The 57671-nt window shown below is 71.8% G+C and carries 52 protein-coding genes (1 of these 52 running past the window's edge); 37 read left to right on the forward strand and 15 right to left on the reverse strand.

Going from position 1 to position 57671, the window contains the following annotated elements; translation table 11 throughout:
* Positions 1–1242 precede the first annotated feature (1242 nt).
* The 12 genes from IE95_RS19065 to IE95_RS0113835 all read left to right on the forward strand — a co-directional run bounded on the left by IE95_RS19065 (position 1243) and on the right by IE95_RS0113835 (position 14489).
* A complete protein-coding gene (locus IE95_RS19065) occupies positions 1243–1992 on the forward strand; it encodes a tetratricopeptide repeat protein (protein WP_206053369.1) in 750 nt (249 codons plus the stop codon).
* Positions 1989–3005 carry an HAD-IIA family hydrolase gene (locus IE95_RS0113780; RefSeq protein ID WP_030152200.1) on the forward strand — a complete coding sequence of 339 codons (1017 nt, stop codon included), beginning with the start codon at positions 1989–1991 and terminating at the stop codon, positions 3003–3005. The genes IE95_RS19065 and IE95_RS0113780 overlap by 4 nt, the downstream gene beginning before the upstream one ends.
* 111 nt (positions 3006–3116) lie before the next feature.
* Positions 3117–3347, forward strand: coding sequence for a hypothetical protein (locus tag IE95_RS20475; RefSeq protein ID WP_030152201.1), 231 nt, complete (start codon positions 3117–3119; stop codon positions 3345–3347).
* Positions 3348–3349: 2 nt separating this feature from the next.
* Positions 3350–4375 (forward strand): TlyA family RNA methyltransferase, encoded by a 1026-nt coding sequence (locus IE95_RS0113790; protein ID WP_129429586.1) that lies wholly within the window; start codon positions 3350–3352, stop codon positions 4373–4375.
* Positions 4372–5367: an NAD kinase gene (locus IE95_RS0113795; protein WP_051703127.1), complete on the forward strand. Its 996-nt coding sequence runs from the start codon at positions 4372–4374 to the stop codon at positions 5365–5367. Before IE95_RS0113790 ends, IE95_RS0113795 begins: the two co-directional genes overlap by 4 nt.
* 2 nt (positions 5368–5369) lie before the next feature.
* Positions 5370–7118, forward strand: a complete 1749-nt coding sequence (recN, locus tag IE95_RS0113800; protein ID WP_030152204.1) for a DNA repair protein RecN — start codon at positions 5370–5372, stop codon at positions 7116–7118.
* Positions 7119–7123: 5 nt separating this feature from the next.
* Positions 7124–8308: a putative cytokinetic ring protein SteA gene (gene steA / locus IE95_RS0113805; protein ID WP_030152205.1), complete on the forward strand. Its 1185-nt coding sequence runs from the start codon at positions 7124–7126 to the stop codon at positions 8306–8308.
* A gap of 85 nt (positions 8309–8393) precedes the next feature.
* Positions 8394–9452: a copper transporter gene (locus IE95_RS0113815; protein ID WP_030152206.1), complete on the forward strand. Its 1059-nt coding sequence runs from the start codon at positions 8394–8396 to the stop codon at positions 9450–9452.
* Positions 9453–9457: 5 nt separating this feature from the next.
* Positions 9458–10354, forward strand: a complete 897-nt coding sequence (locus IE95_RS0113820; protein WP_030152207.1) for a hypothetical protein — start codon at positions 9458–9460, stop codon at positions 10352–10354.
* The gene (gene murJ / locus IE95_RS0113825) at positions 10351–12039 is read left to right on the forward strand and encodes a murein biosynthesis integral membrane protein MurJ (RefSeq protein WP_240666348.1); all 1689 of its coding nucleotides are present in this window, start codon (positions 10351–10353) and stop codon (positions 12037–12039) included. The genes IE95_RS0113820 and murJ overlap by 4 nt, the downstream gene beginning before the upstream one ends.
* A gap of 127 nt (positions 12040–12166) precedes the next feature.
* Positions 12167–13843: a CTP synthase gene (pyrG, locus tag IE95_RS0113830; RefSeq protein ID WP_030152209.1), complete on the forward strand. Its 1677-nt coding sequence runs from the start codon at positions 12167–12169 to the stop codon at positions 13841–13843.
* A 7-nt stretch (positions 13844–13850) separates the two neighbouring features.
* Positions 13851–14489, forward strand: coding sequence for an NUDIX domain-containing protein (locus IE95_RS0113835; RefSeq protein ID WP_129429594.1), 639 nt, complete (start codon positions 13851–13853; stop codon positions 14487–14489).
* Positions 14490–14584: 95 nt separating this feature from the next.
* Here IE95_RS0113835 and IE95_RS0113840 read toward each other — a convergent pair whose 3' ends face one another.
* From IE95_RS0113840 to IE95_RS0113855, 3 genes are all read right to left on the reverse strand, one after another.
* Positions 14585–16879 carry an exo-beta-d-1,3/1,6-glucosidase gene (locus tag IE95_RS0113840; RefSeq protein WP_030152211.1) on the reverse strand — a complete coding sequence of 765 codons (2295 nt, stop codon included), beginning with the start codon at positions 16877–16879 and terminating at the stop codon, positions 14585–14587.
* A gap of 168 nt (positions 16880–17047) precedes the next feature.
* Positions 17048–17620 carry a TetR/AcrR family transcriptional regulator gene (locus IE95_RS0113845; protein WP_030152212.1) on the reverse strand — a complete coding sequence of 191 codons (573 nt, stop codon included), beginning with the start codon at positions 17618–17620 and terminating at the stop codon, positions 17048–17050.
* Positions 17621–17756: 136 nt separating this feature from the next.
* Positions 17757–18695, reverse strand: a complete 939-nt coding sequence (locus tag IE95_RS0113855; protein WP_051703128.1) for a COX15/CtaA family protein — start codon at positions 18693–18695, stop codon at positions 17757–17759.
* 420 nt (positions 18696–19115) lie between these two features.
* On the opposite strand from IE95_RS0113855, the gene IE95_RS0113860 reads away from it, so the two are divergent.
* A complete protein-coding gene (locus IE95_RS0113860) occupies positions 19116–19715 on the forward strand; it encodes a hypothetical protein (RefSeq protein ID WP_129429587.1) in 600 nt (199 codons plus the stop codon).
* A 40-nt stretch (positions 19716–19755) separates the two neighbouring features.
* Here the strand turns inward: IE95_RS0113860 and IE95_RS0113865 are convergent, their stop codons facing one another.
* Both IE95_RS0113865 and IE95_RS0113870 read right to left on the reverse strand, forming a co-directional pair.
* A complete protein-coding gene (locus IE95_RS0113865; protein ID WP_030152215.1) occupies positions 19756–20571 on the reverse strand; it encodes an ABC transporter permease in 816 nt (271 codons plus the stop codon).
* Positions 20568–21527 carry an ABC transporter ATP-binding protein gene (locus tag IE95_RS0113870; RefSeq protein WP_030152216.1) on the reverse strand — a complete coding sequence of 320 codons (960 nt, stop codon included), beginning with the start codon at positions 21525–21527 and terminating at the stop codon, positions 20568–20570. The genes IE95_RS0113865 and IE95_RS0113870 overlap by 4 nt, the downstream gene beginning before the upstream one ends.
* Positions 21528–21696: 169 nt before the next feature.
* On the opposite strand from IE95_RS0113870, the gene IE95_RS0113875 reads away from it, so the two are divergent.
* The 9 genes from IE95_RS0113875 (at position 21697) to IE95_RS0113915 (ending at position 29458) form a co-directional block, all read left to right on the forward strand.
* Positions 21697–22596 (forward strand): helix-turn-helix transcriptional regulator, encoded by a 900-nt coding sequence (locus IE95_RS0113875; protein ID WP_084690283.1) that lies wholly within the window; start codon positions 21697–21699, stop codon positions 22594–22596.
* A 1-nt stretch (position 22597) separates the two neighbouring features.
* On the forward strand, positions 22598–24052 hold the full coding sequence (gene sufB, locus IE95_RS0113880; protein ID WP_030152218.1) for a Fe-S cluster assembly protein SufB: 1455 nt from the start codon (positions 22598–22600) through the stop codon (positions 24050–24052).
* Positions 24053–25285: a Fe-S cluster assembly protein SufD gene (gene sufD, locus IE95_RS0113885; protein WP_030152219.1), complete on the forward strand. Its 1233-nt coding sequence runs from the start codon at positions 24053–24055 to the stop codon at positions 25283–25285.
* A gap of 10 nt (positions 25286–25295) precedes the next feature.
* Positions 25296–25637, forward strand: a complete 342-nt coding sequence (locus tag IE95_RS0113890; protein ID WP_030152220.1) for a non-heme iron oxygenase ferredoxin subunit — start codon at positions 25296–25298, stop codon at positions 25635–25637.
* Between the two features lie 35 nt (positions 25638–25672).
* On the forward strand, positions 25673–26440 hold the full coding sequence (gene sufC / locus IE95_RS0113895; RefSeq protein ID WP_030152221.1) for a Fe-S cluster assembly ATPase SufC: 768 nt from the start codon (positions 25673–25675) through the stop codon (positions 26438–26440).
* Between the two features lie 58 nt (positions 26441–26498).
* Entirely contained in the window at positions 26499–27797 is a 1299-nt protein-coding gene (locus IE95_RS0113900) for a cysteine desulfurase (protein WP_030152222.1), read from the forward strand.
* A 98-nt stretch (positions 27798–27895) separates the two neighbouring features.
* Positions 27896–28459, forward strand: a complete 564-nt coding sequence (gene sufU, locus IE95_RS0113905; protein WP_051703129.1) for a Fe-S cluster assembly sulfur transfer protein SufU — start codon at positions 27896–27898, stop codon at positions 28457–28459.
* Complete coding sequence (locus IE95_RS0113910) at positions 28456–28803, forward strand: metal-sulfur cluster assembly factor (protein WP_030152224.1); 348 nt, start codon at positions 28456–28458, stop codon at positions 28801–28803. The genes sufU and IE95_RS0113910 overlap by 4 nt, the downstream gene beginning before the upstream one ends.
* A 250-nt stretch (positions 28804–29053) precedes the next feature.
* Entirely contained in the window at positions 29054–29458 is a 405-nt protein-coding gene (locus IE95_RS0113915) for a hypothetical protein (RefSeq protein ID WP_030152225.1), read from the forward strand.
* 22 nt (positions 29459–29480) lie between these two features.
* On the opposite strand, the gene IE95_RS0113920 is transcribed toward IE95_RS0113915, so the two are convergent.
* Entirely contained in the window at positions 29481–30110 is a 630-nt protein-coding gene (locus IE95_RS0113920; protein WP_030152226.1) for a dihydrofolate reductase family protein, read from the reverse strand.
* Between the two features lie 106 nt (positions 30111–30216).
* On the reverse strand, positions 30217–31122 hold the full coding sequence (gene ypfJ, locus IE95_RS0113925; RefSeq protein ID WP_030152227.1) for a KPN_02809 family neutral zinc metallopeptidase: 906 nt from the start codon (positions 31120–31122) through the stop codon (positions 30217–30219).
* A 305-nt stretch (positions 31123–31427) separates the two neighbouring features.
* Here ypfJ and IE95_RS0113930 point away from each other — a divergent pair, with 305 nt between their 5' ends.
* A complete protein-coding gene (locus tag IE95_RS0113930; protein ID WP_030152228.1) occupies positions 31428–33026 on the forward strand; it encodes an ABC-F family ATP-binding cassette domain-containing protein in 1599 nt (532 codons plus the stop codon).
* Positions 33027–33119: 93 nt separating this feature from the next.
* Here IE95_RS0113930 and IE95_RS0113935 read toward each other — a convergent pair whose 3' ends face one another.
* The 3 genes from IE95_RS0113935 to IE95_RS20190 are packed head-to-tail and all read right to left on the reverse strand — an operon-like array spanning position 33120 to position 34826.
* On the reverse strand, positions 33120–34142 hold the full coding sequence (locus IE95_RS0113935) for an SURF1 family cytochrome oxidase biogenesis protein (protein WP_338068455.1): 1023 nt from the start codon (positions 34140–34142) through the stop codon (positions 33120–33122).
* Complete coding sequence (locus IE95_RS0113940; RefSeq protein WP_030152230.1) at positions 34139–34387, reverse strand: hypothetical protein; 249 nt, start codon at positions 34385–34387, stop codon at positions 34139–34141. The genes IE95_RS0113935 and IE95_RS0113940 overlap by 4 nt, the downstream gene beginning before the upstream one ends.
* Entirely contained in the window at positions 34380–34826 is a 447-nt protein-coding gene (locus IE95_RS20190; RefSeq protein ID WP_240666343.1) for a DUF3099 domain-containing protein, read from the reverse strand. The genes IE95_RS0113940 and IE95_RS20190 overlap by 8 nt, the downstream gene beginning before the upstream one ends.
* 171 nt (positions 34827–34997) lie before the next feature.
* Between IE95_RS20190 and fabG the strand changes: the two genes are divergently transcribed.
* From fabG to IE95_RS0113960, 3 genes are all read left to right on the forward strand, one after another.
* Complete coding sequence (gene fabG / locus IE95_RS0113950; RefSeq protein WP_030152232.1) at positions 34998–35726, forward strand: beta-ketoacyl-ACP reductase; 729 nt, start codon at positions 34998–35000, stop codon at positions 35724–35726.
* A gap of 163 nt (positions 35727–35889) precedes the next feature.
* Complete coding sequence (fabI, locus tag IE95_RS0113955) at positions 35890–36657, forward strand: enoyl-ACP reductase FabI (RefSeq protein WP_030152233.1); 768 nt, start codon at positions 35890–35892, stop codon at positions 36655–36657.
* An 86-nt stretch (positions 36658–36743) separates the two neighbouring features.
* Positions 36744–37241: a SixA phosphatase family protein gene (locus IE95_RS0113960; RefSeq protein ID WP_240666341.1), complete on the forward strand. Its 498-nt coding sequence runs from the start codon at positions 36744–36746 to the stop codon at positions 37239–37241.
* Positions 37242–37345: 104 nt separating this feature from the next.
* On the opposite strand, the gene serB is transcribed toward IE95_RS0113960, so the two are convergent.
* Positions 37346–38002, reverse strand: coding sequence for a phosphoserine phosphatase SerB (gene serB / locus IE95_RS0113965; protein WP_030152235.1), 657 nt, complete (start codon positions 38000–38002; stop codon positions 37346–37348).
* A 4-nt stretch (positions 38003–38006) separates the two neighbouring features.
* Positions 38007–39245 (reverse strand): glucose-1-phosphate adenylyltransferase, encoded by a 1239-nt coding sequence (locus IE95_RS0113970; protein WP_030152236.1) that lies wholly within the window; start codon positions 39243–39245, stop codon positions 38007–38009.
* Between the two features lie 138 nt (positions 39246–39383).
* Here IE95_RS0113970 and glgA point away from each other — a divergent pair, with 138 nt between their 5' ends.
* Entirely contained in the window at positions 39384–40604 is a 1221-nt protein-coding gene (glgA, locus tag IE95_RS0113975; protein WP_036572113.1) for a glycogen synthase, read from the forward strand.
* Here the strand turns inward: glgA and IE95_RS0113980 are convergent.
* On the reverse strand, positions 40568–41398 hold the full coding sequence (locus IE95_RS0113980) for a hypothetical protein (RefSeq protein ID WP_030152238.1): 831 nt from the start codon (positions 41396–41398) through the stop codon (positions 40568–40570). The two genes, glgA and IE95_RS0113980, sit on opposite strands and share 37 nt — an antisense overlap.
* A 27-nt stretch (positions 41399–41425) precedes the next feature.
* Here IE95_RS0113980 and IE95_RS0113985 point away from each other — a divergent pair, with 27 nt between their 5' ends.
* The 6 genes from IE95_RS0113985 (at position 41426) to IE95_RS0114010 (ending at position 48938) form a co-directional block, all read left to right on the forward strand.
* Complete coding sequence (locus tag IE95_RS0113985; RefSeq protein WP_030152239.1) at positions 41426–42211, forward strand: ABC transporter ATP-binding protein; 786 nt, start codon at positions 41426–41428, stop codon at positions 42209–42211.
* 185 nt (positions 42212–42396) lie between these two features.
* Complete coding sequence (locus IE95_RS0113990; RefSeq protein WP_030152240.1) at positions 42397–42846, forward strand: NfeD family protein; 450 nt, start codon at positions 42397–42399, stop codon at positions 42844–42846.
* A gap of 129 nt (positions 42847–42975) precedes the next feature.
* The gene (locus IE95_RS0113995) at positions 42976–44208 is read left to right on the forward strand and encodes an SPFH domain-containing protein (RefSeq protein ID WP_030152241.1); all 1233 of its coding nucleotides are present in this window, start codon (positions 42976–42978) and stop codon (positions 44206–44208) included.
* A gap of 206 nt (positions 44209–44414) precedes the next feature.
* The gene (locus IE95_RS0114000; RefSeq protein WP_030152242.1) at positions 44415–45059 is read left to right on the forward strand and encodes a TetR/AcrR family transcriptional regulator; all 645 of its coding nucleotides are present in this window, start codon (positions 44415–44417) and stop codon (positions 45057–45059) included.
* A 46-nt stretch (positions 45060–45105) separates the two neighbouring features.
* Positions 45106–46845 (forward strand): ABC transporter ATP-binding protein, encoded by a 1740-nt coding sequence (locus IE95_RS0114005; protein ID WP_030152243.1) that lies wholly within the window; start codon positions 45106–45108, stop codon positions 46843–46845.
* The gene (locus IE95_RS0114010) at positions 46842–48938 is read left to right on the forward strand and encodes an ABC transporter ATP-binding protein (protein ID WP_164984136.1); all 2097 of its coding nucleotides are present in this window, start codon (positions 46842–46844) and stop codon (positions 48936–48938) included. Before IE95_RS0114005 ends, IE95_RS0114010 begins: the two co-directional genes overlap by 4 nt.
* A gap of 98 nt (positions 48939–49036) precedes the next feature.
* On the opposite strand, the gene IE95_RS0114015 is transcribed toward IE95_RS0114010, so the two are convergent.
* Entirely contained in the window at positions 49037–49480 is a 444-nt protein-coding gene (locus tag IE95_RS0114015; protein ID WP_030152245.1) for a hypothetical protein, read from the reverse strand.
* 212 nt (positions 49481–49692) lie between these two features.
* Between IE95_RS0114015 and IE95_RS0114020 the strand changes: the two genes are divergently transcribed.
* The 3 genes from IE95_RS0114020 (at position 49693) to IE95_RS0114030 (ending at position 55085) form a co-directional block, all read left to right on the forward strand.
* Positions 49693–50544: a TrmH family RNA methyltransferase gene (locus IE95_RS0114020; protein ID WP_030152246.1), complete on the forward strand. Its 852-nt coding sequence runs from the start codon at positions 49693–49695 to the stop codon at positions 50542–50544.
* 136 nt (positions 50545–50680) lie between these two features.
* Complete coding sequence (locus IE95_RS0114025) at positions 50681–53257, forward strand: hypothetical protein (RefSeq protein ID WP_030152247.1); 2577 nt, start codon at positions 50681–50683, stop codon at positions 53255–53257.
* Positions 53258–53780: 523 nt separating this feature from the next.
* Positions 53781–55085, forward strand: coding sequence for an MFS transporter (locus IE95_RS0114030; protein WP_030152248.1), 1305 nt, complete (start codon positions 53781–53783; stop codon positions 55083–55085).
* A 47-nt stretch (positions 55086–55132) separates the two neighbouring features.
* Here IE95_RS0114030 and IE95_RS19715 read toward each other — a convergent pair whose 3' ends face one another.
* Entirely contained in the window at positions 55133–56050 is a 918-nt protein-coding gene (locus IE95_RS19715; RefSeq protein ID WP_129429588.1) for a helix-turn-helix transcriptional regulator, read from the reverse strand.
* 41 nt (positions 56051–56091) lie between these two features.
* Between IE95_RS19715 and IE95_RS0114040 the strand changes: the two genes are divergently transcribed.
* On the forward strand, positions 56092–57671 hold the start of the coding sequence (locus IE95_RS0114040; RefSeq protein WP_030152250.1) for a nitrate reductase subunit alpha. 2188 nt of this gene lie beyond the right edge of the window; the window shows 1580 of its 3768 coding nt (coding positions 1–1580); its start codon is at positions 56092–56094; its stop codon lies beyond the right edge, outside the window.

A 57671-nucleotide genomic window follows, 5' to 3' on the forward strand; every position in this document is an offset into this window, starting at 1 on the left:
CAGCGCCGATGGTACTGCCCTGGAGACGGGGTGGGAGAGTAGGTCGCCGCCGGACAACCATTCACCAAAGGCCCACCCCACACGGGGTGGGCCTTTGGCGTGCCTGTGACCTACCGGGCAAGCCCCTGCGACCCTGCTCGTGGGATGATGAACGTCAGTGCATATCGAAGGGACACCGCTGTGAACGACAGCCCAGAACGTCACGCCGACGACCGCGACCGTAGGTCTTCCGGGGCAGGGCGGTCCGGCAACACCGGTCGTTCCTCCGGCTCCCAGGGCCGCAACCAGGGAGCTCCCCGTCGTGATGGCGCCGCGGGTAAGCCGCCGCGCGCCGGCGGCGGCGAGCGCAAGAGCTATGGTGATCGTCCCCAGTCCGGTGGCGGGTCCTACGGTGGCGGTGAGCGCCGTTCCTACGGTGACCGTCCCCAGTCCTCCGGCTCTGGTGAGCGCCGCTCGTACGGCGACCGCCCGCAGTCCGGTGGCGGGTCCTACGGTGGCGGTGAGCGCCGCTCGTACGGTGACCGTCCGCAGTCTTCCGGCTCTGGTGAGCGCCGCTCGTACGGTGACCGTCCGCAGTCCGGTGGCGGGTCCTACGGTGGCGGTGAGCGCCGCTCGTACGGTGACCGTCCGCAGTCTTCCGGCTCTGGTGAGCGCCGTTCCTACGGTGACCGCCCCCAGTCCTCCGGCTCTGGTGAGCGCCGCTCGTACGGCGACCGCCCCCAGTCTTCCGGCTCCGGTGAGCGCCGCTCGTACGGCGACCGCCCCCAGTCTTCCGGCTCCGGTGAGCGCCGTTCCTACGGCGACCGCCCCCAGTCCGGTGGCGGGTCCTACGGTGGCGGTGAGCGCCGCTCGTACGGCGACCGCCCCCAGTCCTCCGGCTCTGGTGAGCGCCGCTCGTACGGCGACCGCCCCCAGTCCTCCGGCTCCGGTGAGCGCCGCTCGTACGGTGACCGTCCGCAGTCCTCCGGCTCTGGCGAGCGCCGCTCGTACGGTGACCGCCCCCAGTCCGGTGGCTCTGGCGAGCGCCGCTCGTACGGTGACCGTCCGCAGTCCTCCGGCTCTGGTGAGCGCCGTCCCCACGGTGACCGTCCCCAGTCCGGCGGCGGTGAGCGCAAGAGCTACGGCGACCGCGCGCAGCGTTCGACGGATCAGGGTGAGCGGCAGTCTCGTCCGCCGCAGGACCAGCGTCACGCAGGCCCTGAGATCGACGAGGCGGTGCAGTTCTCCGACCTGGATCGTGACGTGCGCGGTCGTCTCCGGACGCTGAGCAAGGAGAACGCGACGGTCGTCGGTCGACACCTCGTCATGGCCGGCAAGCTGATCGACACCGACCCCGAGCTGGCTTACGAGCACGCCCAGGCCGCGGTGCGTCGCGCCGGCCGCGTCGACGTCGTCCGTGAGGCCGCGGGGCTGACGGCCTACCAGACCGGCCGGTACGCCGAGGCGCTGCGTGAGCTGCGCACGGTGCGCCGTCTCAACGGGTCCTCGGAGCACCTGCCGATCATGGCGGACTGCGAGCGTGGCCTGGAGCGGCCCGAGCGCGCGATCGCCCTGGCCGCCTCGGAGGAGGCGAGCACTCTCGACGCCACGGGTCGCACCGAGCTCGCGCTCGTCGTGAGCGGTGCGCGCGTCGACCTCGGCGAGTTCGAGGCCGCCCTCGCGGTGCTCGACCAGATCCCCGCGGCTGACGCCACGGGTGACCTGGCGCTCCGTGTGCTGCAGACCAAGGCCAGCGTCCTGGAGGCCGCGGGCCGCACCGAGGAAGCGGCCGCGATCCTCGCGGACGTCGACCCCCGTGCGCTGGCCGCCGCCCTCGGCACGTCCCTCGACGAGGACGTCGTCGTCTACGACCTGACCGAGGACGCCGTCGAGATCGACGACGAGGCGAACGGCGACGACGAGACCGACGACACGACCACGTCGGCGGCCGAGCCCGCAGACGAGACGGATGCTGCGGCGTCGGGCACGGAGAACGACGAGGAGACCAAGTGAGCCTGGGGCTGATCGCGAGCGACACCCCGCTCGCGGAACGCTACGACCTGGCCCTCGTCGACCTCGACGGTGTCGCCTACCGCGGCCACGAGCCCATCCCGAACGCCGCGACCGGGCTCGGGGGAGCCCGTGCCGCGGGCATGCGCCTCGTGTTCGTGACGAACAACGCGTCGCGCGAGCCGCAGTCGGTGGCCTCGCAGCTCACCGAGCTCGACATCCCGACGTCGCCCGAGGAGGTCATGACCGCCGCGCAGGCGGCGGCCGCGCTCCTGCGGACCCGCCTGGAGCCGGGGGCTCGCGTCCTCGTCGTCGGCGGTGCGGGACTGTTCACCGCCGTGCACGACGCTGGCTTCGTGATCGTCGAGAGCGCCGACGAGGACCCGGTCGCGGTCGCGCAGGGCTTCGCGCCCGAGCTCGGCTGGGCCCAGCTCGCGGAGGCTGCCTACGCGATCCAGCGCGGTGCCTGGCACGTCGCGAGCAACCTCGACCTGTCGCTGCCCACCGCCCGGGGCTTCGCGCCGGGCAACGGCTCGCTCGTGCGGGCCGTCCAGGCCGCGACGGGGGTCGAGCCGTCGAGCGCCGGCAAGCCCTCGCCGACGATGTACCGGCTCGCGATCGAGCGGGCCGGGGCGTCCTCGCCGCTCGTTGTCGGTGACCGCCTGGACACCGACCTCGCGGGCGCCCGCTCGGGCGGCTACCCGGGGCTGCACGTCCTGACGGGCGTCAACGGGGGCCGTGACGCGGTCCTCGCCGAGCCCGGGCTGCGTCCGCACTACATCGGTGCGGACCTCCTGAGCCTGCTCGAGCCCCACGCGGCACCCACCCAGGGCCCCGAGGGCTGGTGGACGTGCGGCGAGGCCGCAGCACGCGTCACGGACGGCGCGCTCGAGCTGACCGGCCCCGCAGGGGTCGACCTCATCCGCGCCGCGTGCGGCGCGGCGTGGGCCGCGGTCGACGCGGGCGGTGCGGTGGATGCGGACACCGTCCCCGAGCTGGCTGTCGGTACCCCCTGAGATCGTGACCTGACCGGTAGCGTTGCACCGGTGCGGTGACGTGCGGCCGTGAGCCGCGCTCCACCCACCGGTGCGGCGCACCGCACCCTGGAACGGACTGGAGGTCCACGCATGGCGCAGGACACCGTCGACGACGGCGCCCCCACCCAGACCCCCGTCCCCACCCCCGGGGACGTGCGGACCGGCGCGACGCCGTCGGGCAGCGAGCCTGCCGACGACGCGGTCGCCCAGGCGCTCGGCCGGCTCGACGAGCTCGCCGACGCCCCCCTGACCCACCACGTCGCAGTGTTCGACGCGATCCACGAGGCCCTCCAGGAGCGTCTCGCGGACGCGGAGGACTGAGCGTGGGCGCACGCGTCGACGCCGAGCTCGTCCGCCGCGGCCTCGCCAGGTCGCGGCGCCAGGCCGCCGAGCTCGTGGCCGCCGGACGCGTCACGGTCGACGGCAGGACCGTCGCCAAGCCGTCGCTGCCGGTGACGGACGAGCAGAGCGTCGCCGTCGAGCAGGACCCCACCGACCCCGGCTACGCCTCCCGTGCGGCCTTCAAGCTCGCGGGAGCCCTCGACGCGATCACCACCACGGTGCCGGACCGTGCCCCACGGGTCGCGGACGCCTCGTGCCTCGACCTGGGCGCGTCGACCGGCGGCTTCACCGACGTCCTGCTGCGCCGTGGAGCGCGACGCGTCGTGGCGGTCGACGTCGGGCACGACCAGCTCGTGCCCGCGCTGCGCGAGGACCCGCGCGTCGTGGTCCGCGAAGGCTTCAACGTGCGCGACCTCGCCCCGGGCGACCTCGACGAGGCGCCCGAGCTGGTCGTGGCCGACCTGTCCTTCATCTCGTTGCGCCTGGTCCTGCCCCCCGTCGCAGCGGTCGTCGCTCCCGGTACGGACCTGCTGCTCATGGTCAAGCCGCAGTTCGAGGTGGGGCGCGAACGGCTCGGCACCGGGGGAGTGGTCCGCGACCCGGCGCTGCACGGGCGCGCCGTGCTCGATGTGGCCCTCGACGCGGCCGGCCTCGGCCTGCGCCCGCTCGGCGTGATCCCCAGCCCGCTGCCCGGTCCGAGCGGCAACCGCGAGTTCTTCGTGTGGCTGCGCGCGGTCGAAGCCCCCGCGCCCGTCGACCGCGAGGCTCTCGCCCACGCGGTCGAGCACGCCGTGTCCTCGGCGGTGTCGACCGTCCCGGTCGTGGCCACGGTCGACGAGCCGGCCGACGCCCCGGGCGTCGCTCATGTCACGTCGCCCGCACCCCCTCGCGGCGTCGCGGACCTGACAGACTCGCAACCAGACCCGCAGCCGGCGCCCGACGACGGTGCGCCCACCCAGGACCACGGCGCCGCCGCGGACCGACGACCGACCGGAGGAGCCCAGTGACCAGGAGAGTGCTGATCGTCACGCACGGCGGACGCCCCGAGGCGGTCGTCGCACTGCACGAGGCGGTCAAGGAGCTCCAGGACGCAGGCTTCGAGGTCGGGCTGCACGACGACGACCTCGCCGAGACGTTCGGTGACCACATGGCCCAGCTGCGCACGCGCGAGGGCGTCGCGGAGTCCGAGGTCGTCATGGTCCTCGGCGGCGACGGCACGATCCTGCGTGCCGCCGAGCTCACGCACGGCACGGGCGTCCCTCTGCTCGGCGTCAACCTCGGACACGTGGGCTTCCTGGCAGAGGCCGAGCGCGAGGGGCTGCCCGCAGCCGTCCAGCGCCTCGCCGCCCGCGACTACGTGGTCGAGGAGCGCGGGGTGCTCGAGGTCCGCGTCACGCTGCCCGGTGAGGACGAACCACGGATCGGCTGGGCGCTCAACGAGGCGACGGTCGAGAAGGCGTCGCGCGAACGCATGATCGAGGTCGCGATCGGGGTCGACGGGCGGCCGCTGTCGTCGTTCGGCTGCGACGGGGTGGTCATGTCGACCGCGACGGGGTCGACCGCGCACGCGTTCTCCGCCGGGGGACCTGTCGTGTGGCCCGACGTCGACGCGATGCTGCTCGTGCCGCTCGCGGCGCACGCCCTGTTCGCACGGCCGCTCGTCGTCGGCCCGACGTCGACGTTCGCGCTCGAGCTCCTCCAGCGTTCCGGCCCGGCCGTGCTCACGTGCGACGGGCGCCGACGCATCGACCTGCCCGCAGGTGCGCGCGTCGAGGTCTCGCGCGGTGCCTCGCCGATCCGCCTCGCGCGGCTCTCCACCGCCCCCTTCACGGACCGGCTCGTGTCCAAGTTCTCGCTGCCCGTCGTCGGCTGGCGCGGCCGCGTCGCCGAGGATGCCGCAGACGCCGTCCGTGTCGCGCGCAAGGCCGCGGCCGACGCCGTGGACGCCGCTCGGCTCGGCGGCCCGCGCCCCACCGTTCCCGACCCGAAGGAGGACTGACCGTGCTCGAAGAGATCTCGATCGAGAACCTCGGTGTCATCCGTGCCGCCCGTGTCCCGCTCCACCCCGGCCTGACGGTCATCACGGGGGAGACCGGTGCCGGCAAGACCATGGTCCTGACCGGCCTGGGCCTGCTCATGGGCGGCAAGGCCGACCCGTCGTCGGTGCGCCCCGGCGCGACCGGTGCCGTGGTCGAGGGGCGCCTGCGCGTGAGCGGGCGCGACGCCGTCGGGCAGCGCATCGACGAGGCCGGCGGGAGCGTCGACGACGACGGGACGGTCGTCGTCCTGCGGACCGTCGCGGCCGAGGGACGCTCGCGTGCACACCTGGGTGGGCGCAGCGTGCCCCAGGGCGTGCTCGCGGAGATCGCCGACGACCTCGTGACCGTGCACGGGCAGGCCGACCAGCTGCGCCTGCGCACCCCGAGCCACCAGCGCGTCGCGCTCGACGCGTTCGCCGGGCGCGCGCACGCCGAGCTCCTCGACCAGTACCGGGCGGCGTGGGTCGAGCGCACCGGCCTGCTCGACGAGATCGCCGACCTCACGGCACGCGCACAGGAGCGCGCGCGCGAGGCCGAGCTCCTGCGCATCGGGCTCACCGAGATCGAGCGCGTCGACCCGCAGCCCGGCGAGGACACCGAGCTCACGTCCCTCGTCGCGCGCCTCGGGAACGCCGAAGAGCTGCGCCTGGGGGCGCAGGCCGCGCACGACGCGATCGTGGGCGACGACGCCCTCGACGGGGGCGACGTCCCCGGGGACGCGACGTCGGCCGTCGAACGCGCCCGGCGTGCGCTCGAGACCGCGAGCCACCTCGACCCGGGCCTGACCGGTCTCGTCGAGCGCATCGCGGGCGTCGGGTACGTGCTCGCCGACATCGCGACCGAGGTCTCGGGCTACGTCGAGGACCTCCAGGCCGACCCGGGCGGGCTCGAGCAGGCGCACACGCGTCTGGCCGCCCTGGGCGGGCTCACGCGCACCTACGGCGACACGATCGACGACGTCCTGGCCTGGGCCAGCGACGCCGGGCTGCGCCTGCTCGACCTCGACGACGGCGGCGAGCGGCTGCGCTCGATGACCGAGCGGGCCGACGAGCTCACCGCGACGCTGTCCGCGCTCGGCACCCGCATCACCGCCGCACGCACCGCGACGGGGGAGCGCCTCGCGCGTGCCGTGACGGACGAGCTCGCAGGGCTCGCCATGACCGGGTCGAGCCTTGTGGTCGACGTGACCCCCGCCGACGAGCCCGGCCCGTGGGGCGCGGACGTCGTGACGCTCTCGCTCGTGCCCCACCCCGGCTCCCCGCCGAGGCCGCTCGGCAAGGGGGCCTCGGGCGGTGAGCTCTCGCGCGTGATGCTCGCGATCGAGGTCGCGCTGGCCACGTCGGGCGCGGACGCGGGAACCGACGACGCCGCACCACTGCCCACGTTCGTCTTCGACGAGGTCGACGCGGGCGTCGGCGGACGCGCGGCCGTCGAGGTGGGCAGACGCCTCGCGTCGCTGGCCCGCACGGCCCAGGTGATCGTCGTGACGCACCTCGCGCAGGTCGCCGCGTTCGCCGACTCCCAGCTCGTGGTCACCAAGTCCGCAGGTGGCGTCGGGGGTGTCGACCCGGTCACGGTCACGGGCGTGCACGAGGTCACGGGCGAGGACCGCGTCCGCGAGCTGGCGCGCATGCTCTCCGGGCAGGAGGAGTCCGACGCCGCCCGCCAGCACGCGCTCGAACTGCTCGAGTCCTCGGTCGTGGGACGATAGCCGCGATGAGAATCACTCTGCGCAGAACTACGTCCGACGTGGCGGAGCCGGGAACCAGCGGCCCCGCCCGCGTCGATGCCCGCACCAAGGCCCTCACCAAGCGGCTCAAGCCCGGTGACGTCGCGGTCATCGACCACCTCGACATCGACCGTGTCGCGGCCGACGCCCTCGTCACCGCCAAGCCGCTCGCGGTGCTCAACGCCGCGAAGTCGATCTCGGGCCGCTACCCGAACCTCGGGCCGGAGATCCTGGTAGACGCCGGGATCATCCTGATCGACGACCTCGGCAGCGGCATCATGAGCATCTCCGACGGCCGTGAGCTGAGGCTCGAGGACGGCAAGGTGTACGCGGGCGAGGACCTGCTCGCCGAGGGCGTGCGGCAGACCCCCGAGACGATCGCCGTGAGCCTCGACGAGGCCCGCGCGGGGCTGTCCGAGGAGATCGAGCGCTTCGCGGAGAACACCATGGACTACATGCGGCGCGAGCGAGAGCTCCTGCTCGACGGTGTCGGCGTCCCGGACATCCGCACCGATATCGAGGGCCGTCAGGTCCTGATCGTCGTGCGCGGCTACCACTACCGCGAGGACCTCGCGACGTTGCGCCCGTACATCAAGGAGTACCGACCCCTGCTCATCGGGGTCGACGGCGGCGCCGACGCGATCCTCGACGCGGGCTGGAAGCCCGACATGATCGTGGGCGACATGGACTCGGTCTCCGACCGCGCGCTCTCGTGCGGTGCCGAGATCGTGGTGCACGCCTACCGTGACGGCAAGGCGCCCGGGCTCGAGCGGGTCCAGGCACTCGGCGTCGAGCCCGTGGTCTTCCCCGCGACCGGCACGAGCGAGGACATCGCGATGCTCATGGCCGACGACAAGGGCGCCGAGCTCATCGTCGCGGTCGGTACGCACGCGACGCTCGTCGAGTTCCTCGACAAGGGCCGCTCGGGCATGGCGAGCACGTTCCTCACACGACTGCGCGTGGGCGGCAAGCTCGTCGACGCCAAGGGCGTCTCGCGCCTCTACCAGCACCGGATCTCGAACCTGCAGCTCACGCTGCTCTCGCTCGCCGGGCTCTTCGCCGTGATCATGGCGATGTGGTCCACGGCCGCGGGGCAGACGGTCTTCGGCATCATCGGCGCCCGCTTCGACGACTTCGTCTCGTGGATCGGCGCACTGTTCGGGGGCGCATGAGCTCCCGCACGACCGACCTCCCCACCTCCCTGACGCGCACCGACCGCACGTCGCCCCGCACGGACACGAAGGACGCAACAGCACAGTGATCGACTTCAGGTACCACATCGTCTCGTTGATCTCGGTCTTCCTGGCGCTGGCGGTCGGCATCATCCTGGGCGCCGGTCCGCTGCAGGGTGCGATCGGCGACCAGCTCACGGGGCAGGTCGAGCAGCTGCGGCTCGAGCGCAACGAGCTGCGCGACCAGCTTGACGCGACGAACCTCGAGGCCGCCGACAACAAGGAGTTCATCGTCGCTGCGGGCCCCCAGCTCGTCGACGGCTCCCTCCAGGACCGTCGGGTCGCGGTCGTCGACCTCGGCGAGGTCGACGGCGACCGCTACGAGGCCGTGCGGGAACAGCTGGAGAACGCCGGCGCGAGCGTCGTCGGGCACGTGCGCCTGGGCGCGGACTGGACCGCCGAGACCCAGCAGGACGTCCGCAAGACCGCCGCGACCGAGGTGACCAACCTCGTGCCCGGCGTCGACGAAGCGGGCACCGACGAGAAGCTGGCCGCAGCGCTCGCGACGTCGCTCACCGCGAAGCAGCTCACGGCCCCCGAGGCTCGCACCTCGGAGGCGGTCCTGATCGAGCAGAAGCTGGCCGACGCGAAGCTCATCGAGGTCGTGCAGCCGCAGGACGTGCCCGCGGACGTCGTCCTCCTGCTCGAGCCGCAGCCGAAGGCCGTCCCCGCGGCGGACACGACCGAGGGAGCATCCGTCGACGAGGCGAAGGCGTACGCCGTCTCGATCGAGGTCCTGCTCGCCCAGGCCGCGCAGGCGCGGTCCGAGGGGGCGCTCGTCGCGGGTTCGACGCCGGTCCCCGGCGACCTCATCTCGACGATCACGGCCGACGGTGACCTCGCCGCGGTGCTCTCGACAGTCAGCGGCATCGAGGACGCACCCGGTCAGATCTCCGTGCCGCTCGCCCTCGCCGCACGCCTCGGCGACCAGGTCGGCCAGTACGGCTTCGAGGAGGGAGCGACCGCGGTCATCCCGCCCGCCGTGCAGCTCCCCCCGGTCGACCGCACGCCTCCGGGCGTCCCCGAGTCGACCTCGGGCACCGACGCCACCGCAGGCTCGACCGACACGCCGACGGAGGGCTGACGCTCATGGGCAGGTTCTGGCGCACGGTGGGAGCCGCCGTCACGTCGGCCGCGGCCACGGCGACCGCTCGCGCGTACCTCGACGCGACCCCGCCCGGTGGGGACGAGCGCTGGACCCGGACCAACCACCGGGGCGAGCCCATCAGCCTGCTCGAGGGCCCTGCGGTCGCCGCGGGTCTCGTGGCAGGTGCTCTCGTCGCGGGCCCGGACGCCCGCACCCGGACCGCGTCCGCGCTGGCGACGGCGGGGGGCGGGGCCTTCGGGCTCGTCGACGACCTCGCCGAGGACCCGTCCACGCGCACCAAGGGCATCAAGGGGCACGTCGGCGCGCTGCTCGAGGGCCACGTCACCACGGGCGGCCTCAAGGTCCTCGGGATCGGGACGACGTCGCTCACCGCTGCCTTCGTCGGCACGCGCCGGACGGGCTCGGCCCTGGGGTACCTGACGGACGTCGCGGTCAACGGCTCGATCGTCGCGCTCAGCGCCAACCTGTTCAACCTCCTCGACCTGCGTCCCGGACGTGCGCTCAAGGCGGGCGCGGCCCTGGCGGTCCCGCTCACGGTGACGCCCGTGGGGGCGACGTCCGGCGCCGTGCTGGGCGCCGCGGCCGCAGCCGCTCCTGGCGACCTGGGCGAGCGCGACATGCTCGGCGACGGGGGCGCGAACGCGCTCGGTGCACTCGTCGGCACGCAGATCGCGTTCGGTGCGCCTCGGTTCGTCCGGCTGGTCGCGCTCGCCGGCATCCTGGGCCTCAACGTCGCGAGCGAGAAGGTCAGCTTCTCGAAGATCATCGACGGCAACGACGTGCTGCGTCGCGTGGACCAGTGGGGCCGCCGTCCGACGTCCACGAGCACCGCGACGACCGCCGCCCCGTCGCCGTCCGGTCTGGACGCACCGGCTTGAACGAGGACGTGACGCCGGGCCCGGAGACCGCGCCCGCGCCACGACCCGCACGTGGCTCCCGGCTGCGTGCGGGCACGCAGACGCTCGCGGGTGCGGCGCTCATGATCACGGTCGTCACGATCGCGAGCCGCCTCGTGGGCTTCGCCCGGTCGCTCGTCATGGCGTCGGCGGTCGGCACCGAGGGCATCGGGACGGCGTACACGTCGGCCAACATCCTGCCCAACGTCCTGTTCGAGGTCGCGGCCGGTGGCGCGTTGGCCGGCGCGGTGGTCCCGCTGCTGGCGGGCCCCATCGCGCGGGGGGCCCGTGTCGACGTCTCGAGGATCGCCTCGGCGCTGCTCGGCTGGACCCTGCTGGTCCTGGTCCCGCTGGGCGCTCTTCTCGCCGCGCTGGCGTACCCCATCGCCTACGTGCTGATGGACAAGCACCCCGACCTCGTCGACGTCACGGCCCTGTTCGTGCGCGTCTTCGCGCTGCAGATCCCGATGTACGGGTTCGCGGTGATCCTCGGGGGGATCCTCCAGGCGCACAAGCGCTTCTTCTGGCAGGCCTTCGCGCCGCTCGTCTCGAGCGTCGTGGTCATCGGGGTGTACCTCGTGTTCGCGGGCATGGCGGACGGGGATCAGAACGACGTGGCGGCGCTGTCGTCGAGCGCGATCGCGTGGCTCGGCTGGGGCACGACGCTCGGGGTCGCAGCACTGGCCCTGCCGCTGGTCGTCCCGGTCGCCCGCACGGGGACCCGGCTGCGCCCGACCCTGCGCTTCCCCGGCGGCGAGGGCGTCCGGGCCCGCAACCTGGCGTTCGCGGGGGTGGGGGCGCTCGTCGCGCAGCAGGTGTCGGTGCTCGCGGCCATGTACGCGGCCAACAACTTCGGCCCTGAGGCGACGTTCCCGACATACTTCTACGCCCAGCAGGTCTACCTGCTGCCCTACGCGGTGCTCGCGTTCCCGCTCGCGACGAGCGCGTTCCCGCGACTCGCGGAGCACGTGGCGCAGGGGAGCCACGAGCTCTTCAGCAGGTTGCTGGCGTCGACGACGCGCACCATCCTGCTCGTCTCGGGCGTGGGGGTGGCCGCGCTCGTCGCGGCCTCGGCAGCGGTCGAGTCGGTCTTCGCCGTGGTCGCCGACGGGTCCGTCGAGGGCCTGGGCGTGGCCACCGCCGCCATGGCGCCGGGCATCGTGGGCTTCGCCCTGATCCTGCACCTGTCGCGCGCGCTCTACGTCCTGGACCGGCAGCGCGCGGCGGTCGTCGCGACGGCGACCGGGTGGGGCGTCGTCGCCCTGCTCGCTGTGGCGGGCCCCGCCGTGCTCGGCGCGGGGGACCAGGTGCGCGTGCTGGGCCTGCTCGGCCTCGCGACCGCGGTGGGCATGACGGTCGCGGGCCTCCTGCTCCTGCTCGCGGTGCGTCGTCATGCGGGGCCGACGGCGGTGGCCGGCGTGCTCCGCACGGTCCTCGTCGTGGTCCTGGGCGTGGTGCTCGGCGGCGCCGCAGGGCGTGCCCTCAGCGCGCTCGTGCTGCCCGACGACGCGCACGTCGTGGTGGCCCTCGCCGTGGGCCTCGGGGTCGCCGTCCTGGCGGCGGTCGTCGTGGTCGGGCTGGCGTTCGTCGCGGACCGGTCGTCCGTCGTCGGACTGGTGCGGCGCGGGCGGGGCCCCGCACCCGCCGACGCGAGCCCGGACGCCTGAGGCGCTGGGCGCTACCCGCCGGCCGGGCGCAGACTGGAGGGCGAACGGCCCGACTGAGAGTCATCCCACGGTCGCGGACCCCCGGATCCGGAGCGGCCCCGACGAGTCACTGTTAGGATGGAGTTCCGTGGCAGATCACCTGAACAGACCCCACGCCCTCACCGGCGGCCGCTCGGACCACAGCACCCGGCACATCTTCGTGACCGGCGGCGTGGCCTCCTCTCTCGGTAAGGGGCTGACGGCTTCGAGCCTGGGTCGCTTGCTCCGATCCCGTGGCCTGAGCGTCACGATGCAGAAGCTCGACCCCTACCTCAACGTCGACCCCGGCACCATGAACCCGTTCCAGCACGGCGAGGTCTTCGTGACCGAGGACGGTGCCGAGACGGACCTCGACATCGGGCACTACGAGCGGTTCCTCGACGTCGAGCTCCCGGCCTCGTCCAACGTGACGACGGGCCAGGTCTACTCGCAGGTCATCGCCAAGGAGCGTCGCGGCGAGTACCTCGGCGACACGGTGCAGGTCATCCCGCACATCACCGACGAGATCAAGTCGCGCATGCGCGCCCAGGCGGGCGAGGGCGTCGACGTGATCATCACGGAGATCGGCGGCACGGTCGGCGACATCGAGTCCCAGCCGTTCCTCGAGGCGGCCCGCCAGGTCCGGCACGAGCTCGGTCGCGACGACGTCTTCTTCCTGCACGTCTCCCTCGTGCCGTACATCGGCCCGTCGGGCGAGCTCAAGACCAAGCCGACGCAGCACTCGGTCGCCGCCCTGCGCTCGATCGGCATCCAGCCCGACGCGATCGTCCTGCGCGCGGACCGCGTGGTCCCCGAGCCCGTGAAGCGCAAGATCGCGCTCATGTGCGACGTGGACAACGAGGCCGTGGTCAACGCGATCGACGCACCGAGCATCTACGACATCCCGCGCGTGCTGCACTCGGAGGGCCTCGACGCGTACGTCGTGCGCCGCCTGGGCCTGGCGTTCCGCGACGTGGACTGGGACGGGTGGTCGCAGCTCCTCGAGCGCGTGCACCAGCCCGAGCACCAGGTCGAGGTCGCGCTCGTCGGCAAGTACATCGACCTGCCGGACGCGTACCTGTCCGTCACGGAGGCCTTGCGCGCGGGCGGTTTCGCGAACGACGCGAAGGTCACGATCCGCTGGGTCCCCTCGGACGACTGCCAGACGCCCGAGGGCGCCGAGGACGCGCTCGGCGGGGCCGACGCGATCCTGGTCCCGGGCGGCTTCGGGGTGCGCGGCATCGAGGGCAAGCTCGGTGCCCTGCGCTGGGCCCGTGAGAACAAGGTGCCGACGCTCGGCATCTGCCTGGGCCTGCAGTCGATGGTCATCGAGTACGCGCGCAACGTGCTCGGCATCGAGGACGCGTCGTCGAGCGAGTTCGACCCGGAGAGCAAGAACCCGGTCATCGCCACCATGGAGGAGCAGCTCGCGATCGTCGAGGGCGCGGGCGACCTGGGTGGCACGATGCGCCTGGGCTCGTACGAGGCCGCGCTGCGCCCCGGTTCCGTGGTCGCGAAGACCTACGGCTCCGAGACGGTCACGGAGCGTCACCGCCACCGCTACGAGGTCAACAACGCCTACCGCGCTCGCCTCGAGGAGGCAGGCCTGATCATCTCCGGAACGTCGCCCGACTCGTCGCTCGTCGAGTTCGTCGAGCTGCCGGCCGAGGTGCACCCGTACTACGTGAGCACGCAGGCGCACCCGGAGTTCAAGAGCCGCCCGACGCGCGCCCACCCGTTGTTCGCGGGCCTGGTCGCGGCGGCGCTCGAGGCTCGGACGGCCTGACGTGAGCGTGCGCCCGCTCGCCGACGTCCCGATCTCCCGGGATGTCGGCGAGGCGCGTGTCCTGCACGCGGGCCGCATCTTCGACCTGCGCTCGGAGTCCGTCGACCTGGGTGCGGGGGGTGTCGTGACGCGTGAGTTCGTCGACCACCCTGGCGCGGTGGCGATCATCGTGCTCGACGAGGACGAGCGGGTCCTGCTGCTGCACCAGTACCGGCACCCGGTGCGGCGCGAGCTGTGGGAGCCCCCGGCCGGTCTGCTCGACGTGGACGGGGAGGACGCGCAGGCCGCGGCCGCCCGCGAGCTGCTCGAGGAGGCCGACCTGCGCGCCGCGCGCTGGGACGTCCTCGCGGACTACTTCACGACGCCGGGCGGCAGCAACGAGGCGCTGCGGGTCTTCCTCGCCCGTGACCTGTCGCCGGTCCCCGAGGCCGAGCGCCACGAGCGTGAGGCCGAGGAGCTGGGCATGGTGCTGCGCTGGGTGCCGCTCGACGAGGCCGTGTCCGCGGTCCTGGCGGGCGACCTGCACAACCCGTCGGCCGTCGTCGGGATCCTGGCTGCTGCGGCTGCGCGCGCGACCGGCTGGTCTGCCCTGCGCCCGGCCGACAGCCCGTGGCCCGAGCGGCGCGGGGGAGACCCGCGCGCCTGAGGCGCGCACCGCAGCACTGCCACGAAGGGCCCGACGGCGTCACGCGCCGTCGGGCCCTTCGTCACGTCCCGGCCTGGTCGCCCGAAGCGCTCGCCTCAGCCCGTGACCGTGAAGCCGGCCACGAGCAGCACCTCGTCACGCGAGGACGGGCCGACGCGCAGCTCGAACGCGCCGGGCTCGACGACGCGTCGGCCGTGTGCGTCGACGAGCGTGCAGTCCGCGACCGGCAGGGCGAGGTCGACCACGACCGACTCGCCCGGGGCGACGTCGACCTGCTGGTACGCCTTGAGCTCCTTCTCTGCCCACGTGACGGAGGTGACCGTGTCCCGCACGTACACCTGGACGGTCTCCCGGGCCGGTCGCGCGCCCGTGTTGGTGAGCGTGACCTGCGCGTGCACGGTGTCGTCGAGGCCGAGCACGTCCTCGCGGACCGTCAGCGCCGAGTACTCCACGTTCGTGTAGCTCAGCCCCTCGCCGAACGCGAAGGGCGGGCGCTGCGTGAGGTCGGCGTAGCGGGTCCCGTGCTGGCCCGGGAGCTGGTTGTAGTAGACGGGAAGCTGTCCGACGTGCTCGGCGAAGGACAGGGGCAGGCGGCCCGACGGCTCGACGAGGCCGAGCACGAGCTCCGCGACCGCGCGCCCCCCGCGCATGCCGGGGTTGGCGGCCCACACGATCGCGGCCGCGCCGCGTGCCGAGGGCGGCAGGACGAGCGGCTTGGAGGCGACGACCACGACGACCAGCGGGGTGCCGGTCTCCGCGAGGGCGTCGAGGAGCGCGACCTGGGCGCCCACGAGGTCGAGCGTCGCCGTGGACCGACCTTCGCCCACGAGCTCGATCCGGTCCCCGACGACGGCCACGACGTAGTCGGCGTCGCGCGCGGCCGCGACCGCCTCGGCGATCAGGGCGGCGTCGGGCTCGGCGGGCAGCACGACCTGGGGGCGGGGCTGCCCGTCGGGGAAGAAGGCGCCCTCAGGGTCCGGGACGAGCGTGAGGATGTCGGCGCCGCGCGCGTGCGTGACCTCCCAGCCGGCGGGGACGTGGTCCCGGAAGCCGTCGAGGACCGTCTGGGTCATCTCGCGCGGGTGGCCGTCGGGCAGCCAGTCGACCTGGCCGGACGCCCCGGCCCAGTCGCCCTGCTGGGCGTGCGGGTCGTCGGCGTTGGGGCCGACGACCGCGACCCGCCGGGCCGGGGTCCCGGCGCTCGGGGCGACCGCACGACCGTCCTGTCCCGCGACGAGCGCGCCGCCGAGGGGGAGCGTCCCGTCGTTCGTGAGCAGCACGAGCGAGCGGCGTGCGACCTCGAGGTTCAGGTCGGCGTGGTCGGACGAGCCGACGACCTGGGCCTGACGCTCGGGGTCGGGGCGACGAGGGTTCTCGAACAGTCCGAGCTCGAACTTCAGCGTGAGGATGCGGGCGACCGCCGCGTCGAGCCGTGCCTCGTCGAGCAGGCCCTGGCGGACGGCCTCCTGGGCTCCCTCGAAGAACTGGGGCGTGGTCATGACCATGTCGTTCCCGGCGCGCACCGCGGCGGCTGCCGCGTGCGTGTGGTCGGGTTGGATGTGCTGCTCCCAGACCATGCGGCCCACGTTGTCCCAGTCCGTGACGAGGGTGCCGGTGTAGCCCCACTCGCCGCGCAGCACGTCGCTGAGGAGCCACTCGTTGACCGTGATCGGGACGCCGTCCATCGACTGGTAGCCCAGCATGAAGGTCCGGCAGCCCTCGCGGGCGACGCGCTCGAACGGCGGGAGGAACCAGGAGCGCAGCTTGCGGCGCGAGATGTCGGCTTCGCTCGCGTCGCGCCCGCCCTGGGTCTCGGAGTAGCCGGCGAAGTGCTTCGCGGTCGCGAGGATCGCGGTGGGGTCTGCGAGCCCGTCGCCCTGGTAGCCGCGGACCATCGCGGACGCGAGCTCGCTGATGAGGAACGGGTCCTCGCCGAACGTCTCGCTCACGCGCCCCCAGCGCAGGTCGCGCGTGATGCACAGCACGGGCGAGAAGGTCCAGTGGATGCCCGTCGCGGCGACCTCGACCGCGGTGGCCCGGGCGACGCGCTCGAGGAGCTCGGGGTTCCAGGTCGCCGCCATGCCGAGCTGGGTCGGGTAGATCGTCGCGCCGTACCAGAACGAGTGCCCGTGGATGCAGTCCTCGGCGATGAGCAGCGGGATCTGCAGGCGGCTGCGTGCCGTGAGCTCGTGCGCGAGCAGCGCGTTCTCGGGGGACGTGTGCAGGATCGAGCCGACGTGCACCTCGTTCACGAGCCGCTCGACGCCGTCGGCCGCGCCCAGCTGCATCATCTGGCCGACCTTCTCCGCGAGCGTCATGCGGCCGACGAGGTCGGTCACGCGTTCGGGCACCGGGAGGGTGGGGTCCTGGTAGGGGAGGCAGTCGGACATGGAGGTGTCCCTTCGAGACGACGACGGTGGCGCGGGGCGCGGAGGGCCGGGGGCATCGGGGCCTTCCACAGGCGGTTCCAGAAAACCATACACTGGTAGGTAAGTGGTTCGACGTGAAGGAGCGAGACGTTGAGGGTGCGCCGTGAACCCGCGTGGCCCGGCCGGGGCCTAGGGGCGTGCCAGGCCCAGCACGTCGTACAGCAGCGTGTCGAGAGGCCCGGCGAGGGTGGCCTCGTCGTCGACCATCCACTGGAGCTGCGCACCGTCGGCGGTCGCGAGGATCAGACGCGCGAGCGCGTCCGGGTCGAGGTGCGCGGGCAGCTCGCCTGCGTCCTGCCGGGCGACGACGTCCTCGCGCAGCGTGTCCCGCAGGCCCGCGTAGCGTTGGGCCAGGACCTCGTGGGCGGGGTGCTCACGGTCGCGGGCCGCCGCCGTCAGGGACACGAAGAGCTCGACCAGCCCGGGGCGCTCGGCGTTGCCCCGGAGGTTCTCGGCGAGCGTGCGAGGGGCGTCGTGGTCTATCGGGCGGCCCGTCTGGTCGCGACGGACGATCACCTGGGTGAGCAGGTCCTCGCGCGAGTCGAAGTAGTGCATGACCCCCGCGACCGTCAGGCCGCAGCGTGTCGCGATCGTCCGCAGGCTCGTGCCGCGGTACCCCTCGTCGGCGAAGACCTCGAGCGCGACGTCGAGGATCTCCTCGCGCTTGAGCCGCCCCTTCGCGTACACCCCGTCCCTCGCCACCCGACGATCCTATGCGGGATGCGCCCCGCCGACCGGCGGCGTCGGTCGACCATCGGACGACTGCCGACGCAGCAGGGTCGGCGTCCGCGCAAGGCCGGCGCTCCTTCTCGAACGCTGCGGGTGACGCTCGCAGCGTTCAGTCGCGGACGCGGAACGTGAGCAGCGTCCAGGTGAGCGACGTGACGAGCAGGCCCGCGCCCAGCATGTGCGCCGCGACCAGGATCTCCGGCAGGCCCGTGAAGTACTGGACGTAGCCGATCAGGCCCTGCAGGAGCGTCACGACGACCAGCACCACGACGGCCTTGCGGGCACGGGCGGGTGCGTCCGCCTGCCGGAAGACCTGCACCGCGGCCACGACGAGCACGATCAGGAACAGCCACACCGAGGCCGCGTGGACCTTGCTGATGAGCGCCGGGTCGAGAGCGAAGCGGTACGCGACCTCGTCGTCACCCCCGTGCGGGCCCGAGCCCGTGGCCAGGACCCCCAGGACGAGGAGCGGCACCGAGACGGCCGCGAGCACGCGACCCACGACACGGGTGCCCGCGTCGACGACGGCCACCGGGGCCTTGTCGCCCTCACCCTGGCGGTAGAGAAGATACGCCGAGACCCACACGAGCGCGGCAGAGACGAGGAAGTGGAACCCGACGACCGCGGGGTGCAGGTGCAGCAGCACCGTGATGCCGCCGATCACGGCCTGCGCCGCGACACCAGCGAGCGGCGCCCAGCCGAGGCGCCGGTACGAGGGCGAGCGTGAGGCGTCCGTCCACACGAGCAGCAGGAGGGCGACCGCGATGACCCCCAGCACTCCCGTGAGCGTGCGGTTGCCGAACTCGATGATCGGGTGGATCGACATCGCGGAGTGGAACTCGGGCGTGAAGCTCCCGGGCTCGCACAGCGGCCACGTCGAGCAACCGAGGCCGGACCCGGTCAGGCGCACCGCACCGCCCGTGACGATGATGCCGATCTGGCCGACGAGGTTCGCGACGAGGACCGGTCGGGTCCAGCGGCGGAAGCGGTCGACCTTCGCGTACCAGGCGGGGGAGGTGGGTACGGGGGCGAGTTCTGCGCTGCTCACCGTCCAAAGGTAGCCGCGCGGGGAGCGGCCCCCGCCATCCGGGTGCGGCGTCCGGGTGTGATGTTGGCCCGGATCGGCAGCGGCGCTGCGGGATCGAGCGAGCGGACTCCGAGCGGCGAGCATCGAGCAAGCGAGTTCTTGACAAGACCGATACTCTGACGAGACTTTTTCTCGACCGTCCCGGGGGTTCGCATGGTTGCTCGCCGTCCGTCCGTCGTCGCTCGGTCCGGCCGCCTGCTGGCGGTGACCCTGACCCTGGTCGTCCTCGCAGGCTGCACGTCAGGGGGAGAGCCGCAGCCCGGCCCGAGCGCCGTGCACGAGACAGACGGTGGCGGGACGAGCGCACCGTCGGACCCGACACCGAGCCCGACCTCGATTGCCGCGGACGGAGCGGGGGCCGGCGCCCAGGAAACGCCCGAGGTGACAGGACCCGCGGACAACCCCGACGAGTACGTGCCTGACCCCGAGGAGCTGCGCCGGGTGCTCGTCGACACCTACACACCGCTCATGGTGCTCCAGCCCCAGGGCTTCTCGGCGTCCCACCGGTTCCCGGCCCGTGACGGGTGGACCGTCCTGAGCTCGAACGGGAGGTGCGCCCTGTCCACCACCACGACCGCGGCCCCGACGGACGGCCCGACGGACGACGTCCCCGGTGCTGCGCGGGACGCGTCGTTCGCGGTGCTCCGGGACATCCTCGCCGCCGAGCGGGGAGCGTGGAACGAGTCCGCGGAGTCGGAGTCCCTCGTGTTCGGCGAGGAACGGACCGAGCCACGGAAGGGGGCCAACGTCGCGACCCAGGAGTGGACCGTCGAGCGCGCGGGTACACCGGTCCGGAGCAGGGTCCTCGCTCGAGCGACCACGCGGCCGAGCTACTCGGGGGTGACGATGCGGACCAGCACCGTCCTGTCCTTCGAGTGCACGGGCACGACGATCGACGAGAAGGCGTGGACCACCGTGCTGGAGTGGCTGCGCCTGCCGGCCACGGCGGCAGAGGCCGCAGGGGTCTGGCCCGGCGCCTGAGGCGTCCTGGGGCCGGCGGCCCCTCGGCGCTGACAGACCCTCAGTGCCAGCGGAACAGCTTGCCCGCTCCCCACCCGAGGGCCGCGGTCCAGCCGAGCAGCACGACCACCGAGAACGCGGGCACCTCGCCGAGGAGCAGCGCGCCCCGCATGGCCTCGCCGAGCGCTCCCGACGGGAGCAGCAGCGCGACCTGCTCGAGCGCCCCGGGGAGCTGGGAGGCGGGGACGAGCACGCCGCCCGCGACGGTCAGCAGGACGAGCAGCAGGTTCGCGACCGCGAGCACGCCCTCGGCGCGCAGCGTCCCCGCGAGCAGGAGCGCGAGGCTCGTGAACGCCGCGGTGCCGAGCAGCACCGCGAGCAGTGCCGGCAGGATGCCCGCCGGGTCCGGGGACCAGCCGAGCGCGAGCGCGACCCCGCCGAGCACGACCACCTGGACCAGCTCGACCGCGAGCACCCCGAGGATCTTGCCCGCGAGCAGGCCCCCGCGGCCCAGCGGCGTCGTGGACAGCAGCCGCAGGACCCCGTTGCGGCGGTCGAACGCCGTCGCGATGGCCTGTGACGTGAACGCCGTCGACATGACGGCGAGCGCCAGGACGCCCGGTGTCACGAAGTCGATGCGCGAGTACCCCTGCGTGTCGAGGTCGATGAAGGACGTGCGAGCGAGCCCGACGAGCAGCATCACGGGCAGGATGATCGTCACGAGCAGCTGCTCGCCGTTGCGCAGGATCATGCGCGTCTCGAACGCCGTCTGCGACGCGACCCGGCGCCACGCGGGGGCCGCGCCGTCGGTCGCGGGCGGCGCGGCGGACGCGGTGGGCCCCGAGGCGACCGGTCCGGTCGTCGTCTGGTCGGTCATCGGAGCTCTCGTCCTGTCAGGTCGAGGAACACGTCCTCGAGGGTGCGGCGGCCGATCGTCAGGCGCGAGGCGAGCGCACCCTCGTCCGCGAGCCACGCGGTCACGACGGCGACGGTCGACGGGTCGACCGGCCCGGTCACGCTGTATGAGCCGGGCTGCGTCTCGGTGACGGTCCACGCGGAGGCGGGCGACGTCGTCGGGCCGGACTCGACCCGCTGGCGGAGCGCGCCGGTGTCCAGGCCCTCGCGCGCCTCGAGACGCAGCGTGCGGTTCCCGTCCGCGGACGGGCCCGCGTGCAGGAGGTCGGAGGTCGCACCCGAGGCGATGACCTGTCCGTGGTCCACGATGTACACGTGGTCCGCGAGGTCCTCGGCCTCGTCCATGAGGTGCGTCGTCAGGACGATCCCGACGCCGTCCGCGCGCAGCTCGCGCACGAGCTCCCACACCGCGTGCCGGCTCTGGGGGTCCATGCCCGCGCTCGGCTCGTCGAGGAACACGACCTCGGGTCGACCCACGATCGCCGCGGCGAGCGCGAGGCGCTGACGCTGACCGCCCGACAGGCGCCGGACAGTCGTCCGGGCGAAGCTCGTGAGCCCCAGGCGTTCCGTGATCTCCGCCACGTCGCGAGGGTTCGCGTACATCGACGCGACGTGGTGCAGCATCTCGAGCGCGCGCACGCCCGTGGGCAGCCCGCCGTCCTGGAGCATGACCCCGACCCGCGGGCGCAGGTCGCGCGCGTTCAGCAGAGGGTCGAGCCCGAGGACCCGCACGCTGCCCTCGTCGGGCGCTCGCAGGCCTTCGCAGCACTCGATCGTGGTGGTCTTGCCGGCCCCGTTGGGGCCGAGGACGGCGGTCACGGCGCCTCGGGAGGCGGTCAGGCTCAGGTGGTCGACGACCGCCCGGCCGTCATAACGCTTGACCACGTCCTGGAGGACGACGGCGGGGGAGTCGGGCACGGTGGCGATTGTAGGGGAGCGGGCTGGGGGCGGCTGTGAGGTACGCCTTGCTTGCGCCGGAACATTTAGCGCATGAGACTGTTACCTATATCGATGACGCCTCCCGGGACCGTGCGCGCCCGCGGCCAGGCACGAAGAACCCAGCAGACCGACGACGTGGAGGTGAGGCATGAGCGACGACGCACGCACTGCCGGCGCCGTGCCGCCCGCAGGCCCCGTCACCCTCCAGGGCTCGCACGACACGCACGTCCCGCCCGACGGTGACGGCACCACGCGCGAGCGCGTCCTCGCGCTCATCGTCTCCGACGGTCCCGTGAGCGCTGCCTCGCTCGCGACCGACCTCGGCCTCACACCCGCAGGTGTCCGACGTCACCTCGCCCAGCTCGAGGCCGACGGGCTCATCGCCGTCCACGACTCGGGCGCGGGCACCGGGATGCGCGGGCGTCCCGCCCGCCACTACGTCGCGACGAACCGCGGCCAGTCCGAGCTCTCGGGGGCCTACCCGGACCTCGCGACCCAGGCGCTGCGCTACCTGCGCGACGTCGCCGGGGAGGACGCGGTCGAGGAGTTCGCGCACCGCCGCCTCGCCGAGCTCACCGACCGCTACGCGAGCCGCATCACGGCCGACGACGTCGCGGGCCGCGCCGAGCAGCTCGCCACGGTCCTCGCGGAGGACGGGTTCGCGGCGAGCGTGCGACCCGTCGCCGGCACCGCGACCGTCCAGCTCTGCCAGGGACACTGCCCGGTCCAGCACGTCGCCGAGGAGTTCCCCCAGCTCTGCGACGCCGAGGCCCAGGTCTTCTCCCAGCTCCTCGGCTCGCACGTCCAGCGGCTCGCGACCCTCGCGGGCGGCGGGCACGCCTGCACGACCAACGTCCCCGTGCTCCCCGCGGCGACCCGCGCACCCGAGGCGAGCGACGCCGTCGGGCACCAGACCACCGGACGCCGTGCCACCGCGCGCGGACCGCGCGCCCCGGCGCACCCTCCAGCACGACACCCCGAACCGACAGGTTCATCGACCACCGCCCCACCGCCCCCCTCCGTCGTCGACGGAACGTGGAAGGAATGACATGAGCGCTCCCACCCAGGACACCGCCGGCGTGTCCCAGAGCACCGGCCAGTCCGACGAGGAGATCATCGCCTCGATCGGCTCCTACGGCTACGGCTGGCACGACAAGGACGACGCCGGCGCGACGGCGCAGCGTGGCCTCTCCGAGGCGGTCGTGCGCAACATCTCCACGCTCAAGAGCGAGCCCGAGTGGATGCTGAACTACCGCCTCAAGGCGCTGCGCCTGTTCGACAAGAAGCCCATGCCCAACTGGGGCAGCGACCTGTCGGGCATCGACTTCGACAACATCAAGTACTTCGTGCGGTCCACCGAGAAGCAGGCGACCTCGTGGGACGACCTGCCCGAGGACATCAAGGAGACCTACGACAAGCTCGGCATCCCCGAGGCGGAGAAGCAGCGCCTCGTCGCGGGCGTCGCGGCCCAGTACGAGTCCGAGGTCGTCTACCACCAGATCAACGAGGAGCTCGAGAAGCAGGGCGTCATCTTCCTCGACACCGACACCGCGCTGCGCGAGCACCCCGAGCTCTTCCAGGAGTACTTCGGCACCGTCATCCCCTCGGGTGACAACAAGTTCGCCGCGCTCAACTCGGCCGTGTGGTCCGGCGGCTCGTTCGTCTACGTCCCCCCGGGCGTCCACGTCGAGATCCCGCTCCAGGCCTACTTCCGCATCAACACGGAGAACATGGGCCAGTTCGAGCGCACGCTGATCATCGCGGACGAGGGCTCGTACGTGCACTACGTCGAAGGCTGCACCGCCCCGATCTACTCGAGCGACTCGCTGCACTCCGCGGTCGTCGAGATCATCGTCAAGAAGAACGCCCGCGTGCGCTACACGACCATCCAGAACTGGTCGAACAACGTGTACAACCTCGTCACCAAGCGTGCGACGGCCGCCGAGGGCGCGACGATGGAGTGGGTCGACGGCAACATCGGCTCCAAGGTCACCATGAAGTACCCCGCGATCTACCTGCTCGGCGAGCACGCCAAGGGCGAGACGCTGTCGATCGCGTTCGCGGGCGAGGGCCAGCACCAGGACGCGGGCGCCAAGATGGTGCACGCCGCCCCCCACACGTCCTCCTCGATCGTCTCGAAGTCCGTGGCGCGCGGCGGTGGACGCACGTCCTACCGCGGCCTCGTCCAGGTCCTCGAGGGAGCGGAGCACTCCGCCTCCACCGTTCTGTGCGACGCGCTGCTCGTCGACCAGATCTCCCGGTCCGACACCTACCCGTACGTCGACGTCCGCGAGGACGACGTCTCGATGGGTCACGAGGCGACCGTGTCGCGCGTGAGCGAGGACCAGCTGTTCTACCTCATGTCCCGAGGCATGGCAGAGACCGAGGCCATGGCCATGATCGTGCGCGGGTTCGTCGAGCCCATCGCCCGTGAGCTGCCCATGGAGTACGCGCTCGAGCTCAACCGCCTCATCGAACTGCAGATGGAAGGGTCCGTCGGCTAAATGACTACTACTGCGAGCACCACACAGACCGAGCCGGTCGGCCTGAGCACGGACCACTCCCAGGCCGTCCAGGACGGCGCTCACTCGCACGGGGTCGGCGGCACGCCGCAGGGCTCCCGCGCCGAGCGCATCACCTCGTTCGACCCGGCCGTCATCACCGAGCCCACGGGCCGCGAGGAGGAGTGGCGCTTCTCCCCGGTCAAGCGCCTCGCCCCGCTGTTCTCGACGGCGCTCGGCAGCGCCGGCGTGCGCACGACCGTGGTCGACGCGCCCGAGGTCACGGTCGAGATCGTCGGCCGGGACGACGAGCGGCTCGGCCGCGCGGGCGTCCCGGGCGACCGCACCGCCGTGACCGCGTGGAACGCGTTCGACGAGGCGACCGTCGTCACCATCCCGGCCGAGGCCGTCGCCAGCGACGTCACGTCCGTGCGCATCGAGGGCCTGACCGACGAGCCCACCGCGACGCACCTGCTGGTGCACGCGCAGCGGCACAGCGAGTCCGTCGTGGTCATCGACCACGTGGGCTCCGCGACGCTCACCGAGACCGTCGAGATCGTCGTCGAGGACGGCGCGCACCTCACGGTCGTGTCCGTGCAGGACTGGAGCGAGGGCGCCGTGCACGCGAGCTCGCACCGCGCACGCATCGGCCGCGACGCCAAGCTCAAGCACGTCGTCGTGACGTTCGGCGGCGACGTCGTCCGTGTGACCCCCGACGCCGAGTTCACCGGCACCGGTGGTGAGGTCGAGATGGTCGGCCTGTACTTCGCCGACGCCGACCAGCACCAGGAGCACCGTCTCTTCGTCGACCACGCCGTCCCGAGCTGCAAGTCCCGCGTCACCTACAAGGGCGCGCTGCAGGGCGAGGGCGCGCATACGGTCTGGGTCGGCGACGTGCTGATCCGCACCGAGGCCGAGGGCACCGACACCTACGAGCTCAACCGCAACCTCGTCCTGTCGGACGGGGCGCGCGCGGACTCCGTGCCGAACCTCGAGATCGAGACCGGCCTCATCGAGGGAGCCGGGCACGCCTCGGCCACCGGTCGCTTCGACGACGAGCAGCTCTTCTACCTGCAGGCGCGCGGCATCCCCGAGACCGACGCGCGTCGCCTCGTGGTCCGCGGCTTCTTCGCCGAGCTCATCCAGGAGATCGGCGTCCCGTCGGTCGAGGAGCGCCTGCTGGAGTCGATCGAGGCCGAGCTCGCCAAGTCGATGAGCGTCATCGAAGGCCGGTGACCCGACCCGCATGACTGCACAGCTTGCTTGCATGACCGACGACGTAGCGCCCGAGGAGGCGCTGCGTGTGGAGCTCGAGGGCGAGAGCGGCCCCGTCGAGGTCGCGGTCGTCCGCGACGGCGACGGGAACTGGCACGCCATCTCGGACATCTGCTCCCACGGTGCGGTCTCGCTGTCCGACGGCGAGGTCGAGGGCTGCTTCATCGAGTGCTGGCTGCACGGCTCGCAGTTCGACCTGCGGACCGGCATGCCCACCGCGCTGCCCGCGATGCGCCCCGTGCCCGTCTACCCGGTCACGATCGACGGCGAGCGCGTGCTCGTCGACATCGACCAGACCGTCTCCCCGTCCTGACCCCCTGAACTTTCTCGAATACTGGAGAACACCACATGTCCACTCTGGAGATCCGCGACCTGCACGTCAGCGTCGAGACCAAGGAAGGGCCGAAGCCGATCCTGCGCGGCGTCGACCTGACCATCAACGCGGGCGAGACCCACGCGATCATGGGCCCCAACGGCTCGGGCAAGTCGACCCTCGCGTACTCGATCGCCGGCCACCCCAAGTACACGATCACGAGCGGCACCGTGACGCTCAACGGCGAGGACGTCCTCGCGATGACCGTCGACGAGCGTGCCCGCGCGGGCATGTTCCTCGCCATGCAGTACCCCGTCGAGGTCCCGGGCGTGTCCGTCTCGAACTTCCTGCGCACCGCGAAGACCGCGATCGACGGCGAGGCCCCCGCGCTGCGCACGTGGGTCAAGGACGTCAAGGGCGCCATGGAGAACCTGCGCATGGACTCGTCCTTCGCGGAGCGCTCGGTCAACGAGGGCTTCTCCGGCGGTGAGAAGAAGCGCCACGAGATCCTGCAGATGGAGCTCCTCAAGCCCAGCATCGCGATCCTCGACGAGACCGACTCGGGCCTCGACGTCGACGCGCTGCGCATCGTCTCCGAGGGCGTCAACCGCGCCAAGGAGTCCACGGACGTCGGCGTGCTGCTCATCACGCACTACACGCGCATCCTGCGCTACATCAAGCCCGACTTCGTGCACGTGTTCGTCGACGGCCGCATCGCCGAGGAGGGCGGCCCCGAGCTGGCCGAGCGCCTCGAGAACGAGGGCTACGACCGCTTCCTGACGACGGGCGCGGCCACGGCCTGACCTGTCCAGCCGCCCGCCGGTCCGCCGGCGGGCACCTGACGAACCGAGGAGACCACCGATGACCACCACCCACACCGTGCGGGCAGGGCTGAGCGCCACCGAGCTCGCCGCCGTGCGAGCCGACTTCCCGCTGCTCGCCCGCACGGTGCGGGGTGGTCGTCCGCTCGTCTACCTCGACTCGGGCGCCACGTCGCAGAAGCCGCAGGTCGTCCTCGACACCGAGGTCGACTTCTACGAGGAGCGCAACGCCGCGGTGCACCGCGGCGCGCACCAGCTCGCGGAGGAGGCGACCGAGGCGTTCGAGGACGCCCGGTCCGCGGTCGCCCGCTTCGTGGGGGCCGACGCCGACGAGATCGTCTGGACCTCCGGGGCGACCGCCGCGATCAACCTGGTCGCGTACGCGCTGTCGAACGCGACGATCGGTCGCGGGGGAGAGGCGGCCCGCCGCTTCGCCCTGGCCCCGGGCGACGAGATCGTCCTGACCGAGGCCGAGCACCACGCCAACCTCGTGCCGTGGCAGGAGCTCGCCGCGCGCACGGGCGCCGTGCTGCGCTGGTTCGACGTCGACGACGACGGGCGCATCCGCGTCGACGAGGCGGACTCCGTCATCACCGAGCGCACGCGCGTGGTCGCGTTCACGCACGCCTCCAACGTGACGGGCGCGATCACGCCCGTCGCGCCGATCGTGGCGCGGGCCAAGGAGGTCGGGGCGCTCACGTTCCTCGACGCGTGCCAGTCCGTGCCGCACCTGCCCGTGGACCTGCACGCGCTCGACGTCGACTTCGCGGCATTCTCCGGCCACAAGATGCTGGGACCCACGGGTATCGGGGCGCTCTACGGGCGCCGCGAGCTGCTCGAGGCGCTGCCCCCGGTCACGACCGGCGGGTCCATGATCGAGGTCGTCACCATGACGGAGGCGACGTACATGCCGCCGCCGCAACGCTTCGAGGCCGGCACGCAGGCCGTCGCGCAGATCGTCGGGCTCGGCGTCGCCGCGCAGTACCTCGACGAGCTGGGCATGGAGAACGTCGCGGCCCACGAGCACGACCTCGCGGTCGAGCTCCTCACGATCGCCGACATCCCGGGCGTGCGGATCATCGGCCCTGCCGTGCCGGAGGACCGTCTCGCGGTCGTCTCGTTCGTCGTCGAGGGCGTCCACGCGCACGACGTGGGGCAGGTGCTCGACGCCGCCGGGATCGCCGTGCGCGTCGGTCACCACTGCGCCCAGCCCCTGCACCGCCGGTTCGGGATCGCCGCCACGGCGCGCGCCTCCGCCTCGGTCTACACCACGTCCGAGGACGTCACGGCGTTCCGGGAAGGTTTGGCGGGGGTCCGGGCGTTCTTCTCAGTGGACTGACACACGCACGTCCACGTCGACCGTGGGCGCCTCGCGGCCCGTCACGTCCCCGCTTTCCAGCGCACCGCAGGATGTACCGAAGGAGCAGGACCCCAGCAATGAGCAGCTCGTTGGAGCAGATGTACCAGCAGGTCATCCTCGACCACGCGAAGTCGCCGCACGGGCGAGGGTTCGTCGACCTGTCGGAGGGTCACCTCCACGGTGAGTCGCACCAGATCAACCCCACGTGCGGCGACGAGGTCACGATGCGCGTCGAGTTCGACACCGCCGACCCCAAGGTCCCGACCATCTCGAGCGTGAGCTGGGAGGGCCAGGGCTGCAGCATCTCGCAGGCCTCGCTGTCGGTGCTCACCGACCTCGTGACCGGTGCGCCCGTCGCCGAGTCCGAGCACCTGGGTGACCTCTTCCGCCAGCTCATGCAGTCACGCGGCAAGGGACTCGACGAGGACCTCGAGGACGAGCTCGGGGACGCCACGGCCTTCACCGGGGTCGCGCAGTTCCCGGCCCGCATCAAGTGCGCGCTGCTCGGCTGGGCCGCGCTGCGTGACACCCTGGCGACGTCGGGAGTCCTCGCAGGCTCGGACGCCCCCGTCGCCGACCCGGCCTCGACCGCAACCCCCTTGCCCGCCCAGTCACCTCAGGCACCTCAGGAGAACCGATGACGACCGAGACCCCCGCCGCCGCTGCGGCGCCGACCCCGCCGACCGCGGCCGACGTCGAGGAGGCCATGCGCGACGTCATCGACCCCGAGCTCGGGATCAACGTCGTCGACCTCGGCCTCGTCTACGGCATCCAGGTCGACCAGAACAACCACGCGGTCATCGACATGACGCTCACGTCCGCGGCCTGCCCGCTGACCGACGTCATCGAGGACCAGACCGCGCAGTCCCTCGACGGGCTGATCGACGGCTTCCGCGTCAACTGGGTCTGGATGCCGCCGTGGGGCCCCGAGAAGATCACGCAGGACGGCAAGGACCAGCTGCGCGCGCTGGGCTTCAACGTCTGACTCGGGTCGCTGAACGCTGAGTCGCCGACCAGCGCCCGCCCGACCTGCGACGAACGCGATCCTGGCTCGGGGACTGAAGCGGACTGAGATGGCCTCAGCGGTCATCTCAGTCCCTCCAGTTCCCCCCTGGAGTTCTGGCCGTCGAGCAGGTCGGGTCCCGGATGCACCGACAAGACCAGGCCATACCATCCGTTACGCTCACACCCGACACGTCGTCGCTCGGACTGGGAACGCGAACGGAGACAGCAAGGTGGGAGTTCTCTCCAAGGCGCTGGCCGGAGGCGCGGCGATCCTGATCGGCGCGGGGATTCGCGCGTTGTTGCGTGACGCTCAGGAGACCAAGCGTCGCAAGTCCTCGCCGCTGCAGTTCGACGACGGTCTGGCCGCTCAGGACTTCGCCCATCTCGCGAGCGAGGTCGCGAGCAGGACCCCCCGGGTGACGAAGGCCGATGTCACCGGGATGACAGTCGGGCTCGTGGTGCGATCGAACAGCGGCCTGACGACGTGGTCAGCCGAGATCGACTTCAACGACTACGGACGACTCACCGGCGCGTACTGGCTGACCTCGGAGAACGATCAGTCCCCCATCCCCACGTTCTTCGCCGACGCTCTTCAGGACGAGATCTACCAGAGGGTCGCGTCTCGACGCGCGTGACGTGCGTCGCGGCACCCGAGGGTCATGCCTCTCCGGGTCGCGTCCACCCGCCGGTGGTTGCCAGCGGCGGCCCCTCCAGGACGCGCGGCCGGTACTCGACGAACTGGATGCCGGTGTCGAAGGTGCGGTGGTCGGTCATCTCGAGGGCGACGTCGGGATAGCCGTCGTAGATCCGCTCGGCTCCGGTCGCGCCGGTGATCACAGGGAACATCCCGACCCGGAACCGGTCGACGAGGCCAGCCCGCAGCAGTGACCGTGCCAGGCTGAGGCTGCCGATCGTGCTGAGGATGCCGTCCTCGGCATCCTTCATGGCGCGGACCGCGTCCACCGCGTCGCCGCGCACCAGCGTGGAGTTCGCCCACGTCAGCGGCTCGGCGAGCATGCTGGAGAAGACCACCTTCCGTGCCGCCGTGAGCTCGTCGACCGACGCCTCCTCGTCGGCCGTGAACTCGTCCGTCCCCGCCGGCATCTGGCCGGCCGCGAAGCCCGACATCAACCGGTACGTGTTCGCGCCCATCAGGTAGGTGACCTGGGGTTGCTCCCCGAGCCACGCGAGATACTCGGGGCCTTCGAGCCCCCAGAATCCGGGCCAGCCCTCGCCCGACGCGTAGCCGTCGAGCGAGGTGATGAAGTCGATGAGCAGCTCTGCCATGGTCCGTCCCCGTCCTAGTCATTCCCCTGAGGTGGCGCCGCCTGGCGGCGGCCTGGTCTCCTCACTGAGACGGCGAGACGGCCGTTGACTCATCGGTGCGGGGCGTTCAGAGCCTCGACGCCTCCAGCGCGTTGCAGTCCTGGAACGTCCCGCCCTCGTAGCCCGTCATGAACCAGCGCTGGCGCTGCTCGCTCGACCCGTGCGTCCATGCCTCGGGGTTCACCGAGCCGGTCGCGGCCTCCTGGATACGGTCGTCGCCCACGGCCGACGCTGCGGAGAGTGCGTCCTTGAGCTCGTCCGGGGTGATCTCCTGCAGGAACGGCAGACCGGTGTCCGGGTCGATCGTCGTTGCCGCGTTTCCCGCCCACATGCCCGCGAGACAGTCGGCCATGAGCTCGATGCGCACCGAGTCGGACTCGGGGCCGGTCCCGGAACGGTCCGCCGACGCCATGACGCCGGAGAGCTGCTCGATGTGGTGCCCGAACTCGTGCGCCGTGACGTACTCCTCGGCGAGCGGGCCGCCCGAGGAACCGAAGCGGTTGCGCAGCTCGTCGAAGAACGAGACGTCGATGTACACGGCCTGGTCGGGCGGGCAGTAGAAAGGGCCCACCGCGCTGGTCGCCGCGCCGCACCCCGTCTGGGTCGACGCCGTGAAGCTGTAGACCTCTGGAAGGACGTACTCGACACCGATCTGTGCGGGGAGCGTCTCGGCCCAGTAGGCGTCGAGCGACTGGGCGGTCGCCGACAGCCGGCACTCACGCTCGGTGTTGGCCTGCTCGGCCGTGCAGTCCTCGACGAACTGCTGCTGCGCGGTGTCCTCGGCGCCGGAGGGCTGGACCACCTGGTCGCTCACCGTGCCGAGCACGCTGCCCAGATCGCCCCCGTTGAGGAGCGCGACCACGACCGCCACGAGCACGGCCGCGATGCCGCCGCCCGCGATCACCGGTCCCTTGCCGCGCCCGCCCTTGCGGACGCGACCACCCTCGAATGAGCCACCCTCGTTGAACGTCACGGGTCAACGCTACTCGTCACCACAGGTCACGGCGCCCGGCAGGGACGAGGTGAGCGCCGCCGTCGGGCAGGCCGGGGCCGAGAACGGGGCTGAGGCCCCACCCGCGCCCGGAACGGCCACAACACCGTTCCCGGCACCCGGGGGTGAGCGGCAGACGCGCACTGTGACGGACCAGCCCGCGAAATCCCGTTCCGTCCGCGGGCTCCCGGCACTAGAATCGGTGGCGTTTGTGTCTCGCGCACAGCGCGACCGCGCGAACCCCTACGCCCCCTGAACACCTCACCATCCTGCCGGAGGAACTCTCTGTGATCACTGCCCACGCCGTCGAGCTGCGCGTCGGCGCCCGCGTCCTGCTGGACGAGGCGTCCTTCCGCATCGCAGCCGGAGACCGGATCGGGCTGGTGGGTCGCAACGGAGCGGGCAAGACCACCCTGACGAAGACCCTCGCAGGGGAGACCCAGCCGACGGCCGGGCAGATCGTGCGCACCGGCGAGGTCGGCTACCTGCCGCAGGACCCGCGCACGGGCGACCTCGACGTGATCGCGATGGACCGCGTGCTCTCGGCGCGCGGGCTCGACGTCCTCGTGCGCAAGATGCGCGAGACCGAGGGGGAGATGGCGAGCGCCGACGCGGACACGCACCTTGCCGCGATGGAGCGCTACCCCAAGCTCGAGGAGCGCTTCACGGCCGCAGGCGGGTACGCCGCGGAGAGCGAGGCGCAGCGCATCACGTCGAACCTGGGCCTCGACGACCGCATCCTCGCACAGCCCCTCAAGACGCTCTCGGGTGGCCAGCGCCGACGCATCGAGCTCGCGCGCATCCTGTTCTCAGGCGTCGAGACCCTGCTGCTCGACGAGCCGACCAACCACCTCGACGCCGACTCCATCCTGTGGCTGCGCGACTACCTGAAGAACTACTCGGGCGGGTTCGTGGTCATCAGCCACGACGTCGAGCTGCTCTCGGCGACCGTCAACAAGGTCTTCTACCTCGACGCGACACGCGGCGTCCTCGACCAGTACAACCTGGGCTACAAGGCGTACCTGGAGCAGCGCGAGACCGACGAGCGCCGTCGTCGCCGTGAGCGCGCCAACGCCGAGAAGAAGGCCGGCACGCTGCTCGCGCAGGCCGAGAAGATGCGCGCCAAGGCGACCAAGGCCGTGGCCGCGCAGAACATGATCAAGCGCGCCGAGCGCATGCTCTCGGGCCTCGAGGGCGAGCGCGTGAGCGACAAGGTCGCCAAGCTGCGGTTCCCGACCCCGGCACCGTGCGGGCGCACGCCCATCACGGCCGAGGGCCTGTCCAAGTCGTACGGCTCGCAGGAGATCTTCGCGGGCGTCGACCTCGCGATCGACCGCGGCAGCCGCGTCGTCGTCCTCGGGCTCAACGGTGCGGGCAAGACGACGCTGCTGCGCATCCTCGCGGGCGTCGAGAAGCCCGACACGGGCGAGGTCATCGCCGGGCACGGGCTCAAGCTGGGCTACTACGCCCAGGAGCACGACACGCTCGACATGGACGTCACGGTCGTCGAGAACCTGCGGCACGCCGCGCCGGACCTCACCGACACCCAGGTCCGCTCGGTCCTCGGCTCGTTCCTGTTCTCCGGCGACGACGCGAACAAGCCGACCAACGTCCTGTCCGGTGGCGAGAAGACACGCCTCGCGCTCGCGACGATCGTGGTCTCCGGGGCGAACGTGCTGCTCCTCGACGAGCCCACCAACAACCTGGACCCGGCCTCGCGCGCCGAGATCCTCGACGCGCTCAAGAACTACGAGGGCGCCGTCGTCATGGTCACCCACGACGACGGCGCGGTCGAGGCGCTCTCCCCGGAGCGCGTCCTCCTGCTGCCCGACGGCGACGAAGACCTGTGGAACGACTCCTACGCGGAGCTCATCTCCCTGGCCTGACCTGCTGGAACGACGAACGGCCCGCCTGCTCCGAGGAGCAGGCGGGCCGTTCGACGTCCCCGGCGGTTTCATGGTGCCGGGCAGTCCGCCCGGTCAGGGACGGCTCTCGGGGAGCTGCGCGTCGATGAGCGCGTCCTCCTCCTCCTCGGCCGTGGGACCGCGCTTGCGGCGCGGTGCGGTCTCGCCCGGCGCACGGCCCGACGCCCGCTGCTCGCCGAGCAGGTCGCCCGCAGTCACGGTCTCGCGCTTCTCGCGGCGGATCAGGATGAGGAACCCGCCGATCGCACCCGCGGCGAAGACGAACCACTGGAACGTGTACGACAGGTGCGAGCCGGGGTCGGTGTCCGGGACGGGCAACGAACGCAGCGAATCCGCCGGAGCGGGGTCCTCGGCCCGGAGCGAGCCGTATGCGCCCACGGTCGCCCCCTCGGCCCACGCGGCGCCGTCGGGCCCCTCGGCGAGGACCTGGGCCGTGTTGATGGCCTGGACCTGCCCGGCCGGGGCGTCGCGACGCGACGCGGGCTCGTCCGCGCGCAGGCTGACCGTCACCTCGACCGTGCCGGCCGGGGGAGCGGGCACCGCGTCGGGGGCGCTCGCATCGGCACCCAGGGGCACGAAGCCGCGGTCGACGACCATGACGACCTTCTCGCCGCCGTCGGTCGGGGCCGTCACGAACGGCACCAGGACGTGGAAGCCGGCCTTGCCACCCGCCGGACGGTTGCGCAGCAGCACCGTGGCGTCCTCGACGTAGGAGCCCTCGAGCGTCACGCGCTGCCACACGTCCTGCGGGTCCAGGACCGCGCCCGGGCCGTCGAGCACGTCGGTGAGCGGCACGGGCTCCGCGTCGTAGTTCGACTCGATGATCTCGATCTGCGCCGAGCGTGACTCGTACCGGTGCCACTGCCACCGGCCCGCGAGGACGCACAGCGCGGCGACGAGCAGGACCCCGAGCGCGAGCGTGACCCACTGGCGCACCGTGCGGGGCTCGGCCTTGGCGTCGCGCGACACGTCGTGCGCGAGCCGGGCCGCGTCGGGCTGCCGGGCGCCCTGCGAGGCGGCGGCCCCGTCGGGAACGGTGGGTCCTGAGCGGTCGTGGCCGGGGGAGGGGTGGGTCACAGCTCGGGCCGGCGCTCGAGGTCGGCGACGGGGACGGTCTGCTTCCAGAAGTCACGGGCGCCGAGGAACGTCTCGAGGTGCTCGCGGTGGTCGTCGCACGCGAGCCAGACCTTGCGACGCTCGGGCGTGTGGAGCTTGGGGTTGTTCCAGAGCAGCCCCCAGACGGCCTCGGCGGGGCAGCCCTTGCCGCTGCAGATCAGCTCACCCTCGTCGACGGGGTCGGCGAGGTGGAGGAGGTCAACCATCGTGCGGCTCCTGGTCGGTGGTTCGGTCGGTACTTTCGGTCGTCGGCTCGGCGGCCCGGTCGGCGGTCCGGCCCGTGGGACGGTCCGTGTCCGCCGCGGCGGGAGCGTCGTCGCGCACCCGGCCCTCGTCGTCGAGCTCGACGACCCGCCCGAGGCTCGGGTGGTCGGGCGCGGCCTCGACCTGGAGGCGTTCCATGGGTGAGACGTCGTAGGACTTCTGGTCGCGTCCGGCGTTGACGAGCAGCACGGCGACGTACGGCAGGACGATCGCGGCCCCGATCAGGACGAACGAGAACCACCCGTGGACGATCACCGCCGCGAGGAAGCACACGAGCCGGATCCCCATCTGGATGAGGTAGCGCTTGGTGCGCCGCGCCTGGTCCTCCGCGAGCGACTCCGGTGCGTTCGAGATGCTCGGCACCTGGTTGTTGCTGCTCACCCCTCCATCCTACGTTTGTCGGAACCCGACAAAGGACCTCGGTCGCCTGTGATGGTCCCTGCGCGCACGCGGTCCGGGGCGCGGGGTACGGTCGTGGCGGCGACATGCCGGCCGTGCGGGACCTCTCCCGCCGCAGGCGTCGCCTCCCAGCCACCCGAACGAGGAGATGTCGTGTCCGAAGCCCCCGCTTCCCCCGCCCCGCGCACCGTGGTCGTCACGGGCGCCAACCGGGGCATCGGCCGCTCGATCGCCGAGCGCTTCGTCGCCAACGGCGACCGCGTCGCGACGATCTACCGCAGCGGCGACCTCCCCGAGGGGGTCTTCGGCGTCGTGGGCGACATCACCGACACGGACGCCGTCGACGCGGCGTTCACCGCGATCGAGGCCGAGCTCGGCCCGGTCGAGGTCCTCGTCGCGAACGCGGGCGTCACGCGCGACCAGCTCCTCATGCGCATGACCGACGACGAGTTCGAGTCGGTCATCGACGTCAACCTCACGGGGACGTTCCGCTGCGTGCGCCGCGTCTCCAAGGGCATGATCCGCCTGCGCCGGGGCCGCATCGTCCTCATCTCCTCGGTCGTGGGCCTGTACGGCGGCCCGGGGCAGGTCAACTACTCGGCGTCCAAGGCCGCGCTGGTCGGCATGGCCCGCTCCATCACGCGCGAGCTGGGCGGGCGCGGCATCACGGCGAACGTGGTCGCCCCCGGCTTCATCGAGACCGCCATGACGGCCGAGCTGCCCGAGGAGCGCCAGAAGCAGTACAAGGCCAACATCCCCGCGGGACGCTTCGCCCAGGCGGACGAGGTCGCGGGCGTCGTGCAGTTCCTCGCCTCGCCCGACGCGGGGTACATCAGCGGCGCCGTGATCCCCGTCGACGGCGGCCTCGGCATGGGCCACTGAGTCCACCGGCACGCACGGACCGGGGCAGCCCGGACCGCCGCGCACGTCACCGGCGAGCCCAGCGTGTCCCTCGCCACACCGCTCGACCCGCCCAGAACTACCCGGGCGGGTCGTCCATGAGTACGCTCAAGCAGCGCACGACGAACGAACGGAAGAAGAACTGATGGGTCTGCTCGAAGGCAAGAAGCTCCTGGTCACCGGTGTCCTCACCGACTCCTCGATCGCGTTCCACGCGGCCCGGCTCGCACAGGAGGAGGGGGCCACGGTCGTGCTCTCCTCGTTCGGTCGCCAGATGAAGCTCACGCAGGCGTTCGCCAAGCGTCTGCCGGTCGAGGCGCCCGTCGTGCAGCTCGACGTGACGGACGAGGAGGACCTCGCGGGCCTGGCCGACGCGGTCCGTGAGCACGTCGACACGCTCGACGGCGTCGTGCACTCGATCGGGTTCGCGCCGCAGTCCGTCATGGGCGGCAACTTCCTCTCCGCGAGCTGGGAGGACGTCGCGACCGCTCTGCAGGTCTCGACCTTCTCCTACAAGTCGCTCGCCGTGGCCGCGAAGCCGCTCATGACGAACGGTGGTGCGGTGGTCGGGCTGACGTTCGACGCGCAGTTCGCCTGGCCCGTGTACGACTGGATGGGTGTCGCGAAGGCCGGGCTCGAGTCCGCGAACCGCTACCTCGCGCGCGACCTCGGCCCCGAAGGTATCCGCACGAACCTGGTCTCGGCCGGCCCGATCCGCACGACGGCCGCGAAGTCGATCCCCGGGTTCGAGCAGATGGAGGACGGCTGGCCCACGCGCGCCCCTCTCGGCTGGGACCAGATGACCGCGGAGCCTGCCGCACGCGCGGTCGTCGCTCTCCTGTCAGACTGGTTCCCGGCGACGACGGGGGAGATCGTGCACGTCGACGGCGGCGTGCACGCCATGGGTCTGTGACGAGAGGGACGAACGTGCGAGATGGCCGATCGGCGGCGGCGTTCGACGCCACCGGGTCCGGGGCACCGGGCCGTACGCACCGGTTGGTGCTGCTCCGGCACGCCAAGGCGGAGCCTGCGGGGGGCGTCGACGACGTCCTGCGCCCGCTCGCGCTCAACGGGCGGCGTCAGGCCGGCCGGGTCGGTGCCGCGCTCGCCCACTCCGCGCTCGTCCCCGAGCTCGTCCTGTGCTCCTCGGCGCTGCGCACGCGCCAGACCTGGGAGCTGCTTGCCGCGAACCTGGGCGACGTCGGTCCGGAGGTCGTGGTGACGGACACCCTGTACGCCGCGGGGGTCAAGGACGTCGTGGACCTGGTCCACGGGGCCGACTCCCGCGTGCGGACGCTCCTCGTGATCGGTCACGAGCCGACCATGGCGGCCACGGCGGCGCACCTGGCTTCGTCCGGCTCGGACTCGGGCGCCCTGGCACAGGTCCGCGTCGGGGTCCCGACCGCGACGTACAGCGTGCTGGAGTCCCTCACGCCGTGGAGCGAGTGGACCGACGGCGTCGCGGACCTGACGTACGTCGGGCGCCCCGCGAGCTGAGCCGAGCCGCGTCCTGACGGGCGGGCAGCACTACTAGGCACACAGTACGACGACGGCCCCTTCCTCCGCTGACCGGGGGAAGGGGCCGACGCCATGTGCGCCTCTCAGGCTTGCCCGTCGATGATCTCCAGCACCGCGTCGAGGCGCGGTCCCGGCACCGAGTAGGGCGCCTGGGCGACCACGACGGGCTTGGCGGCGAACGCGATCCCGATCCCGGCGGCGCCGATCATGTCGAGGTCGTTGGCGCCGTCGCCGATCGCGACGGTGTCCGCCATGTCGAGCCCCTCGGCGGCCGCGAGGTCACGCAGCGTGACCTCCTTGGTGGCGCGGTCGATCACGGGGCCGGTCGTGCGTCCGGTGAGGCGGCCGTCCTCGACCTCGAGGCGGTTCGCCCGGTAGTGCGTGATGCCCAGCCGTGCAGCCAGGGGGGCCACGATCTCCTCGAAGCCTCCTGACACGAGCGCGACGGTCCACCCGCGGCGCTGGAGCTCGGCGACGAGCTCGGGGGCGCCGGGCGTGAGCGTGACCTTCTCGAGCACGTCGTCGAACGCGCTGACGGGCACCCCGGCCAGGGTCGCGACGCGCTCGCGCAGCGACTCGGCGAAGTCGATCTCCCCGCGCATGGCACGTTCGGTGACGTCCGCGACGAGCTCGCGCGTCCCGGCGTGGTCGGCGAGCAGCTCGACGACCTCCTGCGTGATGAGCGTGGAGTCCACGTCCATGACGACGAGGCGGCGGGTCGAGGCGGAGCGGGCGGTCATGGTGCTATTCAACGATGGTTCCCTTGGGGACGACGGTGATGCCCGAGTCGGTGACCGTGAAGCCCCGGGCGCGGTCCTGCTCGGGGTCGAGGCCGATGCGGGCACGCTCGGAGACGATCACGTTCTTGTCGAGGATCGCGCGGTGGACCTGGGCGTGCCGCTCGACCTGGACGCCGTCCATGAGGACGGAGTCGGAGACGGACGACCAGGAGTGCAGGTAGACGCCGGGGGACAGGACGGAGCCCACGACGGTGGCGCCGGAGATGATGACGCCCGGGGAGACGAGCGAGTCCGCGGCGTGGCCCAGCCGGCCCTGGCCCGAGTGGACGAACTTGGCCGGCGGCAGGCCCACGTACCCGGTGTGCAGGGGCCACTCGTCGTTGTAGAGGTTGAAGACGGGCGTGATCGAGATGAGGTCCTTGTTCGCGTCGTAGTACGCGTCGAGGGTCCCGACGTCGCGCCAGTAGTCGCGGTCCCGGTCCGTCGAGCCGGGGACGTCGTTGCGGATGAAGTCGTAGACACCCGCGGTGCCGCGTGCGACGAAGGCCGGGACGATGTCGCCGCCCATGTCGTGGCGCGAGTCCGGGTCGCTCGCGTCGGCGGTCACGGCGGCCACGAGCGCGTCGGCGTCGATGACGTAGTTGCCCATCGACGCGAGGATCTCGCCGGGGGAGTCGGCCAGGCCGACGGGGTCGGTCGGCTTCTCGAGGAACGCGCGGATCTTGGTCGGGTCCTCGGGGTCGGTGTCGATGACCCCGAACTGGTCGGCCATGGAGATGGGCTGGCGGATGCCGGCGACGGTGAGCTCGGCGCCCGAGGCGATGTGCGCGTCGACCATCTGGGAGAAGTCCATGCGGTACACGTGGTCCGCACCGACGACCACGACGATGTCGGGGCGTTCGTCCTCGATGATGTTGAGGCACTGGTAGATCGCGTCGGCGCTGCCGAGGTACCAGTGCTTGCCCACCCGCTGCTGTGCCGGTACCGGCGCGACGAAGTTCCCGAGCAACGACGACATGCGCCACGTCTTGGTGATGTGGCGGTCGAGGCTGTGGGACTTGTACTGCGTCAGCACGACGATGTGCAGGTAGTGCGAGTTCACCAGGTTCGACAGCGCGAAGTCGACCAGGCGGTAGATACCGCCGAACGGGACGGCCGGCTTGGCGCGGTGGGCGGTGAGCGGCATGAGCCGGTTGCCCTCGCCACCGGCGAGGACGATTGCAAGGACACGTGGGGCGGCCATGGGCAAAACCATACGGCCCGGAGCGCGGTTCGTATCGCCGGAACCGCAGGGTGGGCGCTGCCCGTCCCACGACGTGGTGACGGTCGGTCGGGCGGTGCGGCGCGCACGAGCCCCTCGGACCGCGCTAGCGTGTGGCGCGTGAGAGTCGACCTGCTGACCCGTGAGTACCCGCCCTACGTCTACGGAGGCGCGGGCGTCCACGTCGCCGAGCTGTCCCGTGTGCTGCGCGAGCGCATCGACGTGCGCGTGCGCGCGTTCGACGGACCGCGCGCCGAGGAGGGCGTGACGGGCTACTCGGTCCCGGGCTCGCTCGCGTCGGCCAACGCGGTCCTGGGCACCTTCGGCGTGGATCTCGCGATGGCTGACGACGTCGCGGGCGCGGACCTCGTGCACTCGCACACCTGGTACGCGAACCTCGCAGGCCACCTGGCCTCGCTCCTGCACGGGATCCCGCACGTGCTCAGCGCGCACTCGCTCGAACCGCTGCGGCCGTGGAAGGCCGAGCAGCTCGGCGGCGGCTACGCGCTGTCGGGATGGGCCGAGAAGACGGCGTACGAGGCCGCGGCCGGCATCATCGCGGTCTCGGCGGGCATGCGTGCGGACATCCTGCGCTGCTACCCGGGCGTCGACCCGGCCAAGGTCCACGTGGTCCACAACGGGATCGACCTGGACGGCTGGCGCCGGCCAGAGTCGGGGGCGCAGGTCGCCGCGGCGGACCGAGTGGTCCGCGACCTCGGGATCGACCCCGAGCGCCCGGCGGTGGTCTTCGTGGGGCGCATCACACGTCAGAAGGGCCTGCCGTACCTGCTGCGGGCGGCCGCCGAGCTGCCCCCCGAGGTCCAGCTGGTCCTCTGCGCGGGGGCCCCTGACACCCCGGAGATCGCGACCGAGGTGAGCGACGCCGTCGCGCGCCTCGCGGAGCAGCGCACGGGCGTGGTCTGGATCGAGCAGATGCTCCCGCGCGAGGAGCTCGTCGCGGTCCTCGCGGCCTCGACGGTCTTCGTGTGCCCGTCGGTCTACGAGCCGCTCGGCATCGTCAACCTCGAGGCCATGGCCGTGGGTCTCCCGGTCGTGGGGTCCGCGACGGGCGGCATCCCCGAGGTGATCGACGACGGCGTCACGGGCCACCTGGTACCCATCGAGCAGGTCGACGACGGGACGGGCACGCCCGTGGACCCGGACCGCTTCGTGGCCGACCTCGCCGCGGCGCTCGTCGCGGTCGTGTCCGACCCCGAGCGGGCCCGTGAGATGGGCCGTGCGGCGCGCACCCGGGTCGAGGACCACTTCGCGTGGGACGCGATCGCGGGCCGCACGCTCGAGGTCTACCGCAGCGTGCTCGGGTCCGGCCCGGTCGCGTAGCGGGCCGTCGCGGCGGACATGGCCCGCCGTGCGGCCCGGTCGACCTCTCGCAGGGCGGTCGAGCGCTGGTCTGCCTGCCACAGGTTGACCGCGCCTCCGTCGTCGGCCGTGGCGAGGTCGACGATGGCCCGCAGGCGTGCGGCCTGCGCGAGCACGCGCAGGCGGCGCGCCTCGCTCTCGCCGCGCACTGCGGGCAGGGGCCAGTCGGGGGCGGTCGTGGACCGCAGCGACGCGATGGTCTCGGCCGCGTCCTCGCGCCAGCGCGCGACGTCCAGCGAGGCGAGGGCCTCGGTCGCGGTCAGGAGCGCCACGCGCAGGTCGCGCTCGGCGTCGGCCAGCGGCCCGACGGCGGCGAGCACCTGGGTGCGCCACGTCGGCACGGGTGTTGCGTGCCACGCGACGAGGTGACCCGTCTCGTAGACGCTCCCGAACTCCGTGACCTCGGGCACGAGCGCCCACGCGCCCTCGGCGGACTGCACGAGCAGGCACTCGCCCGCGTCGGTCGCGTCCGCGCTCACGGCGGCCGGCACCCCCAGGACGTCGCCGGGAGCAGGCAGCACCGCGCAGACCTCGACCGGGCCGCGGGTCCAGCGCGTGAGGAGACCGAGGAGCGTCGAGGCGTCGTCGGCCCCCTCGACGGTGTGAGGTTCGTCGTCCTGCCGGACGGCTGCGACGGCACGCCGGAGCAGCGCGTCGTCGGGCGCCTGGGCGGCGCCGGGCTGCGGGGCCAGGCCCTGCACCCACAGGGCGAGGACGACGGCGCGGGGGAGCGGGAGGGTCGAGTGGGATTCCACGTCAGCCAACCTATAGGGTCGTGTCCCATGAGCTCGGTTCTGGACCTGCAGGCAGTCACGGTGCGCCGTGGCACGAAGACCATCCTCGACTCCGTGGACTGGCAGGTGAACGAGGGCGAGCGGTGGGTGATCCTGGGCCGCAACGGCGCGGGGAAGACGACCCTGCTGCAGATCGCGGCGGCGCGCATGCACCCCACCTCGGGGACCGCGGACCTGCTCGGCGAGCGGGTCGGGCGCACCGACATGTTCGAGCTTCGGCCCCGCATCGGTCTCGCGAGCGCGGCGCTCGCGGAGCAGATCCCCGCCGCGGAGACCGTGCGCAACGTGGTGCTGACCGCGGCGTACGGTGTCACGGGCCGTTGGCGGGAGACGTACGAGGACTTCGACGCCGAGCGTGCCGACGACCTCCTCGCGGCCTTCGACGTGCTGCCGCTGGCAGAGCGCCTGTTCGGGACCCTGAGCGAGGGTGAGCGCAAGCGTGTCCAGATCGCCCGCGCCCTCATGACGGACCCTGAGCTGCTGCTCCTCGACGAGCCTGCTGCGGGTCTCGACCTGGGCGGGCGTGAGGAGCTCGTCGGCGCTCTCTCGGAGCTCGCGGCGGACCCTGCCTCGCCCGTGCTGGTCCTGGTCACGCACCACGTCGAGGAGATCCCGCCGGGCTTCACGCACGTCATGCTCCTCAAGGACGGTGCCGTGCACCGCGCGGGGCCGTTGACCGAGGTGCTCACGGCCCAGAGCCTCAGCGAGGCGTTCGGGCTGCCACTGGTCGTCGCTCACGGCGGCGGGCGCTGGATGGCGCGCGCGGCTCGCTGACCGGCCCCGCGAGGGGCGGCGGGGGGCCCGCGACGGCCTCGCGAGGGGCGCGCACGGTGGTGTGCGCGACACGCCCGATAGGTGCACGGATCTCGTTCTTCCGGTAAAATCTGGGCAAAGAACGCAGGTGGTGTCGACACGTCGACGACGTGCAGCGAACAAGCCTCACGACGGAAGGAACCGTCATGGACTGGTTGTGGTGGGTCGGAGCAGGTCTGCTCTTCGTCCTCATCGAGATCATCTCCCTCGACCTCGTGCTGATCATGTTCGCGGGCGGGGCGTTCGCCGCGGCCGGCGTGAACGCGGCCGGTGGCCCCCTGTGGTTGCAGATCGTCACGTTCGCCGTGGTCTCTGCCGCGCTGCTGCTCTCTCTGCGTCCCTGGCTCCTGCGCCACCTGCGCCAGCGTGTCCCCTTGGCCGAGACCGGCGCCGCCGCCCAGGTCGGCCGGACCGCGGTCGTCGTGGACCGCGTGACCGAGCTCAGCGGCCGGATCAAGCTGCAGGGCGAGATCTGGAGCGCGCGGACCGTGGACGGTTCGCCCGAGCTGCCGATCGGCGCGGAGGTCCGGGTGGTGCGCATCGACGGCGCGACTGCGGTCGTCCGGTCGCTCGCCGCGGACAGCCACACGGTCTGATCCTGGCCGTGGTCCGCCCTCGGGCGTCTCGGCGGGTCATGGACCCGCACGGTGCCCCGCACCGCAACAGCACGACCAGTACCGCGTGACCCGTACAGCCCACCGAGAACCATCCTCAGGAGAAGATCGATGAGTGACCCAGACCCCGGAATGATCGCCGTGTACGTCGTCCTCGGACTGATCCTGCTGTTCGTGATCATCGCACTCGTCAAGGCCGTGCGGATCGTGCCGCAGGCGACCGCGCTGATCATCGAACGGCTGGGTCGGTACTCGAGCACGCTCGAGCCGGGACTGCACCTGCTCATCCCGTTCGTGGACCGTGTGCGTGCGGGCGTCGACCTGCGCGAGCAGGTCGTGTCGTTCCCCCCGCAGCCCGTGATCACGTCGGACAACCTCGTGGTCAGCATCGACACGGTCATCTACTTCCAGGTCACGGAGCCCAAGTCCGCGGTCTACGAGATCGCGAACTACATCCAGGGCATCGAGCAGCTCACGGTCACCACGCTCCGCAACGTCGTCGGTTCCATGGACCTCGAGCAGACCCTGACGAGCCGCGACCAGATCAACGGTCAGCTCCGTGGCGTGCTCGACGAGGCGACCGGTCGCTGGGGCGTGCGCGTCAACCGTGTCGAGCTCAAGTCGATCGACCCGCCCGCGAGCGTGCAGGGTTCGATGGAGCAGCAGATGCGCGCCGAGCGTGACCGTCGCGCGACGATCCTCACGGCCGAGGGCATCAAGCAGTCCCAGGTCCTGACGGCCGAGGGAGAGAAGCAGGCCGCGATCCTGCGGGCAGAGGGCAACGCCCAGGCCGCGATCCTGAACGCCGAGGGTGAGGCCCGCGCCATCCTGCAGGTCTTCGACGCCATCCACGAGGGCGACGCCGACCCCAAGCTGCTCGCCTACCAGTACCTCCAGATGCTGCCGAAGATCGCCGACGGCACCGCGAGCAAGCTCTGGGTCGTCCCCACCGAGTTCACGGCCGCGCTGGGCTCGATCGCCCAGGGCTTCGGCGGCGTCCCGACCCCGTCCGGCGAGGGGCTGGGGGCCTCCGAGGCGGCTCGTCGCGAGCGTGACCGCGACCGCGTGAAGTTCGGGACCCCGGCGCTGGTCGACCCGGCCGAGGCCCTCGCCGAGGCGCGTCGCCAGGCAGAGGCCGCGACGGCCGACGCCACGAGCGCGGGCACGCACTCTGGCCTGCCGTTCGACCAGCAGGCCGAGCGCGGGCAGCGTCCCGGGGGCCCGGGACAGCGCTTCGCACCGGCCCCCGAGCCGGGTACGGCCGCGCCGCGACCCCTCGGTGCGCCCCCGGCGGACGCTCCCGAGGACGGTGGCGTCCAGGACGCCCCGGACGAGCGCCCGTAGCAGGGTCAGCAGGGGCGTGCCCTTCGGGCACGGCAGGACCATCGGTACCCGGAGGGGCGTCGCGCGAGCGGCGCCCCTCCGGCGTTCACAGGGACCCCGCGCCCGACGCAGAACGACCCGTCGGTTGCGTCGAGCAACCTTGACGAGTGAGTGCTCACTCACTTAGTGTCGAGGGCGTGACCACACCCTCGGGCCGAGCCCGACCCATGAGTCGCGACGACCGTCGCGCAGCGATCGCCACCGCGACCGTCCCCCTGCTCGCGCGCTACGGCGCCGCGGTGACGACCCGCCAGATCGCCGAAGCCGCGAACGTCGCTGAGGGCACCTTGTTCCGGGCCTTCGAGGACAAGGACGAGCTCCTGCACGCGGCCCTGGTCGCGGCCCTCGACCCGGCGCCGCTGGTCCGGGCGATCCACGACCTCCCCGGGCACGACTCGCTCGAGACGACCCTCGTCGCCCTGGCGGACCTCGTCCAGCAGAGCCAGCGCGCGACGGCCAGGATCGTCCAGGTGGCTCACCAGTTCATGGGGGACCGGCACGGCCCGCACCGGCGCCACGGCGAGCAGGACGCGGACTCCCATCGAGACGCCCGGATGTCCGCCGTCCAGGACATCGTCGGTGCGATCGAGGCGCGCATCGCGCCCCACGCCCCCGAGCTGCGCACCGAGCCGCGCGTCGCGGCCAGCGTGTTCTTCTTCCTCGTGCACGGTCACGCGAGCCCCATGATGTCCCAGGACGGGCCGCTCGACCCGAGCCAGATCGTCGACGTCTTCCTGCACGGCGTCCTGGACGACCAGTGCCAGAGCACCGGCCCGCCCGCAGCCCCCGTCCCGACGGCGTCGCCCGCCTGACCTCGTCGCCTCGCCCTCTCGCCCCCACCCCTGACAGGACCCCCACATGCTCCTTCGTCTCCTGAGGACGTACCTGCGTCCCTATCGGACGCCCGTCGTGATCCTGCTCGTGCTCCAGCTCGTGCAGACCATCGCGACCCTCTACCTGCCCAGCCTCAACGCCGACATCATCGACAAGGGCGTCACGCAGGGCGACACCGCCTACATCATGCGCACGGGCGGCGTCATGCTCGTCATCAGCCTCGGGCAGGTGATCTGCGCGATCGTCGCGGTGTACTTCGGCGCCAAGGTCGCCATGTCGTTCGGGCGCGACGTGCGGGGCGGGCTCTTCACGCGCGTCCAGTCCTTCTCCGCGCAGGAGATGGGCGTGCTCGGCGCCCCGTCGCTCATCACGCGCACCACGAACGACGTCCAGCAGGTCCAGATGGTCGTGCTCATGGCCTTCACCATCATGGTCATGGCGCCCATCATGCTCGTGGGCGGCGTCATCATGGCGCTCCAGGAGGACGTCGAGCTCTCGGCGCTGCTGCTGGTCGTCGTGCCCGTCCTGGGGATCGTGGTCGGGCTGATCGTGTCCCGCATGGTGCCCTACTTCCGCAAGATGCAGAAGCGCATCGACGCGATCAACGGCGTGCTGCGCGAGCAGATCTCCGGTATCCGCGTCATCCGGGCGTTCGTGCGTGAGCGTCGCGAGGAGGAGCGGTTCGCCGTCGCGAACGACAGGCTCTACGACACGTCGCTGCGCGTGGGCAAGCTCATGGCGCTCATGTTCCCGACCGTCATGCTCGTCATGAACGCGACGAGCGTCGCGGTGCTGTGGTTCGGCGCGTACCGCGTCGAGGACGGGATGCAGATCGGCGCCCTGACCGCGTTCCTCAGCTACATCATGTACATCCTCATGGCCGTGATGATGTCGACCATGATCTTCATGATGGTCCCGCGTGCTGCGGTCTCGGCCGAGCGCATCGGCGAGGTCCTCGACACCGAGACGACCGTCGTCGAGCCTGCCGCTCCCATGCACCTCGCACCCCGCGCGGACCGGACCGGCGTCATCACGTTCTCCGGCGTCGACTTCCGCTACCCGGGCGCCGAGGACCCCGTGCTCCACGACCTCACGTTCACGGCCCGCCCGGGCGGGACGACCGCGATCATCGGGTCCACGGGGTCGGGCAAGACGACGCTGCTCCAGCTCGTCCCGCGGCTCTTCGACGCGACCGCCGGGTCCGTGCAGATCGACGGCACCGACGTCCGCGACGTCTCGCTCCAGGACCTGTGGTCGATGATCGGCTACGTGCCCCAGAAGGCGTACCTGTTCTCCGGGACCGTCGCGGACAACGTCCGCTACGGCAAGGAGGACGCGACCGACGAGGAGGTGTGGGAGGCGCTCGAGGTCGCGCAGGCGCGCGAGTTCGTCGAGCAGCTCGACGGCCGGCTCGACGCCCCCGTCGCGCAGGGCGGCACCAACTTCTCCGGCGGCCAGCGCCAACGGCTCGCGATCGCCCGCGCGATCGTGCGCAAGCCCAGCGTCTACCTGTTCGACGACTCGTTCTCGGCCCTCGACTACGCGACCGACGCGGCCCTGCGGCTCGCGCTCGCCCCGCGGACCCGCGATGCCACGGTCCTGCTCGTCGCCCAGCGCGTCGCGACCATCCGGCACGCCGAGCAGATCGTCGTGCTCGATCACGGCCGCATCGTCGGCACCGGCACCCACGACGAGCTCCTGGAGACGTGCGAGACGTACCAGGAGATCGTGTACTCGCAGCTCTCGGCGCAGGAGGCAGCATGAGCACCCAGACCCCCCGCCCGAGCGACAACCCGGGCGACAAGAACGCCGAGCCGGAGGTGACGCCGTCGGGCAGCGTGCAGGACGAGTCCGCGGGCGACGCGCCCGACCTGTCCACGACGCGCCTCAAGGGCCGCCCCCAGGGCGGCGGCCACGGACCCATGGGCGGCATGGGCATGCCCACCGAGAAGGCCATGGACTTCCGCGGCTCGCTCAAGCGCTTCGCGGGCTACCTGCGCGTCGAGCGCCTCGCCGTCGCAGCCATCACCGTCCTGTCGGTCCTGTCCGTGACGCTCGCCGTGCTGGGCCCCAAGCTGCTCGGCAACGGCACCAACGTCATCTTCGAGGGCGTGATCGGCTCCCAGATGCCCGCAGGTGTCAGCAAGGAGCAGGCCGTCGAGGCGCTGCGTGCCGACGGGCAGAGCACGCAGGCCGACATGCTCGCAGCGATGGACGTCGTGCCCGGGCAGGGCATCGACTTCACCGCGCTGCGCGTCATCCTGCTGTGGGTCCTCGCGATCTACGTCGGCTCGTTCCTGTTCGGCTGGATCCAGGGCCGCGTGACGACGTCGGTCGTGCAGCGCACCGTGCGTCGCCTGCGCGCCGAGGTCGAGGCCAAGCTGGGCCGGCTGCCGCTGTCGTACTTCGACCGGCAGAAGAAGGGCGAGGTCCTCAGCCGCGTCACCAACGACATCGACAACGTCGCACAGACCCTCCAGCAGACGCTCTCGCAGCTCGTGACCTCGGTCCTGACCGTGGTCGGCGTGCTCGCCATGATGTTCTGGATCTCGCCCCTGCTCGCGATCATCGCGCTCGTGACCGTGCCGCTGTCCGTGCTGATCACGGCCCTGATCGCCAAGCGCTCCCAACCGCAGTTCATCAAGCAGTGGGCCGCGACCGGGCGCCTCAACGCGCACGTCGAGGAGATGTACACGGGCCACGCGCTCGTCAAGGTCTACGGCCACCAGCAGACGGCCGTCGACACGTTCACCGACGAGAACGCCGAGCTGTACGACGCGAGCTTCAAGGCGCAGTTCATCTCGGGGATCATCCAACCCGCGATGGGATTCGTCGCGAACCTCAACTACGTGATCGTCGCGGTCGTCGGCGGTCTGCGCGTCGCGTCCGGCACGCTGTCGCTCGGTGACGTCCAGGCGTTCATCCAGTACTCGCGCCAGTTCACGCAGCCCATCACCCAGATCGCGTCCATGATGAACCTCCTGCAGTCGGGCGTCGCCTCCGCGGAGCGCGTGTTCGAGCTGCTCGACGCCGACGAGCAGACCCCGGACCCCTCGCCCGCGGTCGTGGTCACGGACGTGCAGGGCCGGGTCGCGTTCGAGGACGTCTCGTTCCGCTACGTGCCCGACCGCCCGCTCATCGACGACCTGTCGATCGTGGCCGAGCCCGGCCAGACCGTCGCGATCGTCGGACCCACGGGAGCCGGCAAGACGACGCTCGTGAACCTCATCATGCGGTTCTACGAGGTCGACGGCGGGCGCATCACGCTCGACGGGGTCGACACCCGGACCATGAGCCGCGACGGGCTGCGGTCCAACATCGGCATGGTGCTCCAGGACACCTGGCTCTTCAAGGGGACCATCGAGGAGAACCTGCGCTACGGCGTGCCCGACGGTGTCGAGGTCACCGAGGAGCAGTTCCTCGAGGCGACACGGGCGACCCACGTGGACCCGTTCGTGCGCACGCTGCCCGACGGGTACGCGACCGTGATCGACGACGAGGGCTCGGGCGTGAGCGCGGGGGAGAAGCAGCTCCTGACCATCGCGCGCGCGTTCCTCGCCGACCCGGCGATCCTCATCCTCGACGAGGCGACCAGCTCGGTCGACACGCGTACCGAGGTGCTCGTGCAGCAGGCCATGAACGCGCTGCGCGCCGGGCGCACGTCGTTCGTCATCGCGCACCGGTTGTCGACCATCCGCGACGCCGACGTCATCCTCGTCATGGAGGACGGCGCGATCGTGGAGATGGGCAACCACGAGGTGCTCATCGAGCGGGGCGGCGCGTACGCGCGGCTCTACGAGAGCCAGTTCGCGGCGGCCGCGGTCGAGGAGGTCGCCGAGGGCGAGACGACCCGCTGACGCGGGCCTCCCGTGAACGACGAGAGCCGGTGCCGCCTTCTGGGCGGTACCGGCTCTCGGGGTTTCGCCCGGGATGAGGGCGAGGTCGCTGCTGAGGGTCAGGAAGCGGTGTACCCGGCGTTGTCGCAGATCGTCTGGAGCTCGGCCACGGCCTCGGTCACCCCGGTCGTGTCGATCTCCGTCCCGGTCTCGTCGGCGATGTCGTCAGCCATCTGGAACGGGGTCTTGATCTTGCTGATGACGAGGTTGGTGTCCTCCGGGCCAGCGAGGCGCAGGATGGCCTCGAGCTGGATGTTGGTGCTGCGCATCGCGTTCGACTGGTCGTCCGTGAGGGCCGCCATGTCGAACTCGAGCTCGTCCGTGACGCGCTGCGCGACGGACTGCTCACCGCCGTCGAAGTACTTCGCGCACACCTGGAGGTTCGTCGCGCCGGCAGGGGTCTCGTCGGTGGCCGAGCCGCTGTCGGTCGTGGTGTCGGTACCGCACGCGCTCAGGAGCGCGATCGCGCCCACGGCAGCGAGTGCCATCATCTGCTTCTTCATGCATCCATGAAATCACGCGGGAACCGGGTCGAAAGTATGTATTAGTCGTACCGGGGTACAAGAGTGAGCGACGTCTCACCTGGGAGTTCCGTGGGAGCGTGTCGCCGTGGCGGCGATCACGTGCTGCTGTCAGGACGCGCCTCACAGCGACCCCTCAGCCGGGCCCCGGTCGCGAGGCCGGGCCGCCGCCGTGGGTGCGGGAGAATCTGGGCGTGCAGATCATCCACGTGACCGACCCCGCCGACCCCCGCCTCGCCGACTACACGAACCTCACGGACGTCGAGCTCCGCTCGAAGAACGAACCGGAGAAGGGCATGTACATCGCCGAGAGCACCACGGTGATCCACCGGGCGCTCGCGGCAGGGCACCGGCCACGCTCCTTCCTCATGGCGGAGAAGTGGCTCCCCGGGCTCGAGGAGGCGATCTCCGCCGTCGGGCTGGACGACGGGCCCGGCGGGACGGGCGAACCCGTGCCCGTGTACGTCGCCGAACCGGCCGTCCTGGAGTCGATCACCGGGTTCAACCTGCACCGCGGTGCGCTGTCCGCGATGCACCGGCCGGTCCTGCCGAGCGTGCACGAGCTGCTGACCACGGCCCGCGACGGGCAGGGCGCACGGCGCGTGGCGGTGCTGGAGGACATCGTCGACCACACGAACGTCGGCGCGATCTTCCGCGGGGCGGCCGGGCTCGGGGTGGACGCGGTGCTCGTGTCGCCGCGGTGCTCGGACCCGCTGTACCGGCGCAGCGTCCGGGTCTCGATGGGGACGGTGTTCCAGGTGCCGTGGACGCGGCTCGAGTCGTGGCCGGGCGGCGTCGAGGAGCTCCGCGAGCACGGGTTCACCGTCGCGGCGCTCGCGCTGTCGGACGACTCGCTCACGCTCGACGAGTACGTCGCGCGGGGCGACGAGAAATCGGCGTTCGTGTTCGGGACCGAGGGGCACGGGCTGCAGCGCTCGACGCTCGCGGCCGTGGACCACGTCGTGAAGATCCCGATGGCGGGGGGAGTGGACTCGCTCAACGTCGCGGCGAGCGCTGCCGTGGTGTTCTGGGCGACGCGGGCGTAGTCGTCGGGGGCCGTGCTGCTCCTGGCTCAGGGAGTGCGGGGCGCGCGCACCGGGCGCTCGGAGGGGCAGCGCGGTATCGTCGGCGCTGACGGGCTGGCGCCGACGTGGTGCGTCGCGACCGGGGGTCGGAGGTCTGATGGGCCGCTCGCACGACCCGCACCCGGGACCGAGCTCGCGCACGGCGAACCGGGCCGTCTCGATGACGATCCTGCGAGGCGTCACGATGCTCGTCGGTGCCGTCCTCCTCGTCGCAGGCGTCACGTTGCTGTCGGCCTTCGCATCCTGGCGCTTCGCCCCCGTCGCCGTGTCCTCCGGGAACGACGAGGCGTGGTCCGGCGCGTCGTCCCCGCGCTCCGTGAGCGTCACGATCGACGTCGGTACCCGCGTCGAGGCCGAGCTCGATCTCGAGGTGAGCAACGACGACCCGATCCTCCAGGACCGTGCGCAGAGGGCGCTCTACCAGAGCCCCTATCTGATCATGGCCGCGACCGGAGCCGTGAGGATCGAGGGGGCTGGCGGGAGCGCCTACCCTGTGCCCACCGCCGTCACCACGACGACGGGCCCGGAGACGAGCCACCTGACCCTTCGACTGATCTCGGACGACCTGGAGGCCGCCGAGGCCCCCTTCCGGATCGTCTACCTCGTCCCCGTCCACACCGAGTCCGAGGTCTCGGTCGAGACCGACGACGCCTGGGTCGTCAGCAGCGCAGCTCCTCGCCATCGGATCGACACACAGACGGCGTCGTCGGCCTCGACCGTCCCGTGGCGCGCCCAGGCGCCGAGCGAGGTCGTGTTCGGGATCGCCTCTCCGGACGCGCCTGTCACGGGTCCGGTACCGAGCTCGACGGGCAGGGCCTGGTGGTGGGACACTTCGGGCGCCGCAGCACTGGTGTGGACCTTTCTCGTATGGGCCGGGTTCTACCTGCTGCTGCTGCGCGACCGTCGGGCTTCCTCGGCACGTGAGGCCGCGACGCCCGCCCCCTGGACGGCCCTGGGCCCGCTCGTCGGTGTGCTGGGTCTGTTCAGCCTCACCCGCTACCTGGGCGTCCTCCAGGAGGTGCTGGGGAGTCGGTCCGGCCCTGGCACGGTGGCGCTCGACACGCCGGCCCAGCAGATCGCCGACCTGTCGCTCGGGGGCACACCTGTCCTCGCGGCCGTCGGTCTGGGCTTCGCGTGGGGCTGGAGCATGACGTTCCGCCCCGGGCAGCGGCGGGCCGTGTCACGGTGGTGGGCCCTCGGAGCGGGTGCAGCCTGTGTCGCCTCGTGCACCGCCCTGCTGGTCGCCCTGTTCGCGATCCCCGGCGCGGACCACATCGGCACGCCGACGCAGTCGTCGGCGTCGAGTGCCGCAGCGCTGATCGGCGCGGGTGGCGCGGTGCTCGTGGGAGCGGCGGTGCTGATCCGGACCCTGTCCGGTCGGCACGGTCTGCTCGGAGCGGTGGCGACGCTGTCGGTCAGTGCCTGCTTCGTCGCGCTGTCGGAGACCTACCGGATCCCCTGGGCGGCGCTCGCCGCGCACCTGCTCGTCGTGGCGGTCATCGTTCTCGCGCTGTGTGCCCTGGTGAACCGCGTCGCGCACGACATCGGCAGCACCAGCCGCACGGTGCGAACGTGGCTGATCCTGGGAACCGCGTCGTTCGTCGTCGCCACCACGGGCCCACGTCTCTTCGCCGAGTCCGAGCACGTCGGGCTCTCCGAAGCAGGTGCCCTCAGCGACCTGTTCGCCTCGGCGCTCACGATCGCGCTCGCGACCCTCCTCGTCGTGGGTGTCACCCGGGCTCGCCCGGCGCTCGGCGAGTGGATTCGTCGTGGGCTCTTCCTCGTCGCGGTCGTCGCCTTCCTGCGTTTCGTGACCTTCGGCGGAGTGCCGCTCTCCCTCGTGGCCGGCGCCGCGCTCATCGGGGCCCTGCTCATCCGTCGTGATGCCGAGACGGCGTGGTTTCCCGCAGGAGGGCCCGCCGTCGCTGCGTCTGTCCGCGAGTTCGTCCGCGAGGTCGGCAGCCAGCGCATGGACCGCGACTTCGCCGACGGCCTGCGCAAGGCGATCAGCAAGGGCAGCATCGGCGCTGACCGGCTCGAGGAGACCAAGTCCGCGATCGCGCGCGTCCACTACGAGCCGAGAGTAGTGCCCGCGTCGTCGATGAGCACAGGAGGGGCACCTGTCAGCGCGCTACGGCGCGGCGCGTTCGGTGCGGCGGTTGCCACGGTCGCCGGCGCACCGTTCGCCCTCGAGTCGATACGCCACATCCTCGACACGTCCGACGACAGGTCCGGCCCGTTCGTGCTGGTCGCGCTCCTCGGGGCCCTGCTGGCTCTGCGGTTCCCCGTCTACGGGTTCGCGTTCGGCTTCCTGTTCCCCGTCCTGCGAGGACACCGAGGACTCTCGAAGGCGCTCCTGACCGCGTTCGTCCTCGTCGTCACCGAGGCGATCGTGCTGCTCATCCCGTTCTCCGACGCGAACCTTCAGGGCGTCCTGCTCCTTCGAGTGCTCCAGCTCCTCACCGTCTTCCTCGCGCTCGGCTTCGCCTTCGACCTGCGGTCCCTGCGGTCCGCCGACCTCGGTCTCGACCGTGTCGGCGACATCTACAGCGTGAACCGCTTCGTCGTGTGGGGGGCAGGGATCCTCGTCGCTGCAGCCGCCGCGTTCGCGACGTCGCTCCTCGGCTCCGCTGCGGACACGCTCCTGCGGGCGATCACCGCGGTGAGCTCGTGAGCATGCACCGGCACCGCCTCCCGCCGGGCCCAGCAGGCGATCGCGACCACTCCCCGGCGCCGAGATCGACGACCGTGCGGTGACGTCCCGATGGTCGGGCGAGCAGCGGCGCCCCGTGCCGCGCGCTGCACCGCCTGACCTCGCAGGACGTCGATTGTGATAGAAAGCACAAAGTCGGGAGGCGGGGCGCCTCGCGCACGATCGCCCCCCGTTCTTCGGGCGAAACGCCCCCCGCCCGCTGCCGCCCGTGCGCCTGCCGCAGCCCGCCGTCGGGCGCCCTGGGGGAACGGGCGAGGAGCCCGTCCGAGTTTGATCCGCAACAACTCCCCGCGCCCGTAAAGCAGCAGGTCAACGGCCGTTCCCGGCCCGTGTCCCGGTTCGGGACCAAGGACGCCCCGACGGGACCTAGGTCCCGGTACGCACGAGTGAACTCGTCCCTATGTTGTGGGTGCCCCCAGCCCCACTTCTCGGACGGAGACACCCGGTGGTCACAGCCGACGTAGCCCCCAGACCAGCACACCAGGTGAGCACCGACGCGCGCCGCGACCTTCTCGACTGGGACCCCAACGACCCCCAGCGCTGGGACTCGAAGGTCGCGTGGAGCACGCTCTGGGTCACGACGTTCAACCTCATGCTCGCGTTCATCATCTGGTACCTGCCCGGGGCTCTCATCCCCACGCTCGGCACGGTCACCGGGTGGGACCTGAGCGAAAGCCAGTCGTACTGGCTGCTCGCGATGCCCGGCCTGACCGGTGGGCTCCTGCGCATCGTCTGGATGATGCTGCCGCCCATGCTCGGGACCCGCAAGATGCTCACGCTGTCCGCGCTGCTCATGATCATCCCGTTCGTCGGGTGGACCTGGGTCGTGATGCTCCCGACGCAGCCCTCGTACGCGCTGCTCGTCGCGCTCGCCCTCGCCGCCGGCCTCGGCGGCGGCGTCTTCTCGGGCTACATGCCCTCGACGTCGTACTTCTTCCCCAAGAGCAAGCAGGGCACGGCCCTGGGCCTGCAGGCCGGCATCGGGAACTTCGGCGTCTCGGTCGTCCAGTTCGTCGTGCCGTGGGCCATCGGGTTCGGGATGTTCGGCCTCGCCGGCCAGCTCGCGCACCCGCAGAACGCCGAGCCCCGCCAGGTCTGGCTGCAGAACCCGGGCCTCATCTTCATCCCGTTCGCCGTGGTCGGTGTCGTGCTCGCGTGGACCCTGCTCAAGTCGGTGCCCGTCAAGGCCAACCTCAAGCAGCAGTTCGACATCTTCCAGAACAAGCACACGTGGCTCATGACCATGGAGTACGTCCTGACGTTCGGGATCTTCTCCGGCCTCGCGGGCACGTTCGGCATGCTGCTCAAGCAGCAGTTCGGCCCCGAGTACCTGACGTGGGTCTTCCTCGGCGCGCTCGTCGGCTCGCTCGCCCGCATGTGCTGGGGGCCGCTGTGCGACCGGTTCGGCGGCGGCGTCTGGACCGTGGTGTCCGGGGTCGGCGTCGCGGCCTCGGCCGCGCTCGTCCTGTTCGGCCAGGTCACCGCGACCGACGGGGAGACGCCGAGCCTGCCGATCTTCATGACCGGGATGGTCCTGATCTTCTTCTTCTGCGGGGTCGGCAACGCCGCGACGTTCAAGCAGATGCCCATGATCTTCCCGGCCCGCCAGGCAGGCGGCGTGATCGGCTGGACCGCCGCGATCGCCGCGTTCGGACCGTTCCTGTTCTCGATGCTGTTCAACTACCTGCCGAGGACGGCCGTGTTCGGCGGGATCATCGCCTACGCCCTGCTGTGCGCGGGCATCGCCTGGCACTTCTACGCACGGCCCGGCGCCGAGGCCAAGAGCTGACCATGAGGTCGCCCGCAGTGCCCACCACCAGCCCCCGGGCCCGACGCTCAGCAGGCGTCGGGTGCGGGGCCGGCGGTGCCGAGAGCCCCGGGCCCCGCGGCCCCCGGCGCCCCGGCCACGACGATCGGGATCGGTGCGGCGTCGTCGTGGCGCCCCCGGTCGACGGTCTCGAGCCGCGCGACGCAGTGGTGCTGACCGAAGTTCGGCACCAGGGCCGTGGCACGCAGGTCCGAGCCGAGCTCGGCCAGGGTGCCGTTGATGAAGCCCGCGTGCAGGGAGCACACGACCTGCGGGGTGCTGCGGGCGGTCGCCACGAACGGGCAGTTGTTGAGCACGAGCGCGTCCATGCCCTTGCCGGGCGCGGAGACGTGCGCGGACGGCTCGCCGCGCGGGGTCGGCGCGAACCACAGCGCGTCGAGCTTGGACACGAGCAGGGTCGAGACCTCGTCCTCGGTGAGCACCTCGCCGGGGGCCGGGCGGTCGGCGAGCTTCTGCCCCCACGTGCGCCCCACGGTGTAGGTGAGGGTCGCGGCCTCGGGCACGTTGGCGGCGACCGCGGTCGTGAGCGCCTCGGCCAGGAGCCGGTAGGCCTGGGCCCGCTCGTGCGTCTGGTTGGGCAGTGTGCCGCGGTAGAGCACCTTGGGTCGGCCGGGCGTCGTCCGGGTCTGCTGGGTGCGCTCGGCGAGCCCGGCGTCGACGAGCGACTCCAGGTGGAAGCGCGCGGTGTTCTGGTGGATGCCGACCTCGTCGGCGATGTCCTGGACCGACACCGGCGCCTTGGAGTCTCGCAGCAGCTGGATGACGTGCGTGCGCCTGCCGCCATGGTCGCTGCGACCCGTCGTGCCGTCGAAACCTCCGTAGACCTGCTGCCTGGGCACCTGCTCGCCCCACTTCTTCCCGCTCGAGGACCACTGACGTCGAGGCGTCCGGCTGCCCCCGGCCGACGTCCTCACCACGACAACCATCGCACGAACGTCCCCCACGCCGTTCCCGAGGAGCACTCGCCATGACCATCGACGACCCGGCGACGATGTCGCCCCTGATGAAGAAGCTGCTCACGACCCGCAGCCACTTCCCGCAGACGGAGGTGTTCGACTCGGCGCACGCCATGATCGAGACGGACCCCTCGGAGTGGGACCGGTTCTACCGTGACCGCTGGGCGCACGACAAGGTGGTGCGCTCGACGCACGGCGTGAACTGCACCGGCTCGTGCGCGTGGGACGTGTACGTCAAGGACGGGCTCATCACCTGGGAGCACCAGGGCACGGACTACCCGACGACGGGGCTCGACAGCCCCGAGTACGAGCCCCGCGGTTGCCCGCGCGGGGCCTCGTTCTCCTGGTACACGTACTCGCCGTCGCGCGTGCGGTATCCCTATGTGCGCGGTGTCCTGCTCGACATGTACCTCGACGCCCGATGCCGACTTGGCGACCCCGTTCTCGCGTGGGCCGAGGTCGTCGAGAGCCCGCTCAAGGCGACGCTCTACAAGAAGGCCCGCGGCAAGGGCGGCCTGGTCCGTGCCGACTGGGAGCTCGCGACCGAGATCATGGCCGCAGCCCACGTCTACACGATCAAGCAGTACGGTCCCGACCGCTGCGTCGGCTTCACCCCGATCCCGGCCATGTCGATGGCGAGCTTCGGCGTCGGGACGCGCTTCCTGTCGATGATCGGCGGGACCCTTCTGAGCTTCTACGACTGGTACGCGGACCTGCCGCCCGCGAGCCCGCAGATCTGGGGCGACCAGACCGACGTCCCCGAGTCGGGCGACTGGTGGAACTCGAGCTACATCATGATGTGGGGCTCGAACGTCCCCGTGACGCGCACGCCCGACGCGCACTTCCTGGCCGAGGCCCGCTACAAGGGCACCAAGGTCGTCGCGGTCAGCCCCGACTACGCGGACAACGTGAAGTTCGCGGACGACTGGCTCGCTCCCGCCCCGGGCACGGACGGTGCGCTCGCGCAGGCCATGGGCCACGTGCTGCTCACCGAGTTCTACCGGGACCGCCAGGTCCCGTACTTCGAGGCCTACTCGCGCACGTACACGGACGCGCCGTTCCTGGTCACGCTCGACGAGGCCCCGGCAGCGCCCGGCGCCTCGGACGGCACAGGGCCCGACGGCGACCCCGCCCCGGTCTTCCGGCCCGCCAAGTTCCTCACGGCGGCCGACCTGGACGGGTTGCCCGTCGCGGGCGCGACGGGCGAGCGCCCCGAGTTCCGCCCGGTCTTCCTCGACACGGCCGCGGACGCGCTCACGGTGCCGAACGGTACGCTCGCGGACCGGTGGACCGAGGACGGCGTGGGGCGCTGGAACCTCGACCTCGAGGACCACGACCCGGCGCTGAGCCTCCTGGGTCTGACGCACGCGGGTGCCGAGGCGCGCGGCGTCGTCGTCGAGCTGCCGCGGTTCGACGTGGGGGAGACCGAGGGCGGGTCCTCGGTCCTGCGCGGCGTCCCGGCGATCCGCGTGGGCGACCGCCTCGTGACGACCGTGTTCGACCTGCTCATGGCGCAGTACGGCGTGGGCCGCGAGGGGCTGCCCGGCACGTGGCCCACGGGCTACGACGACGTGACGTCGCCCGGGACGCC

Origin of the sequence: Oerskovia turbata (assembly GCF_000718325.1) — a bacterium.
Classification (GTDB): domain Bacteria; phylum Actinomycetota; class Actinomycetes; order Actinomycetales; family Cellulomonadaceae; genus Oerskovia; species Oerskovia turbata.

What these genes read in the sequence shown, in the direction of transcription:
- IE95_RS20475 (WP_030152201.1), top strand. Translation starts at nt 3,117, where the DNA reads ATGGCGCAGGACACCGTCGACGACGGCGCCCCCACCCAGACCCCCGTC.
- steA (WP_030152205.1), top strand. Translation starts at nt 7,124, where the DNA reads ATGAGAATCACTCTGCGCAGAACTACGTCCGACGTGGCGGAGCCGGGA.
- IE95_RS0113820 (WP_030152207.1), top strand. Translation starts at nt 9,458, where the DNA reads ATGGGCAGGTTCTGGCGCACGGTGGGAGCCGCCGTCACGTCGGCCGCG.
- IE95_RS0113840 (WP_030152211.1), bottom strand. Translation starts at nt 16,879, where the DNA reads ATGTCCGACTGCCTCCCCTACCAGGACCCCACCCTCCCGGTGCCCGAA.
- IE95_RS0113865 (WP_030152215.1), bottom strand. Translation starts at nt 20,571, where the DNA reads ATGACCGACCAGACGACGACCGGACCGGTCGCCTCGGGGCCCACCGCG.
- IE95_RS0113875 (WP_084690283.1), top strand. Translation starts at nt 21,697, where the DNA reads ATGAGCGACGACGCACGCACTGCCGGCGCCGTGCCGCCCGCAGGCCCC.
- sufB (WP_030152218.1), top strand. Translation starts at nt 22,598, where the DNA reads ATGAGCGCTCCCACCCAGGACACCGCCGGCGTGTCCCAGAGCACCGGC.
- sufD (WP_030152219.1), top strand. Translation starts at nt 24,053, where the DNA reads ATGACTACTACTGCGAGCACCACACAGACCGAGCCGGTCGGCCTGAGC.
- IE95_RS0113890 (WP_030152220.1), top strand. Translation starts at nt 25,296, where the DNA reads ATGACTGCACAGCTTGCTTGCATGACCGACGACGTAGCGCCCGAGGAG.
- sufC (WP_030152221.1), top strand. Translation starts at nt 25,673, where the DNA reads ATGTCCACTCTGGAGATCCGCGACCTGCACGTCAGCGTCGAGACCAAG.
- IE95_RS0113900 (WP_030152222.1), top strand. Translation starts at nt 26,499, where the DNA reads ATGACCACCACCCACACCGTGCGGGCAGGGCTGAGCGCCACCGAGCTC.
- sufU (WP_051703129.1), top strand. Translation starts at nt 27,896, where the DNA reads ATGAGCAGCTCGTTGGAGCAGATGTACCAGCAGGTCATCCTCGACCAC.
- IE95_RS0113910 (WP_030152224.1), top strand. Translation starts at nt 28,456, where the DNA reads ATGACGACCGAGACCCCCGCCGCCGCTGCGGCGCCGACCCCGCCGACC.
- IE95_RS0113920 (WP_030152226.1), bottom strand. Translation starts at nt 30,110, where the DNA reads ATGGCAGAGCTGCTCATCGACTTCATCACCTCGCTCGACGGCTACGCG.
- IE95_RS0113940 (WP_030152230.1), bottom strand. Translation starts at nt 34,387, where the DNA reads ATGGTTGACCTCCTCCACCTCGCCGACCCCGTCGACGAGGGTGAGCTG.
- fabI (WP_030152233.1), top strand. Translation starts at nt 35,890, where the DNA reads ATGGGTCTGCTCGAAGGCAAGAAGCTCCTGGTCACCGGTGTCCTCACC.
- serB (WP_030152235.1), bottom strand. Translation starts at nt 38,002, where the DNA reads ATGACCGCCCGCTCCGCCTCGACCCGCCGCCTCGTCGTCATGGACGTG.
- IE95_RS0113970 (WP_030152236.1), bottom strand. Translation starts at nt 39,245, where the DNA reads ATGGCCGCCCCACGTGTCCTTGCAATCGTCCTCGCCGGTGGCGAGGGC.
- IE95_RS0113985 (WP_030152239.1), top strand. Translation starts at nt 41,426, where the DNA reads ATGAGCTCGGTTCTGGACCTGCAGGCAGTCACGGTGCGCCGTGGCACG.
- IE95_RS0113990 (WP_030152240.1), top strand. Translation starts at nt 42,397, where the DNA reads ATGGACTGGTTGTGGTGGGTCGGAGCAGGTCTGCTCTTCGTCCTCATC.
- IE95_RS0113995 (WP_030152241.1), top strand. Translation starts at nt 42,976, where the DNA reads ATGAGTGACCCAGACCCCGGAATGATCGCCGTGTACGTCGTCCTCGGA.
- IE95_RS0114000 (WP_030152242.1), top strand. Translation starts at nt 44,415, where the DNA reads ATGAGTCGCGACGACCGTCGCGCAGCGATCGCCACCGCGACCGTCCCC.
- IE95_RS0114005 (WP_030152243.1), top strand. Translation starts at nt 45,106, where the DNA reads ATGCTCCTTCGTCTCCTGAGGACGTACCTGCGTCCCTATCGGACGCCC.
- IE95_RS0114010 (WP_164984136.1), top strand. Translation starts at nt 46,842, where the DNA reads ATGAGCACCCAGACCCCCCGCCCGAGCGACAACCCGGGCGACAAGAAC.
- IE95_RS0114015 (WP_030152245.1), bottom strand. Translation starts at nt 49,480, where the DNA reads ATGAAGAAGCAGATGATGGCACTCGCTGCCGTGGGCGCGATCGCGCTC.
- IE95_RS0114025 (WP_030152247.1), top strand. Translation starts at nt 50,681, where the DNA reads ATGGGCCGCTCGCACGACCCGCACCCGGGACCGAGCTCGCGCACGGCG.
- IE95_RS19715 (WP_129429588.1), bottom strand. Translation starts at nt 56,050, where the DNA reads ATGGTTGTCGTGGTGAGGACGTCGGCCGGGGGCAGCCGGACGCCTCGA.